Source organism: Vibrio sp. 1CM24A (genome assembly GCF_023161725.1).
Classification (GTDB): Bacteria; Pseudomonadota; Gammaproteobacteria; order Enterobacterales; family Vibrionaceae; genus Vibrio; species Vibrio coralliirubri.
Map to the genome: position 1 here is coordinate 361,768 of NZ_JALNTS010000006.1, position 57,671 is coordinate 419,438.

The 57,671-nt window shown below is 44.5% G+C and carries 56 protein-coding genes and 1 pseudogene (2 of these 57 only partly in view); 32 read left to right on the plus strand and 25 right to left on the minus strand.

Annotated features, from left to right (window positions below; genetic code table 11):
- Positions 1-367, minus strand: the 5' portion of a protein-coding gene (locus MSG38_RS15485) for a TetR/AcrR family transcriptional regulator (protein WP_248402155.1). 197 nt of this gene lie to the left of the window's left edge; the window shows 367 of its 564 coding nt (coding positions 1-367); its start codon is at positions 365-367; its stop codon lies off the left edge, out of view.
- A gap of 93 nt (positions 368-460) precedes the next feature.
- Between MSG38_RS15485 and MSG38_RS15490 the strand changes: the two genes are divergently transcribed.
- From MSG38_RS15490 to MSG38_RS15505, 4 genes are all read left to right on the plus strand, one after another.
- Positions 461-994, plus strand: a complete 534-nt coding sequence (locus MSG38_RS15490) for a dihydrofolate reductase family protein (protein WP_248402156.1) — start codon at positions 461-463, stop codon at positions 992-994.
- Positions 995-1,132: 138 nt separating this feature from the next.
- Positions 1,133-1,630, plus strand: a complete 498-nt coding sequence (locus MSG38_RS15495) for a hypothetical protein (protein WP_193840925.1) — start codon at positions 1,133-1,135, stop codon at positions 1,628-1,630.
- A 207-nt stretch (positions 1,631-1,837) separates the two neighbouring features.
- Positions 1,838-2,128, plus strand: a complete 291-nt coding sequence (locus MSG38_RS15500) for a putative quinol monooxygenase (RefSeq protein WP_017062386.1) — start codon at positions 1,838-1,840, stop codon at positions 2,126-2,128.
- Between the two features lie 329 nt (positions 2,129-2,457).
- Positions 2,458-3,099, plus strand: coding sequence for a response regulator transcription factor (locus tag MSG38_RS15505; RefSeq protein WP_050643435.1), 642 nt, complete (start codon positions 2,458-2,460; stop codon positions 3,097-3,099).
- Positions 3,100-3,195: 96 nt separating this feature from the next.
- Here MSG38_RS15505 and MSG38_RS15510 read toward each other — a convergent pair whose 3' ends face one another.
- The 4 genes from MSG38_RS15510 to MSG38_RS15525 all read right to left on the minus strand — a co-directional run bounded on the left by MSG38_RS15510 (position 3,196) and on the right by MSG38_RS15525 (position 7,846).
- Positions 3,196-5,874 (minus strand): carboxypeptidase-like regulatory domain-containing protein, encoded by a 2,679-nt coding sequence (locus MSG38_RS15510; protein WP_248402157.1) that lies wholly within the window; start codon positions 5,872-5,874, stop codon positions 3,196-3,198.
- Positions 5,875-5,892: 18 nt separating this feature from the next.
- Positions 5,893-6,705: a fimbria/pilus periplasmic chaperone gene (locus MSG38_RS15515; RefSeq protein ID WP_048610424.1), complete on the minus strand. Its 813-nt coding sequence runs from the start codon at positions 6,703-6,705 to the stop codon at positions 5,893-5,895.
- A gap of 79 nt (positions 6,706-6,784) precedes the next feature.
- Positions 6,785-7,300, minus strand: a complete 516-nt coding sequence (locus MSG38_RS15520; RefSeq protein WP_248402158.1) for a hypothetical protein — start codon at positions 7,298-7,300, stop codon at positions 6,785-6,787.
- Positions 7,301-7,384: 84 nt separating this feature from the next.
- Positions 7,385-7,846, minus strand: a complete 462-nt coding sequence (locus MSG38_RS15525) for a hypothetical protein (protein ID WP_248402159.1) — start codon at positions 7,844-7,846, stop codon at positions 7,385-7,387.
- 162 nt (positions 7,847-8,008) lie between these two features.
- On the opposite strand from MSG38_RS15525, the gene MSG38_RS15530 reads away from it, so the two are divergent.
- The 5 genes from MSG38_RS15530 (at position 8,009) to MSG38_RS15550 (ending at position 13,424) form a co-directional block, all read left to right on the plus strand.
- Positions 8,009-9,535, plus strand: a complete 1,527-nt coding sequence (locus MSG38_RS15530) for a cytochrome c peroxidase (protein WP_248402160.1) — start codon at positions 8,009-8,011, stop codon at positions 9,533-9,535.
- Entirely contained in the window at positions 9,532-10,026 is a 495-nt protein-coding gene (locus MSG38_RS15535) for a DUF4402 domain-containing protein (RefSeq protein ID WP_248402161.1), read from the plus strand. The genes MSG38_RS15530 and MSG38_RS15535 overlap by 4 nt, the downstream gene beginning before the upstream one ends.
- Positions 10,027-10,815: 789 nt before the next feature.
- Positions 10,816-11,088 carry a helix-turn-helix transcriptional regulator gene (locus tag MSG38_RS15540; RefSeq protein ID WP_231625261.1) on the plus strand — a complete coding sequence of 91 codons (273 nt, stop codon included), beginning with the start codon at positions 10,816-10,818 and terminating at the stop codon, positions 11,086-11,088.
- A gap of 69 nt (positions 11,089-11,157) precedes the next feature.
- Positions 11,158-12,345: a GGDEF domain-containing protein gene (locus MSG38_RS15545; RefSeq protein ID WP_248402162.1), complete on the plus strand. Its 1,188-nt coding sequence runs from the start codon at positions 11,158-11,160 to the stop codon at positions 12,343-12,345.
- A 167-nt stretch (positions 12,346-12,512) separates the two neighbouring features.
- The gene (locus tag MSG38_RS15550) at positions 12,513-13,424 is read left to right on the plus strand and encodes a LysR substrate-binding domain-containing protein (RefSeq protein ID WP_050643441.1); all 912 of its coding nucleotides are present in this window, start codon (positions 12,513-12,515) and stop codon (positions 13,422-13,424) included.
- A gap of 39 nt (positions 13,425-13,463) precedes the next feature.
- Here the strand turns inward: MSG38_RS15550 and MSG38_RS15555 are convergent, their stop codons facing one another.
- Entirely contained in the window at positions 13,464-14,345 is an 882-nt protein-coding gene (locus MSG38_RS15555) for a LysR family transcriptional regulator (RefSeq protein WP_248402163.1), read from the minus strand.
- Positions 14,346-14,626: 281 nt separating this feature from the next.
- Here MSG38_RS15555 and MSG38_RS15560 point away from each other — a divergent pair, with 281 nt between their 5' ends.
- Positions 14,627-15,814 carry an MFS transporter gene (locus tag MSG38_RS15560; RefSeq protein ID WP_248402164.1) on the plus strand — a complete coding sequence of 396 codons (1,188 nt, stop codon included), beginning with the start codon at positions 14,627-14,629 and terminating at the stop codon, positions 15,812-15,814.
- Positions 15,815-15,878: 64 nt separating this feature from the next.
- Here the strand turns inward: MSG38_RS15560 and MSG38_RS15565 are convergent, their stop codons facing one another.
- The 5 genes from MSG38_RS15565 to MSG38_RS15585 all read right to left on the minus strand — a co-directional run bounded on the left by MSG38_RS15565 (position 15,879) and on the right by MSG38_RS15585 (position 20,317).
- A complete protein-coding gene (locus MSG38_RS15565) occupies positions 15,879-16,442 on the minus strand; it encodes a sugar O-acetyltransferase (RefSeq protein ID WP_248402165.1) in 564 nt (187 codons plus the stop codon).
- A gap of 202 nt (positions 16,443-16,644) precedes the next feature.
- Entirely contained in the window at positions 16,645-17,643 is a 999-nt protein-coding gene (locus tag MSG38_RS15570; protein WP_248402166.1) for a LacI family DNA-binding transcriptional regulator, read from the minus strand.
- Between the two features lie 99 nt (positions 17,644-17,742).
- Positions 17,743-19,182, minus strand: coding sequence for a 6-phospho-beta-glucosidase (locus MSG38_RS15575; RefSeq protein WP_248402167.1), 1,440 nt, complete (start codon positions 19,180-19,182; stop codon positions 17,743-17,745).
- A 169-nt stretch (positions 19,183-19,351) separates the two neighbouring features.
- On the minus strand, positions 19,352-19,876 hold the full coding sequence (locus MSG38_RS15580) for a hypothetical protein (RefSeq protein ID WP_248402168.1): 525 nt from the start codon (positions 19,874-19,876) through the stop codon (positions 19,352-19,354).
- 51 nt (positions 19,877-19,927) lie between these two features.
- Positions 19,928-20,317, minus strand: a complete 390-nt coding sequence (locus MSG38_RS15585) for a VOC family protein (RefSeq protein WP_048609928.1) — start codon at positions 20,315-20,317, stop codon at positions 19,928-19,930.
- A gap of 209 nt (positions 20,318-20,526) precedes the next feature.
- On the opposite strand from MSG38_RS15585, the gene MSG38_RS15590 reads away from it, so the two are divergent.
- Positions 20,527-21,426 (plus strand): DMT family transporter, encoded by a 900-nt coding sequence (locus MSG38_RS15590; protein WP_082242634.1) that lies wholly within the window; start codon positions 20,527-20,529, stop codon positions 21,424-21,426.
- Here the strand turns inward: MSG38_RS15590 and MSG38_RS15595 are convergent.
- Positions 21,423-22,325: a LysR family transcriptional regulator gene (locus tag MSG38_RS15595; RefSeq protein ID WP_248402169.1), complete on the minus strand. Its 903-nt coding sequence runs from the start codon at positions 22,323-22,325 to the stop codon at positions 21,423-21,425. The two genes, MSG38_RS15590 and MSG38_RS15595, sit on opposite strands and share 4 nt — an antisense overlap.
- Positions 22,326-22,513: 188 nt before the next feature.
- Here MSG38_RS15595 and MSG38_RS15600 point away from each other — a divergent pair, with 188 nt between their 5' ends.
- Complete coding sequence (locus MSG38_RS15600; RefSeq protein ID WP_248402170.1) at positions 22,514-24,586, plus strand: alkyl sulfatase dimerization domain-containing protein; 2,073 nt, start codon at positions 22,514-22,516, stop codon at positions 24,584-24,586.
- Between the two features lie 148 nt (positions 24,587-24,734).
- On the opposite strand, the gene MSG38_RS15605 is transcribed toward MSG38_RS15600, so the two are convergent.
- A complete protein-coding gene (locus MSG38_RS15605) occupies positions 24,735-25,649 on the minus strand; it encodes a LysR family transcriptional regulator (protein ID WP_248402171.1) in 915 nt (304 codons plus the stop codon).
- Between the two features lie 9 nt (positions 25,650-25,658).
- The gene (locus tag MSG38_RS15610; protein WP_248402172.1) at positions 25,659-27,032 is read right to left on the minus strand and encodes an MATE family efflux transporter; all 1,374 of its coding nucleotides are present in this window, start codon (positions 27,030-27,032) and stop codon (positions 25,659-25,661) included.
- 327 nt (positions 27,033-27,359) lie between these two features.
- On the opposite strand from MSG38_RS15610, the gene MSG38_RS15615 reads away from it, so the two are divergent.
- The 3 genes from MSG38_RS15615 (at position 27,360) to MSG38_RS15625 (ending at position 30,327) form a co-directional block, all read left to right on the plus strand.
- Positions 27,360-28,205: an enoyl-CoA hydratase/isomerase family protein gene (locus MSG38_RS15615; protein ID WP_248402173.1), complete on the plus strand. Its 846-nt coding sequence runs from the start codon at positions 27,360-27,362 to the stop codon at positions 28,203-28,205.
- Positions 28,206-28,415: 210 nt separating this feature from the next.
- The gene (locus tag MSG38_RS15620; RefSeq protein ID WP_248402174.1) at positions 28,416-29,237 is read left to right on the plus strand and encodes an SDR family NAD(P)-dependent oxidoreductase; all 822 of its coding nucleotides are present in this window, start codon (positions 28,416-28,418) and stop codon (positions 29,235-29,237) included.
- A 214-nt stretch (positions 29,238-29,451) separates the two neighbouring features.
- On the plus strand, positions 29,452-30,327 hold the full coding sequence (locus MSG38_RS15625) for a radical SAM protein (protein ID WP_102572092.1): 876 nt from the start codon (positions 29,452-29,454) through the stop codon (positions 30,325-30,327).
- A gap of 131 nt (positions 30,328-30,458) precedes the next feature.
- Here the strand turns inward: MSG38_RS15625 and MSG38_RS15630 are convergent, their stop codons facing one another.
- Positions 30,459-31,043 carry a TetR/AcrR family transcriptional regulator gene (locus MSG38_RS15630; RefSeq protein ID WP_248402175.1) on the minus strand — a complete coding sequence of 195 codons (585 nt, stop codon included), beginning with the start codon at positions 31,041-31,043 and terminating at the stop codon, positions 30,459-30,461.
- Between the two features lie 119 nt (positions 31,044-31,162).
- On the opposite strand from MSG38_RS15630, the gene MSG38_RS15635 reads away from it, so the two are divergent.
- Together MSG38_RS15635 and tsaA are read left to right on the plus strand one after the other, a co-directional pair.
- On the plus strand, positions 31,163-32,053 hold the full coding sequence (locus MSG38_RS15635) for a DMT family transporter (RefSeq protein WP_248402176.1): 891 nt from the start codon (positions 31,163-31,165) through the stop codon (positions 32,051-32,053).
- A gap of 45 nt (positions 32,054-32,098) precedes the next feature.
- Positions 32,099-32,500: a tRNA (N6-threonylcarbamoyladenosine(37)-N6)-methyltransferase TrmO gene (gene tsaA / locus MSG38_RS15640; RefSeq protein WP_248402177.1), complete on the plus strand. Its 402-nt coding sequence runs from the start codon at positions 32,099-32,101 to the stop codon at positions 32,498-32,500.
- Positions 32,501-32,557: 57 nt separating this feature from the next.
- Here tsaA and MSG38_RS15645 read toward each other — a convergent pair whose 3' ends face one another.
- Positions 32,558-33,259, minus strand: a complete 702-nt coding sequence (locus tag MSG38_RS15645) for a lipoate--protein ligase (RefSeq protein ID WP_248402178.1) — start codon at positions 33,257-33,259, stop codon at positions 32,558-32,560.
- A gap of 122 nt (positions 33,260-33,381) precedes the next feature.
- Positions 33,382-34,284: a restriction endonuclease gene (locus tag MSG38_RS15650; protein ID WP_248402179.1), complete on the minus strand. Its 903-nt coding sequence runs from the start codon at positions 34,282-34,284 to the stop codon at positions 33,382-33,384.
- 98 nt (positions 34,285-34,382) lie between these two features.
- On the opposite strand from MSG38_RS15650, the pseudogene MSG38_RS15655 reads away from it, so the two are divergent.
- The 5 genes and pseudogenes from MSG38_RS15655 to MSG38_RS15675 all read left to right on the plus strand — a co-directional run.
- Positions 34,383-34,566: pseudogene (locus MSG38_RS15655) on the plus strand (IS110 family transposase); the annotation flags it as partial.
- Between the two features lie 142 nt (positions 34,567-34,708).
- The gene (locus MSG38_RS15660; protein ID WP_248402180.1) at positions 34,709-35,608 is read left to right on the plus strand and encodes a homocysteine S-methyltransferase family protein; all 900 of its coding nucleotides are present in this window, start codon (positions 34,709-34,711) and stop codon (positions 35,606-35,608) included.
- Positions 35,609-35,721: 113 nt separating this feature from the next.
- A complete protein-coding gene (locus MSG38_RS15665; protein WP_248402181.1) occupies positions 35,722-36,732 on the plus strand; it encodes a Gfo/Idh/MocA family oxidoreductase in 1,011 nt (336 codons plus the stop codon).
- Positions 36,733-36,742: 10 nt separating this feature from the next.
- Positions 36,743-38,263: an SgrR family transcriptional regulator gene (locus tag MSG38_RS15670; protein WP_248402182.1), complete on the plus strand. Its 1,521-nt coding sequence runs from the start codon at positions 36,743-36,745 to the stop codon at positions 38,261-38,263.
- A gap of 152 nt (positions 38,264-38,415) precedes the next feature.
- Positions 38,416-38,814, plus strand: a complete 399-nt coding sequence (locus MSG38_RS15675) for a DUF1090 domain-containing protein (protein WP_248402183.1) — start codon at positions 38,416-38,418, stop codon at positions 38,812-38,814.
- A gap of 159 nt (positions 38,815-38,973) precedes the next feature.
- On the opposite strand, the gene MSG38_RS15680 is transcribed toward MSG38_RS15675, so the two are convergent.
- From MSG38_RS15680 to MSG38_RS15695, 4 genes are all read right to left on the minus strand, one after another.
- Positions 38,974-40,068: an HDOD domain-containing protein gene (locus tag MSG38_RS15680; RefSeq protein ID WP_248402184.1), complete on the minus strand. Its 1,095-nt coding sequence runs from the start codon at positions 40,066-40,068 to the stop codon at positions 38,974-38,976.
- 235 nt (positions 40,069-40,303) lie between these two features.
- On the minus strand, positions 40,304-41,359 hold the full coding sequence (locus MSG38_RS15685) for an alcohol dehydrogenase family protein (protein WP_172378579.1): 1,056 nt from the start codon (positions 41,357-41,359) through the stop codon (positions 40,304-40,306).
- Complete coding sequence (locus MSG38_RS15690; protein ID WP_017085532.1) at positions 41,356-41,874, minus strand: TetR/AcrR family transcriptional regulator; 519 nt, start codon at positions 41,872-41,874, stop codon at positions 41,356-41,358. The genes MSG38_RS15685 and MSG38_RS15690 overlap by 4 nt, the downstream gene beginning before the upstream one ends.
- A 155-nt stretch (positions 41,875-42,029) precedes the next feature.
- Entirely contained in the window at positions 42,030-43,163 is a 1,134-nt protein-coding gene (locus tag MSG38_RS15695) for a multidrug effflux MFS transporter (protein WP_248402185.1), read from the minus strand.
- Positions 43,164-43,260: 97 nt separating this feature from the next.
- Here MSG38_RS15695 and MSG38_RS15700 point away from each other — a divergent pair, with 97 nt between their 5' ends.
- Complete coding sequence (locus MSG38_RS15700) at positions 43,261-44,034, plus strand: helix-turn-helix transcriptional regulator (RefSeq protein ID WP_248402186.1); 774 nt, start codon at positions 43,261-43,263, stop codon at positions 44,032-44,034.
- 101 nt (positions 44,035-44,135) lie between these two features.
- Here MSG38_RS15700 and uxuA read toward each other — a convergent pair whose 3' ends face one another.
- The 3 genes from uxuA to MSG38_RS15715 form a co-directional block, all read right to left on the minus strand.
- Positions 44,136-45,323: a mannonate dehydratase gene (uxuA, locus tag MSG38_RS15705; RefSeq protein ID WP_017068145.1), complete on the minus strand. Its 1,188-nt coding sequence runs from the start codon at positions 45,321-45,323 to the stop codon at positions 44,136-44,138.
- Between the two features lie 207 nt (positions 45,324-45,530).
- Positions 45,531-46,313: an FCD domain-containing protein gene (locus MSG38_RS15710; RefSeq protein WP_048610343.1), complete on the minus strand. Its 783-nt coding sequence runs from the start codon at positions 46,311-46,313 to the stop codon at positions 45,531-45,533.
- Between the two features lie 107 nt (positions 46,314-46,420).
- A complete protein-coding gene (locus MSG38_RS15715) occupies positions 46,421-47,404 on the minus strand; it encodes a TRAP transporter substrate-binding protein (RefSeq protein WP_054542902.1) in 984 nt (327 codons plus the stop codon).
- A 299-nt stretch (positions 47,405-47,703) separates the two neighbouring features.
- On the opposite strand from MSG38_RS15715, the gene MSG38_RS15720 reads away from it, so the two are divergent.
- The 9 genes from MSG38_RS15720 to MSG38_RS15760 all read left to right on the plus strand — a co-directional run bounded on the left by MSG38_RS15720 (position 47,704) and on the right by MSG38_RS15760 (position 57,555).
- Positions 47,704-48,216: a TRAP transporter small permease gene (locus MSG38_RS15720; RefSeq protein ID WP_048609952.1), complete on the plus strand. Its 513-nt coding sequence runs from the start codon at positions 47,704-47,706 to the stop codon at positions 48,214-48,216.
- Positions 48,217-48,231: 15 nt separating this feature from the next.
- The gene (locus MSG38_RS15725) at positions 48,232-49,539 is read left to right on the plus strand and encodes a TRAP transporter large permease subunit (protein WP_248402187.1); all 1,308 of its coding nucleotides are present in this window, start codon (positions 48,232-48,234) and stop codon (positions 49,537-49,539) included.
- A 96-nt stretch (positions 49,540-49,635) separates the two neighbouring features.
- Positions 49,636-51,099: a fructuronate reductase gene (locus MSG38_RS15730; RefSeq protein ID WP_248402188.1), complete on the plus strand. Its 1,464-nt coding sequence runs from the start codon at positions 49,636-49,638 to the stop codon at positions 51,097-51,099.
- 12 nt (positions 51,100-51,111) lie between these two features.
- Complete coding sequence (gene uxaC / locus MSG38_RS15735) at positions 51,112-52,524, plus strand: glucuronate isomerase (RefSeq protein WP_248402189.1); 1,413 nt, start codon at positions 51,112-51,114, stop codon at positions 52,522-52,524.
- A gap of 3 nt (positions 52,525-52,527) precedes the next feature.
- Entirely contained in the window at positions 52,528-53,520 is a 993-nt protein-coding gene (locus MSG38_RS15740; protein ID WP_248402190.1) for a sugar kinase, read from the plus strand.
- Between the two features lie 9 nt (positions 53,521-53,529).
- The gene (locus MSG38_RS15745; protein ID WP_050712314.1) at positions 53,530-54,156 is read left to right on the plus strand and encodes a bifunctional 4-hydroxy-2-oxoglutarate aldolase/2-dehydro-3-deoxy-phosphogluconate aldolase; all 627 of its coding nucleotides are present in this window, start codon (positions 53,530-53,532) and stop codon (positions 54,154-54,156) included.
- Positions 54,157-54,285: 129 nt separating this feature from the next.
- Complete coding sequence (locus MSG38_RS15750; protein ID WP_050712313.1) at positions 54,286-54,789, plus strand: YgjV family protein; 504 nt, start codon at positions 54,286-54,288, stop codon at positions 54,787-54,789.
- 272 nt (positions 54,790-55,061) lie between these two features.
- A complete protein-coding gene (locus tag MSG38_RS15755; protein ID WP_248402191.1) occupies positions 55,062-57,110 on the plus strand; it encodes a glycoside hydrolase family 3 N-terminal domain-containing protein in 2,049 nt (682 codons plus the stop codon).
- Positions 57,111-57,174: 64 nt separating this feature from the next.
- A complete protein-coding gene (locus tag MSG38_RS15760; RefSeq protein WP_048609959.1) occupies positions 57,175-57,555 on the plus strand; it encodes a hypothetical protein in 381 nt (126 codons plus the stop codon).
- A 115-nt stretch (positions 57,556-57,670) separates the two neighbouring features.
- Here the strand turns inward: MSG38_RS15760 and MSG38_RS15765 are convergent, their stop codons facing one another.
- Position 57,671: a 1-nt sliver of a glutathione synthase gene (locus tag MSG38_RS15765; protein ID WP_248402192.1), read on the minus strand. 1,454 nt of this gene lie beyond the right edge of the window; just 1 of its 1,455 coding nucleotides falls inside the window; the start codon falls outside the window, past its right edge; its stop codon straddles the right edge of the window (only 1 of its three bases is visible, at position 57,671).

Here is a 57,671-nt window from a genome sequence, read left to right on the forward strand (position 1 = left end):
TAAAAACTTCCATCGGCCCGAGGGATTTCATGGTCAATAAGGTCTCTAACAAACCTCTATATTCGTTGAGCATCGACAAGTAACTCACACTGAGCCGATATAGGTTATCTCGCCAATCTTGATTCAATTCTGGCTGCGCGACTTCTTCAATCAAGGAAACCGTGATTGCCTCAAGCAGATCGTTTTTGTTTTTGAAGTAATGGTATATAGCCATCGCATCGACCTCGAGTTCTGTCGCTAATCCTCGAATGCTTGGCACTTTGCCACTCTCTCGCATCATGCTTTTGGCAATAGTGAGAATTCTCTCGGCGCTGAGTTGGCTTGATCCACTCTTTGGTCGACCTCGTTTCTGATCCTTGACAGTCATACCGTCACCTCTTAAACTTTATTTCTACACTGTAGAATATTTTAATTTATTACCGTGTAGATGCCAAGTTTCTCATCGATATCGGAGTTGAAAATGTCAAATATTGTATTTATCGCAACCAGCCTTGACGGTTACATTGCAGACAAACAAGGCGGCTTAGATTGGCTGCAATCGATTCCAAATCCAGACGGTGACGACATGGGTTACAACGCCCACACCGATCGTATCGATGCACTGGTCATGGGACGTAATACAATGGACATAGTGCTGAGCTTTGGTATCGATTGGCCTTACAGCAAGCCAGTCTATGTACTGAGCAACACTTTAAATGAAGTACCTCAAGAGCTTGAAGGTAAAGTATTTTTGATGAAGGGCGAGCTTAAACAGATTGTCGCGGATTTGAATAACAAAGGCCTAAAGAACTTGTACATCGATGGCGGCATCACCATTCAAAACTTCCTGAAAGAAGACCTGATTGATGAGCTGATCATCTCGACCATTCCTGTCGTGCTTGGTGGTGGGTCCCCGTTATTTGGTGACTTAGTATCTCCCGTCGATTTTACGTTGAAAGGCGTCACGACGTACCTTGATGAGATCGTGCAAACTCATTACTTACGTAAGCGCTAAAGCTGTTGTTGATCTAAGGGCATGAAAGGATCAACACCGAAAACATTGTTCACGCTACATAACCTTTATCGTCCCTACACAAGCCTTCCTTATAGTAGTACCCTTTATTGTCTCTCATTCTTAATGGTATTGGATATTATGAAGCTTTTGGTCGATCGCACTGGTGAACAGTTTTTAGAAATTCTGCAAGAATCGGGAGACACGCTGACCGTTCAATTCATTACCAATGAAGGCAATCGAAAGGGTAAGCCGTTCCAAGATAACTTGAGTGGATTGTTCCTCACAGGGTGGAAGCCGCGCACCACTTCAACCGCCATCGGATTAGAACGCTTTAAGCAAGGCAAACTTGAAGATCCCAAAGTGAGTTTCGCATTGCACCAACTCTATCCACTCGGTCGAGATGTGAAATTACCCTCTGGCGATATCGCCACAGTCGCAAGTTACGCCAATACCCATGCCGACGGCTACTATATGTTTGTGCGCCTCAACGATGAATTAACCCGACTCAAGATTACACCCGATTGGGAACTGCAACCTTCAGCTCAAAGATTGGCTCTGCCTTATTACCCAGCCCCAAGAACTAAAGAAGAGCTCGACAACATTGACGATTTTGATGCGTGGGCGGGCGGCTTCTAAACACTCCTAACCTACGCCCATTAGCACATAATACCTAAGTTATTATCAATTATTTTTTGACAATGATTCAAATGTAGCACTGTTTATCGTTTAAAATATTCCTACTATTATTTATCCATCGACACAGACTGCAGCTCAATGAACAAAGAGTGGCGCTGTATACACAGACAAATCACCATTTCGGTGAAAAATAATATAGGTACGAACATGACTCAACTAACTATCGTCGCAAACATCGTCGCTAACGAAGACAAAATTGAATTGGTTAAAGCAGAGCTGCTAAAACTGATTGATATTACTCGCGCTGAAGAAGGCTGCATCAACTACGACCTTCACCAAGACAATGAAAACCCAGCACATTTCACTTTCTACGAAAACTGGACGTCGCGTGAACTTTGGCAAACACACATGGGTAATACCCACCTTGCTGAATACATGGCAGCAACCGAAGGCAGTGTTACGTCATTTACACTTAACGAGATGACTAAGATCGCTTAAGTACAGTTTCAGTAGTCTGTTACTAGAAAGCAGACTGACAAGCTATCGAGTTCGATTTGAAAGCCCCGCTGCACGTCAGCGGGGCTCTTGCATTTAAGCGGATATCGTCAGCTGCCTTAGTTAGAGCTTCAAACGGGGCTGAATAAAGTCAATGGTTAAGCATTTTTTCCCTGCAAAACCCATCCTAATAACGTTAGAAATTGATCTAAAACAATCTACACTGCCTATTTTGTCTAACCTAACCCAATCGGGTGATGTGCATGTAATTACATAAAAATATGATGACATATACCGAATACAAGATTTTATATGGACGTCAGCGAGCTAATATGGAAATTACAGCGCCAGAAGACCACATCGTATTTCATATCCTTGGGTTTACCCCACTTCAAGAGTCAGACATTACACAACATATATACCTTTGTTATCAAAGTAAGCCACCTTACCAGGTTCCAACTTACACGAAAGACCGTTATCAGCATCTCTTTCTCGTGCACGATAACTCAGCAATACAATTTCTAAAACAGTACCCAAACCAGAATTGCTCAAATGATATCTGCCTCTTAGTCAATAGTCCTACTGGTCAAGTTGAAGTGCTAATAGAGCATTTGCAGCATGGTTGGCGTGGGGTATTGAACACCGGGTGCACTAATAACGACTTGATGAAAGCCATTAATATTACATTGAATGGCGGTTTATGGTTCCCACGTAGAGCCTTGGACTCCTTCATCATCAACACGATAGATCATTACTACCATCAAGAGTTTATTCAAACTGTCTCCAAAAGTTTCGATCTTACGAAAAAGGAGCAAGCTGTCATGCATCACCTGTTGCACGGATACAGTAACAAGCAAATCGCCTCACAAATGTTTATTAGTCTTAACACCGTGAAGACTCATATTAAGAACATCATGATGAAAACAGATTGTCATTCCCGGCATGCATTTATCAACAAGGTAGCGCAGCTATAACAAATCCATTGAAATAGCTGCACTTCCTCAAAAGGGCCTTTATCTGCTCATTCCATTGAACTAAGTAAAAGCACTTAACGGGGCCAATATCTAAGGTCAATTGCTAACAACAAGCTCTATTCGGATCGGCCCTACAAAGTCACCGGAATTTTGTAGAGTAATCTGATGCTCAGGGATTGGCTTTAGATTGAGGCGTTGTACCTGCTCTGGGTCGACCCTTAATTGATAGTCACCTAAAGGGACTTTATCCATGAAGAAAAAGCCGTCATATTCAGAAGTGCGCTCACTTATAACTCGACCTTTCTGATCAACCAATTGGATTTTTGCCCCAGCGATCGGTTGAAACTCCCCATTCTTAAACAAATAAGCGTCACCATCTACTTCTCCAGTAGCGATAAACGGATAATCAAAAGTTTGGATAATACCGGGACGTCCTAAAGCACTCAGACCTTCAATCGTTGGGTATAAATAAGGATCCTGCATCTTTTGATCATCAATATAAATATTCTTGCTTTCGGTTGTGCTTAGGTCTGTCATTAACAACACACCGCTTTCGGTAGCTTTGCCATTATTGAATGCTATATCTGAAAGTAATTGCTCGCTTGAATCAAATATTCCATTGCCATTAGAGTCATTAAAGGCTCGTACTTCTACCCCTCCAGTCGTCGCTAACGTGTCAGAACGAACATATAGGTGATTGGTCTTATCGACATAACCTACACTAAACCCCATCGAAAGGTGCACGTCATAGTCTCCTTCATCATCACCATTGGCTTCAATACCAAAATCAATATTCTTATACCGTTTACTAACACGGAAACCGTAATCAGTACTCTCATTCTCTGTATCATAGCTAGTATCTATACCAACACTGTATCCGTTGGGTGAACGCCAACTTGCATCAACGCTGTAGCTAGTGATATTGCTTTCTGGCTCTAGATCATAATCAACCGAAGTTCTAAAGGTCCAATCAAACAAACGCTTAGTCAACGCAACATCCCCACTAAATTGACTCTCGCGCGAATAATACAAATCATAATTTAAAGTGTTTGACGTTTGAAAATAGCTTGTCGAAAGTGAGGTTCGTTGCTCCACGCTATATTGGTCTTTCGCATAATCTGAATCTGTTTTTTGTTCTAATTCTTCACGGCCAACGGTCAAGCTGAGCCCTAGAGGACCAAAGCTATCATCTAATCGAACTTCAGATTGACGCGTATACTCATAGACATCCCGTGGCAAATCTTGAGTATCTAATCCCCAAAACTCTAAATGTTTCAGGTTAATGTTGGTCGAGAGCAAGCGAGTTTGAAGTTGCCAATCCAAGCCATTATTTTGGTCGTTATCTATCAACCAATTAACTTGATTATATAGGCCCCAAAACCCTCCCGTAGCGCCGATACTAAACATGTTCTGTCGCAAGCGGTCATCTTGATCATAGAGTGAGACATACCCAAGATTCATAGTCAGATTCTGGCTAACACCGTACTCAAGCCGTGTACTGAAATGCACCTGTCCATTAGGATCGGAATATTGATCAACGTTAGTTAAATCAATAACAGGAACATCGGCTTGATTCATCCCGACTTGATAAGACCACTTTCCCGGACTTAACTGCTCTGAACCAATATAGATCACGTCAACTTGTTCTTGTTGCTGCCCCTCAGGGCCATAAAAAACAAGTTTTATCTCATTGCGACCAAACAACAAATTAACGTCAGAAAACTCATATAAACCATCATTCCGGTCGTTTGCTGTCTGCATGCTTATTAATTGGTTATTAACATACAGCTCAACTTCCCAGCCCGTCGTTAATGGACCACGTAAGGTTGTTCTATCAAACTCTGTCGCACTGGATAAATCGGTATTCGCTAAATAGACCCCTCTTCCTTCAGAGCTACTACTAAGATGCTCAATACTAGGTGTAAAAACATCACCGATTTGAAACTCTGTCGTCCCCAAAATACCTGTATCTTCTGGGTAGCGCCTCCCTAAAGACCAACGGCTGCTAGTTATACTTCCTTCCGAGATAGAGCCTGCAAGATACAACTCACTCGTTAACTTAGCTAAATCTCCACTGGCAAACACACTGTAGTCCGTATCCAAACGATTCTCCGAGTCGAGGTAGGTATCGAGCGTGATATCCATTAACGGGAATGAAAGCCACTGATACTCCCCTTCAATCAGAGGATATGTCGCCTGATTGGTGCTGTTGTTACTCAAATTTCTTGCTCTTTTTTCACGCTCTATTTGTTGTTCTAAAGGAAGTGGCGTTCTTGAATTTACATAAAGAGTCAAATCAGACAGTTTTAAATCCAAATCGATAGGAAACCACTTTTCAATCAGAGTCTTGTTGATGTAAATATCATCAAACTCTTGCAAGTAATCCGATCCCAATAGAGTAGACATATCTCCATTAACTATCACTTCATTGCGCGTGAGGTCTAGCGTAAAGGTTTGGTCTTCTCGAACAAACCAACCTTCAGCCACACCTGCTCCCGGATCAACATCAATAGCTAGCTTTAAAGAGCGAGATAGTTCTCCTAATGGGACTAGCAATGTTCCCTCTCTTGGATAAACCAACACAGCTTCATTCAACACTCTTCTTGCAAGATGTAGCTCCAAAATTATAGGCTCATCATCTATCAACTCATTTGCGATCGCTTGAGCCGATGTGAAGCATATGAGCCACAACGTAATGAGAACTAAAAACCTTGAAAAAAGAGCGAAAAGTGACCTCTGCTTATAATTAATCACTTCCGCCCAAAAACATCTCATGGTTGCCCACCCCGCTGATCAATGTATGGCAGCGAGAGCGGACACTAAATTTAGACCTTCACTAACGAAAACCTGCTCAGTTCCATGCCTCTTAACAACTAACTTCAAAGGGCTATAGCCATCCCAGTTATCTAGATTTAAGTTAACCATGCGTTGAGGTAGTGGGTAGTAAAAACCCATACTCCTCAGCATCGCAATAGGCTCGATATCGTTGCCAGCGTAAACATCGATGTCAGAATATACGCTGGTATTGCCGTATCGACTGAACTGCATGTTTAATGACAGCTGATTGTCTTTTTTAACAAAAGAATACGAATCTAAAGCCACTTGGGTATTGGTTGATGGGACTTTTCGAACGAAGACAGGAATAGATAAAGACGTCGTCATCTGCAGCCCAACACTGACTTCATCATCACCTAAACTATTTTCAAGCGCTTGATTAATATTGTTGGCAGTCTCTTTGGGAACTTCAGTTAACAGAAGGTGACTTCTAAGCTCTCCTACATCTAATCTATGGCTATTTCTGGCTAGTAATTTAATGGTTTGATTTCCATTTGGCGCAATTTTTATCTGCCTTGGCGATATCCTTACATATTTTTTGGCAGAGTTTTTGACACCATCGGATTGTTCTAACCTGCCATCGGGCTTCATCTCCATATCTACAAAACTAATACGATAAGTCTGGGCTTCTTCACTTGGGTTAAATAGATATAAATGTTGTAATCTTTGATTGGGTTCAAACTCTATTCGGTAATGACTCAAACTGACACCAGCATGGCTGATTGTTGAAAAGCAGAATAAAAACAAAATAACTACGTACTTATTAAACATAATACTTCCTTAATATGCGTAATATTGAGTTATAAATAATTGAATTGGAGCTTCAATTATTTGAAGCTCCTTTTATAGATTAAATATATTTTGCTGTTAACGTGTAGCTACAGTTAATATGGCCTGTTTTTCCACCTTCAATACGCATGGTGACACCAACAGGAAATGAGAACTCCTCTTTCTCACCGTTGTATTCCCAAGGCCATTTCCACCACTCTTCACCTTCAACAGGCGCACGATATATTGCTGCTACTTCAGAAGTAGCAATACCACCCGTGCAACTTGCAAACGCACCCATATCGATTTGAGAACGCTGTCCTTTTGTTCCTTTGTACTTGAATTGACCAGGTACGGCGCCAATTGCCGGTACAGATTTCAAGAACCAATGGCCCTCATATACTTTCCCATTAGTACTTAAAGTAATATGACGATCTTTACTTGAAACTGGGAACTTACCAAACGAAGCCGCTTGGCTCTGGGTTAAAGAAATAGGGTTTAAAACATCACCACCAACTTCACAGTCAGCATTATTTTCAGCAATTGCAAACATAGGAACCGATGATGCAACGGCTATAGCAATTAATAATTTTTTCATAACACTATCCTTGAATGTTATCTGCGTTTTTCACGTTTAAACGTCACGTGAAGTTACGCAATATTAATGTCAATTACCTTGTCATCACATGTATGTTGCAGCCAAATTAACCATACACTCAGCACCAAGTTTAGCGATTTTAGGCGAATGATATGTATAGTGAACCGATTCGATAAAGTCATCTTGATCAGGTGTCATGCTGTAGGCATCTGGCTGTTCGAGAACAACGGCACCATCTTCTCCCATACTATCTCCAATATCCTTACACCCATCTGCAACAGTGGCTTCAAATTGAAGTTCATAATCTTTCGTTGCTTCAACGTTAAAGTCTAATTGCGCATCGGTTAGTGTATCAATGAGCACTTTACCAAGGGCACCATTGTTACCATTTGTTGGTGCTGACACAGTAAGCTGATTTAATACATCTGCAGTAACCGTTGCATCTGCGCTTGATGAATCCCAATTAGCATTAGCATTAGCATTAGCGACAAAAGAAGAAGAAGCTAAAGCCAAACCCATACTGACAACGATATATTTAGTTTTCATAATAAATTCCCTTATTTCCGACTTATTGTAATGTCAATCAAACTGTTGACACTAGGAATTATGAAATCATCCATTAAATTTTCATCACCCTTTTCGGGTGATTTAAAATAATCAGAAATAATTAATATTTAAGCATGGCAATTATCTTACGTTAGGTGCGCTATGGTTAGTTCAATTGCAGTGTTGACAATAAACTTGAAAATATCTTTGTGTTGTTTATTTATTATTTCTAGCATCTTTATTCTTATCGCTGGATGCTCAGATAATGAATCAAAAAATAATAAAGATATACAATTAGGGTCTCTCATAGAAAAGAACGAACTGTCCCTTATCCCTTTAATTAATTTGTCCGTTCCCGACATAGATTCACCAATCGCCCAATTGGGGAAAGCACTGTTTTATAGCAAATCCTTAGGTGGAGAAGAAGATAGCGCTTGTGTAACCTGCCACCATCCGTTACTTGGAGGTGGGGATGATTTAAGCCTGTCTGTAGGTGTCGGAGCAGAGTTACCCGATCTGTTAGGCGTAGGGAGGACAACGACTGATCGTTCGGCACCTACAGTACCTAGAAATGCGCTGACCGTTTTCAATATCGCGCTTTGGGAACAAACTCTGTTCTGGGACGGACGAGTTGAAGTTGTCCACAACGTTGGGCTAAAACAAATTAATCCCCCCGATGGCCAACCTGATCTCAACGCCGGTGACGAGCTGTTATTCGCCCAAGCGGCTTTTCCTGTGACGTCCGCAGAGGAGATGCGTGGACATTTTAAACAAATGGCAACGAATGATGAACTACGAAAACACCTTGCCAAGCGGCTAGCTGACGTTCCTGATTATGGGGATCCTCAGCTTGCCTTCAGCCATTGGCCCGATATGTTTCGTACTGCCTTCAACCAACCTTCGGCAAGCGCAAGTGAAGTCATCACCCCTGCAAATATTCAATTAGCCTTAAGTGCTTTCCAACGAACAATGCTCTTTGTTGATAACTCATGGTTTGCTTACTTAAAAGGGGACATATCTGCACTCACAACACAACAAAACCACGGGGCGATTCTCTTCTATGCAGAAAAACAAAATGGAGGTGCACACTGCGCAAATTGCCATAGTGGCCTTTTGTTTTCCGATGAAAAGCTCCACCCGTTAGGCTTTCCACAAATTGGCCATGGAAAAGGAGATGGCGTTGCAGACAGTGATGGAAATACCGATGATTTTGGAAGATACCGAGTAACAAATGATATTGAAGACATCTACAAGTTCCGTACACCGACACTGCTGAACGTGGCTCATACAGCTCCTTACGGTCATGCTGGAAGTTTCAACACTCTAAAGGAAGTGATTTCTTATTCTGCCAACCCATCACTATCATCCTCTACGTATTTTCTGGAGCATCAATGGTGTCAAAGCTCCCAATTATCTCGTTTAGAGGATTGTATGGAACTCTACCCTTTGGCTAAAGAACGAACCCAACAGTCGCTTTCTGCACGTCAAGCGTTTGAACAAAAGCATCCAATTTCGGTCACTCTAACTGATAACGAGATTGAAGATATAGAAGCATTCCTTCATGCATTAACAGATCCATGCATTCTTAACAAAGAGTGCATGAAGCCTTGGCTCTACGATTCATCCGTTATAAACGACCCAGATGAAAACGTACTTCGAGCCGTGAGCGAATCAGGAGAATTGTTATGAAAACCATCAATACTTTGACTGTGTTTTTTTCTGTTTTTGTACTGATTACCAATACACATGCCTCTATTGACACTGCAGAGCGCCACTTCAAGAAGCTTCAATTGAAACAAGTTGAGAGTTTCGATTTTGGAAGACTCATCAGAAATGGAAACCTAAAGGGCACAATTACCATTTCTCCGTCCGGGCAAGTCATCGAAAGAAACATAAGAGCATTGGAGCGAATTAAGCCAGCTCTGTTCTATTTATGTGGCGAACCTAACCATAAATTTCAACTCGAACTGCCAACTCAGGTTAATTTGAAATCAATAAAAGCGAGTTCAATCTCCATAGGAGATTTCACTAGCAACTTGAACAACTGGGAGGGTCAATTACCAGTATCCGGATGCAAGAACATAAGGATCGGAGCAACCATTGAGTGGTATTCGTACAAAAATATAGGCGGTATTGAAAGTCACTTCCCAATTTCAGTCCACTATGTTGATCTCCATTAGTATGGGACGGATGATTTTTAGACAACAGTTCTAATTAGAATAATATTTTCATCATCACATAAACAACAAGCTTATTGTCCAAACTTATATCTGATATTAGGAATACGCCGTTGAATAAACCTCATTTATGGTTGATCATAAAAACAAATAGAATCGCATGCAAATTGATCTCAATCATTTAATTCATCACTTGATAAATTTTCATTAAAACTTCACCCATTAGGGTGATGATAACAACTAAGTAAAATGAATAAATATAAAAGACGCATGGTATAAATCATTAATACAACGAGTGTTGGCTACAATATGCCCATAAACAATAACGATATTACAAATCCAATTGTACCCTGTTTTCCAAATGAATTGGAGAATGAGGTTCGCGAAGGACTAGACAAAATTGGGATTGAACATGTGAGTCTAATCGTACTCTCTAAAGATGAGAGTATCGTTTTCGAGAGTTTAGAATGTCTTTCTAATAGGATATCCATTAACAAAAGAATATCTGAGAGTATTGAGGTTTATATTGAGTCAGCGATGTGCCATAAGAAAAACATCTTGAATTTCAGCTACGATAATATCTTGGACAATCGAATATTTGATCACGAGAAACTATCAATAATCACTAAAAACTTAAGTAAGTATTCTGCTTTTTCCCCTCTAAGCTACGACCACAAAATGGTCGTTATCTTTCACAGCATTGAGTCATTATCTGAACATCAAACTAAACACCTACAACTTGTATCCGATATCATGATTGCTTGGTCTAACTCATGGGTTGCCAATAATACTATGTTGCATTATTGGAAAAAGTACTCAGAGCCTAAAAACATAGATATTACGTCAACACTAACAAAGTCAGAGTTTAACGTTCTGGAGTTATTGATAAAGGGTTTCACTGGGCCAGAGATATCTAGCATTAGGAATGTATCAAAGGAAACCGTGCGGACTCAAATCAAGAGTATTCTTCATAAAACCCATTGTCATAGCCAAAATCAATTGATTTCGAGATTCACTCAAGTTCAATGGACAATAAATTGCCTCCACCGAGGAGTGTATTCTTGAGGTCATAAAACGGATGTTGAATTAACTAAAAAAGTTATCCATTAACTTAATGTAGAAGGATAAGCCATTATGAGTATTCTTAACTTTCTTATTACAAAAAGGAATATACTGACGTCTGGACTAAGCATTCTACTACTACTATTCCATTACAATGGCATTCATAACTTAATAAGATCAATAGAAGTAGAAAAAGAAAAAAGAAACGTTCTCATTTCAAATCTCATTAAAAACAATATAGATTATAACCTCTCTATTTTAAGGGATTTTATCACTAAATTTGAGACTGCCCCTGCTTTAGTAAATAAAGAATTGGTCGCAGGGAGTATAGCTAAAGATCTTTTTCAAGATTCGGAAAGTCACTTCAACTTAAATCACTACTTTGAAAAAATGCCCTCTTCTGAAGTACAAAACATGATACTTCAAGACCAAAACAATCGATATTTTCTACTTTCAGGAAGCCCCATTCACGTTACTTTTTCCTCTTCCTTGTCGCCTCATTCTGAAGCGACAGCACAACTCAAAGTGACGACTGTATCCCTACTTTCACTGAACTTATACCAACTAGACTCGCATAAAAATCGATACTTTCACCTAATTAAGGTGCCTATACCCGTTCTCAATGGAAACGTGCTCATCTTCGATGATATGACAAGTTCAGCCATCGAGCTGAAAAATGAACTGCAAAGCCTTGTAGAGATCCTATTACTTCTTCTTGCCAGCTATATCCTCTTAGCAACTTTTGCACAGTATCAACACAACACGAATATCAAGTTAACTTCTGACACCCTAACCGGTTTGAAGAATCGAACCTATCTACAATCGGCAAACGTTAGATTAAAACATGAGCACCTAAAGCACACGTGTATCTCTGTGATTGTTATCGACCTGGACCACTTTAAAGATATCAATGATCAATATGGGCATCCTACCGGAGACGAAATCCTCATAAGAGTGGCACAAATTCTATCTGAGAATGTTCGCTGCAATGACGAATGTTACCGTATTGGGGGAGACGAGTTCATTGTCATCGTCAAGTCTCATACTCTCTCTGACACCAAAAAACTGGCAGAGAGGTTAAGGGAAAGAATCGCTAAAGATGAAAAGCTTCGGATTATGTCAATGGGAGGGATTTCAGCGTCATTAGGTCTAGCAGTATTGCTACCAAACCAACCCGTTGAAGAAGTTGTTTCCATCGCAGATGAGATGCTTTACCGAGCCAAGAAACGAGGACGGAACCTAGTACAGAGTTACATTTAGATATAGCTGCTTATAAACATAGATTCTTGGCTTTGTATAAATGACTGCAAAGTCAAAAAAACAACACCTAGAGTGTAATACTCTCAACTAAACACTATCTCTACTAGTCATAAGCTTACGCACTAGGTAAACGATACTCCTTCACTACCCCTACTTTAAATGGATTTATGAAGCACTCCGATTTCAACCTAATTCCCATCTTCGTTACTGTTATGGAAGAGCGAAGCATTAGTAAAGCTGCTCATCGCTTAGAGATCAGCCAATCGGCAGTAAGTCAAAGTATTAACAGGCTTAAAATACTATTTGACGACCCTCTTTTCTTTCGCGAAAGCCACGGTGTCTCATCTAGTAAGCTTGCAGAAAGCATTTACCCTCAGCTTTCCGAAGCTGTTCAGAAAATCAGACTCGCAGCCCCACCTCTTTCAAATTTTGATGCAGAAACCAGTTCAAGAGAGTTTTTGATATCCACTATATCGGTAATTGGAATTAGCATACTTCCTAATGTTTCCAATCTTATATTTGAACAAGCCCCTAACGTCACGATTAAAGCGGATTCAAATTTGGCCCACACCGATATGATATCATTACTCAGAAACCAGTATGACTTGTCTATTGATGTTGATTACGGACAATACCCAGGGCTTAAATCTCAAGAGTTGTTGCATGAGGAAGTCTATGTTTTGTGCCGGACAGACCACCCTCGCCTAACGGCCCCTGTAGTAACAATTGAGCAGTTTTTATCTGAAAAGCACGTCATACACACAACATCAAGTCAAAAGCAATGTTACCTGCGCAACAAAGGACTAAGTTATGAACATGTGCTTAAAAAACGGAATGTCGCATGGAGTGCGGATACTATAATAGAAATGATGAATATCGTTGAAAATAGCCACCATATTAGTTTGTTCCCTAAACGATTACTCAATAAATATCTAAAAAATTCAGACTTAAAACACATCCCTTGTGACTTCATTTCAGAGAACGTAAAAATCGCTATGTTTTGGCATCCAGCACGGCACAATGACGTCGGACATCGATGGCTAAGACATTTAGTGTCGGACGCCAGCATTCCTATTTAGTTGAGCGAACTCTCAAAGCCCAATCTATCGAGACTCGGATTACAAACTCAACCTTGGCTGAATAAAGTCAATAAACGCCGAGATACGTTTAGAGACCGATGACGACTTGTAGTAAACCGCATTCACTCGCTCTCGGTCTGTGTTGGCAAGTTTGTCTTGTTCCAGAATAGGGATTAGACGCCCTGCTGCCATATCTTCCTGCACCATAAACCCCGATAAACAAGCAATCCCATTTCCAGCTAAGACTAGTTGACGCACGGTTTCACCATTACTGGCTGTCACGGTAGGCGCGACATCACTTTGGTCTGGCAAAGGCCAATGGTTAAGCACTTTGTTACCCGAAAATCCCACAATTTGATGCGAACTCAAATCTTCAGGTTTGGTGGGTAGCCCACGCTTAGCGAGATAATCAGGTGACGCCACAATATGGAGTAAACTTTTTCCTAACGGTCGAGCGTGCAATGTTGAATCGGACAACTTACCGATTCGAATCGCAACATCGGTTCTCTTTTCGAGAAGATCAACGAAGCCTTCGTTGGAAGTGAGTTCCAACTCAATGTCTGGGTAAGCCTCTTTGAATGACTGCACCAACGGCACTAGCTGATGGAATACGAATGGACTGGCGGCATCGACTCTTAAACGACCTTTTGGCAACTCACCGCGCGACACGATTTCTTCTTCCGCGCTCTGGATCATTTGTAATCCCACCCTGACTGAATCGACAAACTGCCGCCCTTCCTCCGTCAATTCCACGCGTCTCGTTGTTCGGTTGAATATTGAGACGCCGAGTTGCGACTCAACCTTACTCACCGAACGAGATACCTTGGCGACCTGCACATCCAGCGCCTCTGCCGCCGCAGAAAAACCACCAGCATCGACAACGGTGAGTACCATTTCTAAATCATCTGAACGGGTTAACATGAGGTCCCTTCGCTATTTTCATTTTGTTTAATGTCATCTTGCTTGTGCTCATCACAGCTCAAATCATCTGAGTCTTTTCGATCTCATCAGCTTAATCCAATGATCGGCTAACTCTCCGATTATTGCAAATAACACAAAGGTTATTTGTTAATGATAGCATTTTTCACAAATATATTTTGCTAGATAATCCTCGCCATCAAACGAAGCGCTCCTATTGCAGTCACAAGCTGCCCCATTTTATCGCGCTCGGTATTTAACAAAGAACAGTAAGAGAGATGATTATGCCACTAGCATTACTTGCATTGACGCTCAGCGCCTTTGCCATCGGAACCACAGAATTTGTCATCGTAGGCTTGATTCCTACCATGGCGAGCGACTTGAATGTATCTCTGCCATCGGCAGGCCTATTAGTCAGTTTATACGCGCTTGGTGTTGCTATTGGTGCGCCAGTGTTAACGGCATTAACCGGAAAATGGAATCGTAAGGCGGTGTTGCTGACCGTGATGGCATTGTTTGTCATTGGTAACTTATTGGCGTGGCAAGCTCCGGGCTATAACACGCTGATCGCCGCACGAATTTTGACCGGTCTTGCCCATGGTGTGTTCTTCTCGATTGGATCAACCATCGCGACAGGTTTGGTTTCAAAAGATAAAGCAGCCAGTGCCATTGCGATCATGTTTACGGGTTTAACGGTTGCATTGGTAACCGGCGTACCACTGGGCACTTACATCGGCCAAACCTTTGGCTGGCAAGCGACCTTCTTGATCGTTGCTCTGCTTGGTCTTATTGCTCTTATCGGTAGCGCTATCTTGGTTCCAAGCAACCTTAAGCAACCACCAGCGGCGAAGATTTCGGCACAGCTAAAGGTTCTAACTCAACCACGCTTACTGTTGGTTTACGCTATCACAGCACTAGGTTATGGCGGCACATTCACAGCGTTTACGTTCCTTGCTCCAATACTGGAAAACGTATCAGGGTTTGATTCGAGCTCAATCAGCTTAATCATGTTGGTCTACGGTGTGTCAGTAGCGGTCGGTAACATCTGGGGCGGTAAAATGGCCGACAAGATGGGCCCAATTAAAGCACTGACCGTTATCTTCTCTGGTTTAGCCGCAGTACTGGTGGTATTCAACTTTACCGCAGTAAACCCTTACGCAGCTGTTGCGACCATTTTGGTTTGGGGTGCATTTGCATTCGGTAACGTTCCGGGGCTACAAGTGTATGTTGTGAAACTGGCTGAGAAATACACACCAGACGCAGTCGATGTCGCTTCTGGGTTGAACATTGCAGCCTTCAACGTCGGTATTGCATTAGGCTCATGGGGCGGTGGTTTGATTGTCGAAAAATCTGGATTAATGAACACCCCTTGGGTAGGTGCAGTGATCGTTCTGATCGCTCTTGCTCTGACTCGATTCAGTGGTGCGTTAGATAAGAAGCAAGCACAACAAGCTATTCCATCTAGCATCTAGCATCTAGCAAGGATAGAAAAAACAAAGCCCGAACCTAGGTTCGGGCTTTGTCATTTACATCTGATTATTGTCCGTTATCTATCGCTTTCAGCACTTTACATGGATTACCGACGGCAACCACATTGGCTGGGATGTCTTTAGTTACCACACTGCCTGCGCCAATCACGCTGTTTTCGCCAATAGTGACACCGGGGCAGATGATTACACCGCCGCCAAGCCAAACATTGTCGCCAACGTTAATCGGTGTGCCAAACTCAACGCCTTCTTCTACACGGCCTTTCACATCGAGTGGGTGACCTGCGGTCAGGATTTGGACGTTCGGACCAAGCAGCACATTGTCGCCAATGGTCACTTCAGCCACATCCAAAATCACGCAGTTAAAGTTAGCGTAGAAGTTCGTGCCCAACTTGATGTTCGAGCCGTAGTCACAACGAAACGGCGGCTCTAAATGTGCATTTTCACAGCCCGGAATAAGCTCTTGCGTTGCTGCTTCCCATTCAGATGTGTCAGGAATACTGTTATTGAGTTTTTGAAGCACCTTACGACATTCGATACGAGCGGCATAAAGCTCTTTATCCCAAGCCTGATAAGGTTCGCCTGCTAGCATTTTTTGTTTTTCTGTTTTCACGTTACTTACCTGTTCTCACATCAATTAGTTATTTTCATATTACTGATCTAGTTTCACATTACTTAACTAATGCTGGTCAATTCATTGACCAAAAACGCAATATCGCACATCTAAATAACGGTGAATAAGGAGTGTTTGAGCTTGGTTTAAGAGATGCGCAGCTCGTCACTTTTTGTAGGTGAATAACAAAGTTAAATCCGTGCTAATTTAGCTTCGCGATCGAATCACGCAACACCAAACTGCCAGTGGTATTGATAGTCGTCGCTTGCTCTGTCTCACCGACAATTTGCAGGATCGCCTTTTGCGTCATTTGCTCTAATGGCACACTGACAGACGTTAAGCTTGGCGTTAAAAACGCCCCCACTTTACTGTTATCAAATCCGACGATAGAAATATCTTGAGGTAGTGAATATCCCAGCTCAGTTAACGCCTTAATCGCACCAATCGCCATGTCATCGTTTTCAGACAGAATTGCAGTGAAACTTGCTTTGCTTGCCACTAAAGCTTGCGCGGCACGGTAGCCACTCTCCATGGTCCAGTCGCCTTGAGCTAGTCTAGATTGGTTTAGCTCAATACTACGCTGAGTGAGCACATCTTGATAAGCTTGATAACGTTGTTCATCAGTCGACGAGCCAGCTTTACCACGGATCACCGCAATCTCTGTATGTCCCTGCTCTATGATGTGTTCAACCATCAAACAAGCACTTTGATAATGATCAGTGGTGATAGCATGCTCAGGCTTCGATGGCATTTCTCTGTTAAGCACCAAAATCGGTGTATCTGTGCTTTCGATGATTTGAGTAATCTCGCTTTCACTTAAGCACTGTGGATAGATGATGATACCCGCGCATTTCATATCGAGTAGGAAATTGATCGCCTTTCTTTCGTCTTCAGCACTGTGTTTACCATCGGTGATCACCAGTTGGTGATTCGATTTTTCGCTATAAGAAGCCGCGTGATACATCAAGGAAGAAAAGTAAGGGCCATTGAACAGCTCATTAGTGATAACAAAGCCGATGAAGTTGGTCTTCTTGGTCGCCAATTGCTGAGCTAGCAGGTTTGGTCGATAGCCCGTTTCTTGAATCGCATCAAATACCTTTTTCACCACATCTGGGCGCACGATGTTCTTGCCATTCAAGACACGAGAAACAGTCGATTTAGATACGCCTGCGCGATTTGCGACATCAAGCATGGTTACCATTCGCTTCTTTTCCTTTATAAAAAATTAGCCGACATAGGCCGACTAATTCATTGCAAAATGACAGCTCACAGTTCACATAACTGCGCTGGGAAATGCATTCTAAATAGTGGCACCGTTAGATGCAATCACGCCTTTATACCACTCGAACGACTTCTTGCGTTTGCGTTCTAGTGAGCCAGATTGATCGTTGTGCTTATCTACGTAAATGAATCCGTAGCGTTTTTTCATCTCGCCCGTGGTGAACGACACTAAGTCGATACAGCCCCAAGGGGTGTAACCCATCAAATCAACACCATCAATCGCAACGGCTTTTTTCATCTCTTTGATGTGGTCGCCAAGGTAAGCAATGCGATAGTCGTCATTAATGCTGCCATCTTCTTCGATGGTGTCGACAGCACCGAAGCCATTCTCGACGATGAACAATGGCACTTCGTAGCGCTCATAAAGAGAAGCTAAACAGAAACGCAAACCTGTTGGATCAATTGGCCAGCCCCAATCGCTCGATTTGATAAATGGGTTATCGACCGAATTTTCATGACCGCCATCCATCGCTTCTTCTGTAGATTGGTGAGAAGACGAGTCCAAAGTATTCGACATGTAGTAACTAAAGCCAAGGTAGTCCGCTTTGCCTTCTTTCAAGATCTGTTCATCTTCTGGCTGCATCTCAATATTGAAGCCTTTAATAGCCCAATCACGCTTGGCGTAGCTTGGGTAGTGACCGCGAACCATCACATCTGAGAAGAAGTAACGGTCACGCATCGCTTGTTGTGCCACCATAATGTCTTCCGGTTTAGAAGAGCGAGGATAGAAAGGCACCATCGCACACATTGCGCCGATTTGAAGATCTGGATTGATCTCGTGACCTTTCTTAACCACCAGCGCACTGGCAACAAACTGATGGTGAACCGCTTGATACATGGCTTCTTGCGGCTTTTCGCATTGTGGGAACTTCACGCCAGAGCACAACCAACCGAAAATATCCGCTGAGGTATTCATCTGGTTGTTGATCTCGTTAAACGTCATCCAGTATTTCACTTTATGCTGATAACGCTCCATCACCGTGGTCGAATACTTAACGAAGAACTCGATCACCTTACGGTTCATCCAGCCGCCATATTCGTTAGCTAGGTGGTAAGGCATTTCAAAGTGGCTTAGTGTTACTACAGGCTGGATGTCGTATTTCAACAGCTCGTCAAACAGATCATCGTAAAACGCTAAACCCGCTTCACACGGTTCAGATTCGTCACCATTTGGGAAAATACGCGTCCAAGCGATACTGGTACGGAAACACTTAAAACCCATCTCAGCGAATAACTTAATGTCTTCTTTGTAGCGATGGTAGAAATCCACTGCGACTTGGTTTGGATAGTTTTCGCCGTCAATGACACCATCGGTGATTCGACGTTGTACACCATGAGCGCCCGCTGTTAATACATCAACAACACTGACACCTTTACCATTCGCATCCCAGCCGCCTTCTAGTTGATGCGCTGCTACTGCACCGCCCCATAAAAAATCGTTCGGAAATTCGTTGTTCATACCATTACTCGCTACAAGTTATTCGTGAAAAAGACCAGGATTAGAGCTGCGCTCACAACTCTGAAACCGATTTCAATAAAAGCAAAGATACAGATTGAAACCGGTTTCAGCAATAGTTAAAAGATCTTTTTTGATCGAACTACAGACTAGTCAAGAGTCAGCATTACGATCAATGCTGCTCAAAATACTGATCATGCAGTGATTTGCCAGATTGGTCTTGAGTTCCCGGGTAGAACTGAACAAGTGTCTGATCGGCTAGTGTGAGATGAATCCAACCCTCTTTAACTTTCAGCCAATTGGTACCGTTGGTCTTATAGACGGCAGGAAAGTTGCCCCAGCCTGACTCTGATACCTGCAGCTCTTGAAAGCGGTTAATCGGGGTTAGCTTATTGCTGTCGAAGTTTGCGTTGGCATAGACTGATAATGGCTCGATGGCATCATTTGGCTTAAACGTATAACAGCTCACAGAGGCTGAGGTGCGATCAAACCACTGGTAAGGTTGTGCACCGATTAAATCGTAGACCGTGCAATCATTGAATTGAATAGCCCATTCTTGGTGAGCTTTAAAACCAAGGTAACCTATGGGTTGTGATGGTTCAGGTTTCGCGTCCGTCTCCTGCTCATACGCCGGTTCTGAGGTAGCACATCCCATAAGCCCAAGACTAAAAAGGAAAGTCACAGCACGCTTCATCATTGTAATACCTCAGTTCCGTTAGTAGATGAGTAACTCAATTAAGTCTCTACATTAAACGGTAAGTTCCAAACGATTACCATCAGGATCGAGTACACAGCTCTCATAATAGCCATCGCCTGTTCTTCTTGGGCCATCTAAGCGCTCATAGCCGTCTTCGACCAAGCGTTGAGTGAGTGCATCGACCGCTTGCTCCGACCCCAATGAAATCGCCATATGAACAAAGCCTGTAAACTGATCATAGATGTCATCTTTCGATTCAGGAACCGAATCCATTTCCATGATCTCTAGGCGGCTTCCAGTTTCAAATGAGAGGAAGTACGAAGAAAACCCTTTGGTTGGGTTGTGATATTTTGAGTTCGATGTCGCACCGAAATAGTCTTCGTAAAATCTCTTCAAAACTTCGAGTTTTTTGGTCCAAATTGCGATGTGTTCAATCTTCATTTTGTTTGCCTAAGTTTGATGTCTAACGCTAGATTACCCGCCAAATCAGGAAGGATAAACAGAACAGAATTCATCAAAAGTGTTCCTATTTAGCGAGCCGTTTGGTTATCAAAATCACAACAATTAGCTGCACAGTATTAATATCTAAGCTTGTGTAATATATAGCTTTGATCAATAGTCGGTGTTTTACACATTCTGAGATATACGCCGTGAACTTTCTAAAATTAATAACTCTCGCTGCGATATGGGGCGGTTCGTTTCTGTTCATGAGAATTGCCGCTAATCCATTGGGCCCAGCAGTGTTGATTGAAGCAAGAGTACTATTTGCAGCAATCACGCTACTGTTGGTGTCTTTGTATTTAAGAAAAAAGCTGACGTTCAACACTCACGCTAAACACTTCTTTATTCTTGGGTTGTTTAATACCGCAGTTCCCTTTTTACTGTTCGCTTATGCCGCGCAGACACTGAACGCCTCGACACTCGCCATCTTGAACTCTACCGCGCCAATATGGGCAGCAATCATTGGTGCGGTATGGACTAAAACAGCACTCGAGGCGCGAGTTCTATTAGGACTTGGGATTGGGGTAGCGGGAGTAGGAGTACTCGTTGGTTGGGATGCAATAAACATTGGCCATGAGGCTGTACTTCCTATTTTAGCTGCGGTGATGGCTGCCTTTAGCTACGGAATAGCATCAAACTATACCAAACAAGCACCTAAAGTTGAGGCATTCAATAATGCACATGGCAGCATGTGGGCGGCGGTCTTAATCGTATTGCCGTTTGTCTTTTTTATGCCGATGAGAGAGGCTCCGGATCTAACCATCACCACATCGGTGATCTTATTAGGCGCCGTGTGTACTGGCCTTGCTTACTTGCTTTACTTCAATCTCGTTTCTGAATTGGGTGCGCCTTCGGCTCTGTCTGTTACCTTTTTGATTCCAGTGTTTGGCATCTTATGGGGCAACCTTTTCTTAGACGAAGCGATTGGCCTTAATACTATTTTCGGATCGGTTCTGGTTATTACCGGTACCATGTTAGTAACCGGTATGACGCCTTCTAAGATGATAGAGAGCGCCAAACAAAAACGAGCAGCAAGAGCGGCTCGTTAATCAGCCATGTATTGTTGAATCTTGTTTCTCAACCACTGATGAGCAGGATTCAAATCGGTTCTCTTATGCCAGATCATGTATTGCTGCATCGGTAAGATTTCAAACGGCTGATCAAGGACTTGAAGCTGGAAAGGTTCAGAAAATTGATTGGCAAAATCACGCGACGTACTGCCAACACAATCTGAGCCCGATACCAGCACACACATGGTCATCAGTGAGTCACACTCTGCACTCACTTTTCTCTGTTTCAGTGGTGACTTGGTAAAATAATCTGCCGTATATAAACGGGTTCGACGCATTCTAAAAGTAACATGCTTTTCGTTGTAATATTGCTCTTCAGTCACTGAACCATTGATTCTAGGATGCCCCTTTCGAGCTATCAATACGAGTGCATCCTCAATCACAGGCTGCTTCATGTAGCCGTTAACTTGCGGGTAATGGATATCAATCGCTAAATCAGCTTGTTGCATGCTCAAGCCTTGCAATAATTCTTCTTCGTTGTTCGGCACCATATTGAATTCAATCGAGATATTGCCCAACGTCTCATCTTGCTCGACGAGAGGTTGAAGCTTGGTTAATCCAATCTCATTCACCAGGATACGAAACACATGATGCTGCTGATTATCAAATGTCTTTAAAGTGCTTACTGCGCTGTTTATCCCTTCTAGAGCAGGCTCTACTCGGTCTGCCAATTGCACCGCAGCGTTAGTCGGAATAATCCCACGCCCTTCACGAATAAACAGGTCGGTATCAAGCTGAGATTGCAATCGCTTCAATGCCCCGCTAACCCCAGGCTGAGTCATACCAAGCGATTCTGATGCAAGCGTGATCGACTTTAATCGATACACTTCTAAGAACACGCTCAATAGATTTAAATCCAACTTTTCCACGTCGCTCACCGTTACTCTCCCTGTCAATGTGGTCTTAATCAATCATAGGTCAGGATTCGCCTTCGTTCCCCAACCATTGCATGACTCAATACATAGCCAATCGTGATGTATTAAATAAAGCTTACTTTATTTTTTGCTATATGTCTTATTCCTATAATCGCCTCAACGAAACAAAATTCTGAAATGAAGAGGCTCTTATGACGACTTCACGCACGTTCAAAAATGCATCACTGTTCCTAGCTATCTCGCTCGCATTCCCTGCAGTTGCAGCTAACCATGACCACGCACACTTCAGCGAAATTGGCGACCAAGGTGGCAAAAGCGCAACCGAGATGACGACCAAGGCAAACCAAGAGTTCGCAAAAACACTTAACTTTGCCGACACTCGCGCTTTCGACAATAACAACAAGGGTCTTATTGCTAGCTTCGACCAAGAGACGGGCGACATCATTCGCAATAGCTTTAACTTTATCGACCCAAGTGTGACGAATGCAGACCAAGCACCAGATTCAGTAAACCCTTCACTGTGGCGCCAAGCGGTATTGAACCAAGCAGCAGAAGGCTTATATGAAGTTGTTCCGGGTAAAGTTTACCAAGTTCGAGGTGCTGACTTAGCGTCTATCTCTTTCATTCGTAGTGACAACGGTTGGATCGCTTACGACGTTCTTCTTACCAAAGAAGCGGCCGCTAAATCACTCAAATTCTTCAAGAGCAATGTGCCTGATGGCGGCGAACTGCCCGTCGTTGCTATGATTTACTCTCACTCGCACGCTGATCACTTTGGTGGCGCAAGAGCAATCAAAGACGCGTACCCAGATGTAAAAGTGTACGGTTCGAAAAACATTACTAAAGAGATCGTCGACGAAAACGTATTGGCGGGTAATGCAATGTCTCGTCGTACCGCTTATCAATATGGCGCAACCCTGAACCGACACGAACACGGTATTGTGGATGCGGCACTGTCGAAAGGTCTATCAACCGGTAGCATTACTTACGTCCTGCCGGACTACGAGCTGAACCATAACGAAGAGATTGAAACTCTGGTTATCGACGGCCTAGAAATGCAATTCATGGATGCTTCAGGTACCGAAGCGGCATCTGAAATGGTGACCTACATTCCAAGCATGAAAGCACTCTGGACTGGCGAACTGACCTACCAAGGTATGCACAACCTGTACACGCTGCGTGGCGCAAAAGTACGTGATGGTTTGAAATGGTCTAAGAAGATCAACGAAATGTTAGTCACTTGGGGCGAAGAAACAGAGGTGTTGTTTGCGTCTCACTCAGCCCCAATCTGGGGTGAACAAGAGATTTCTGATTACCTAAAAATGCAGCGTGATGCTTACGGTTTTACTCATAACCAAACGCTTCGTTTAGCCAATAACGGTGTGGTTCTACAAGACATTGGCGACGAGATTTACAAGGTAATGCCAGACAGCATTCAACAGTCTTGGCACACCAATGGTTATCACGGTACCTACTCTCACAACGCTCGCGCTGTGTACAACATGTACCTTGGTTACTTCGACATGAACCCGGCTAACCTTAATCCATTACCAATCGAGCCAGAGTCAGTGAAGTTTGTTGAGTACATGGGCGGCAGCGATGCTGTGATTGAAAAAGCGCAGCAAGATTTCCAAGAAGGTGAATATCGCTTCGTTGCAACCGCACTGAATAAGGTGATTCAAGCTGAGCCAGAGAATAAAGTTGCACGTGGCTTATTGGCAGATACATATGAGCAATTGGGTTATCAATCAGAAGGTGCAGGTTGGAGAAACATCTACCTAACCGGCGCTCAAGAGCTTCGTATTGGCACACAACCGGGCGCACCGAAAACAGCATCACCGGATGTATTGGCTAACATGACGATTGAGAACTTGTTGGATTACTTAGCAGTAAAAGTGGATTCGCTAAAAGCGCAAGAAACACCATTTACGTTGAATATTCAGCTACCAGATGTACAAGAGTTTTACTACGTCGAAATGTCTAACGGCAACTTGAACAACATTCAAGTGAACGAGCTGCAAGATGCGGATACAACACTGATCATCAATAAGTCTGACGTGTCTGATATCGTGCTTAAGAAAACAAGCCTTGGAAAACTGTTAGAAGACGGACAGGCAGGCGTGAAAGGTGATAAGACATCACTTAACAAACTGCTGTCTTCACTAACAGAAGCTGACTCCTCTTTTGAGATTGTACCGCGTCCAAACAAAGGCGAAGAAGTTGATGCAGAGCTATACCAAGATTCAGCGGTACACGCTCATTAAACGCCAGATACACTAAATAAAAACAACAGCAGTTAGCTAGAAAAACGTTCTATAAAGAACATAAAAACAAGCCCCTACCTTTTGGTCGGGGCTTTCTTATTTGTTCTCAATAAGTGCTTCTGAACGCTACTCTTACTGAGGCTGATAGCTACTGATCTTGACCGTTTACTTCGCAATCCCAATAAGAAGGTGAACCATAATATTGAACAAAGTAGTCGATAAATACGCGAACCTTAGGCGCGAGCAGCTGTGCACTCGGGTATACCGCCCAGATAGCTGCCTCATCCTTTAAAGGGGAATCCGGCAACACCTCAACCAGCGAACCTTCCGCGAGCTGCTTGTATGCTATCCAAGTCGCACACATGGCAATGCCTAAACCATCAACACACACATCCCTTACCGCTTCACCGTGATCAACGCGGATCGCACCTTTTTTCTTGATGGTGACATCGCCTTCGGGTGTATCGAACGTCCACCCTTCTAAGCCGGTTTGATTGATACATTGATGTTGCTTGAGGTCTTCTGGTGTTTTCGGATAGCCATGAACTGCCAGATATTCTGGCGACGCACACAGAATACGTTTATCAGTAGAGAGCTTACGAGCGATCAGGCTTGAGTTCTGTAGCTCCGCATTACGAATCGCCACATCAAAGCCACCATCGACCAGATCGACGATTGAATCACTGAGTGAAATGTCCACCGACAGATCTGGATACTTAGCCAAAAACCCTTTTAGCGCTGGCATAACATGCATCCGACCAAACGAAGAAGGTGCAGATATTCGCAACACCCCTTTGGGTAATTCATTACCGGTTCCGACAGAGGCCACCCCCGCTTCGACACTCAAAAGGATTTGCTTGGCGTGAGGAAGAAATGCCATGCCTTCTTCGGTCAGGGAAACCTTTCTCGTGGTGCGATGCACAAGACGTGCACCTAGGCTCTCTTCGAGCTTTCCGATATGAATACTGGCTACCGGAGGTGACAACCCAAGCTCTTGTCCTGCTTGACTTATATTGTGCGTAGACGCGAGTCGCACAAACAATTTTAGATGTTCAATGTTCATCAATAATGGCTAGCCTGCGCTGAGTACACGCTGCTTATTGGCCGCAGCGGCACGAGGGATAATGTGAGTTTTAATATAGGCATTAAGCTTAAACCATGCAAAAGCGCCCGCTAAAACATTGGCGACTGTCGCAGCAATAACCGCATTGATCATGTCTCCGGTGATCGAGCCGAGCCATAAAGCGGGAATGTAGAAAACAAACAAACGTAAGAAAGAGACATTCAAAGCTTTACGAGGCACACCCAAGGCATTAAAAGCCGACGCAACCAACATGCAAAGCCCAAGCGGGCCATAGCTGAACGGTATAAATAACAAGGTCACTTCAAACCAGCTGCGTATGCTTTGTTCTTCCGAGATAACAGGAATAATCCAGCCACTAAACAACGCCAGCAATGCTGCCATCACGGTGTGCAAAACCAGTAAGAACTTCGCTGTTGTATTCAATAGCTCAGGGATTTTGCATCGCTGCTGCGCCCCTAGGTAACGACCAATCATAGGCGGGATAGACATGGTCAGAGCAAGAGAAAACACCAGCATAAAACTTTCAACACGGGCGAGTAAGCTCCAAAAAGCCATCTCATCGGTTCCGATTCTCGCAATCAAAAGCATTGAGAAGAACGCGCTGACCGCAGGTAATATCTGATTCGCAGTGGTTGGCATTACCGTCTTGAATAACTCAAAACTGTAGCCTTTGATTTGGTTACGGCACGCGCCATTGAAGCCAAACCAACCTTTGCCGCGAGACTTGATTAGCATGTAGATTGCGCCGAATGCGTAGCCAATGCTCGATGCGATCGCTGCCCCGGCAATGCCCATATCCAAGCCAAAGATCAGAATAGGGTCGAGAATTAGGTTAATCACGCTAGCAGCCAAGAACATGCTGCCGGTTGTTTTGGTATCGCCATTGGCACGATAAACGCAGGTGGCCAGATAAAGCACCGCCACCATCAATGCACTGAACAACCACAGTGGCCAGTACACATTAAAAATAGACAGCATGGATTGGTATTGAGCGTCAGAGACATCATTCACAAACGACGCAAAAACAGAATCGCTAAAAACAATCAGCCCTATGCAGATCAAAGCAATCACCAAGACTCCAAATCCGACCGACAGCGTGGCAATTGAAGTAGATTTACGTTGCTCTTTTGCCCCTACCGCTTGAGAAATAATGGACGTTGCCGCCACACCGATGCCCACTTGAACCCCGGTAAACGCCGCTTGAAATGGCAAGGTGATACCGTGAACCGCCAATTCATTCACCCCTAGCTGACCAATAAAGATCGAATCGACCAATTGAACCATCATGATCGCAAACACACCCAGCGTCAGTGGCAGCGTTTTCTCAATAATGGTTTTCAAAGTCGCGGATCTCATCTGCATAAGTCGGTTCACTCTTGTCTGTACCTTGGGTCTAATTACCTAGTTGAGCAGTATACGAAGCTAAATGAAAAGGATAAGAGCACCAAACAAGGAATGAGTTTTTAGATTTCGTTGACAATCGAATTGGCAAGATACCTTCAACGCTAGAACAAGAAGCTAAGATATTGAATAAAATGAAATTACTAAACTCATCAACACTCTTAATAATTCGTTAATAGTGTTTCGTTTAATGGTTAATTGTTGGTTCGAACATTCCTCGTTAGCCTGAATTTAAGTCGCATTCACACTGAATAGGCTGAAATGAAATCTCTCAGAAGGAATATGGAAATGGCATATCAAGGTTATACAACGTTTAAAGCTCAAGCCGAGGATGGGATTCTTACCGTCACTTTTGACTTCGGTACTGTGAATGTTCAAGGGCAAGAGATGCTTGCCGACCTCAATGGTTTAACAATGAGACTAGAGCGCGATCGTGACATCAAGGTCGTGGTATTTCAGTCAGCAAACCCTGAAGTTTGGGTCTGCCACTACGACACTAATCTATTAAAAGACATGTCGACAGAAGCCGTTTCTCGTGAAGAAGCGAAGTTACTCGACCTGCAAGTGGTGCTAGAAAGAATCAGCAAACTGCCACAAGCCACCATTGCCAAGCTTGAAGGGTTCGCTCGAGGTGGAGGCCACGAATTTGCACTGGCGTGTGACATGCGATTCGCGGCTCGTGGTAAATACAAATTCATGCAAATGGAAGTGGGTATGGGCATCCTTCCTTGTGGTGGCGGCGCATCACGTATGGCACGCCAAGTCGGCTTAGGTCGCGCACTCGAAATCGTCCTAAGTGCACGAGACTTTGATGCTGACGAAGCCGAAGCATACGGCACCATCAACAAGGCACTAGAGCCGGATGAAATTGGCGAATATGTTGATACTCTTGCCAAACGAATCGCTCAATTCCCTGCGGAATCGATCAATGCGTGTAAGCAAGCGGTGTACGAGTCTATTGATAAACCGATCGACGAAGCACTCAAAGCGGAAGCTTATTGGTTGTATCAAGCTACGAGCAAAACCCCTGCGGTTAAGCGCTTCCAAATTGCTGATGAGCAAGGTCTAGAGCACGATATGGAAAACCAACGTAACTGGGAAACTCTGGTTATGAACGTTCAAGACATCAAATAGTTCGTTCACTTCTCTTAATTTGGGTCAGCCACAAACTGACCCATAGTCTTACTTAATACTTAAACGCCAGCTGTTAACCACCAAGTGTTAAAATGGTCATTATTTGCCCCATAGACTCACATTTGAGTCTTCAGCTTGTGAGCCAAATGCAACTATGCGTCATTAATCTTTGTTATAACGTTGTTCAAACTATTTTTTGAAGGACGGAATATGCAAAAAATAATTCTGATTACAGGGGCCACGGATGGCATTGGTTTAGAGACTGCAAAAGCACTGACGCAGCAAGGGCACCATGTTCTGATTCATGGCCGCAACCCAGCTAAGGTTAATAAAGTCGTGACTGCTCTGTCTCGCCAGTCTAAGAATGCAATCATCGAAAGCTACATCGCAGACCTATCGACGCTCTCCGAAGTTGAGGCGCTCGCAACCCAAATCAAAAGCGATCACAAACGACTCGATATACTCATTAACAACGCAGGTGTGTATAAAGTGTCGGACATCACCACTCCAGACAATCTTGATGTGCGTTTTGTCGTAAACACCATTGCGCCGTATCTACTGACACAAAAGCTGCTTCCTCTTTTTGATGCGACAGGTCGTATCGTCAACCTATCTTCAGCAGCCCAAGCACCCGTCGATTTAGATGCATTGATTAGCCCGAATGCGGGAGAGCTTGATGGTCCGGTTTACGCGCAAAGTAAGCTGGCGCTAACGATGTGGTCCATCGAATTAGCCAATACTCTTTTAGACAAAGGCACCGCAATTATCCCTGTAAACCCAGCCTCTTTCCTTGGCAGTAAATTAGTAAAAGATGCTTATGGCGTTGATGGAAACGATCTAGCGATTGGAGCCGATATTCTTTGTCGTGCTGCGCTCAGTGATGAGTTTGCCAACGCTTCCGGTAAATATTTTGATAATGATTCTGGGTTGTTCAAAGACCCGCACGCCGACGCATTAGACAACACCAAGAACCACAAGCTTGTGACAGTGCTTGATCAATTACTCGAAGAAAAGCTGTGCGTTGCGCACTGATCATTCATTAGTAAAGAACGACCACTAACACTCCCCCCACTACCACACACAATCCAAGCCGCAGTTCTATCTATACAGACAAAGAACTGCGTGCTCTTTCGATTATTAAAATTTCTTTAATACTGATTCCCCGCTTTGCCCAATTATCACCCAAGATGCAGATTGCTAAACTTGCCCCCGTCGAAACAACACAGGCTACGGCCGAGGAGCATTTATGCGTTTTGAAGGTAAAGTTTATCGTCCTTGGATGGAAGCAGAGAGCGTACTCATCCAGACAACATTGGGGTGCAGTAACAACCAATGTACCTTCTGCACGATGTTTGATGATAAGCGTTTCAAAGTAAGAGATATCAATGACATCTTTGAAGATATTGATGCGGCGAGAAAAATCTACCCGCATGTTGAATCTATCTTTTTGGTCGATGGTAACGTGATGGCAATCCGTACCGAGATGCTGATTTCGATTCTGGATTACATCAAGATCACCTTCCCAGAGATCAAGAACATTTCTCTGTATTCAGGGTTCAATGACTTCCGTCGTAAGAGCTTGTCTGAACTGAAAGAGATTAAGTCGGCAGGTTTAAGCATGGCTTATTCAGGCTTGGAGTCCGGTGACCCAATTGTGCTTGAACGCATTCAAAAGCGCATGACGCGTGAGCATGCGATTGAAGGAATGAACTTAGCCCGTGAAGCAGACATCAAGGTACTGGCTTCTTTCATCTTTGGTCTTGGCGGCAAAGAGCGTTCTGTAGAGCATGCGATTAATACCACCAGCTTGCTGAACATAATGCAGCCGGATGCGATTGCACCAATGGCTTTAGCCGTTCAACCGGGATCGGTATTGGAAAAAGAAGTAAACCGTGGCGAGTTTGTTTTACCAACGCCATTGCAGATTCTGGAAGAAGAAAAATACTTGCTCGAAAATCTAGAAGATTTCGACTGCTACTACTGGGGCGACCACGGCAATAACATCTCACCAATGCGTGGCATGTTGCCTCAAGCTCGCAAGCCGTTTCTTGACAAGATAAATCAAGACATCGCTCATAACCCAATCACTAAGCAAAACGTCATTAAAACCTTTGCTTGGTAATAGCTCGATTTAATTCGTAAACAGTAAACGTAAACAGACCAAACGACAGGCGTTGCAGCTCCAAATTATGGAATAATCAAAGTCCAGCAGCGCCTAACGTATATCTTACTTTTTCAGATTCACAGCCCTACCTAAGCCAAAGCCGCTAACAACAAGTCAGTACTCGCTTCCACGTGAGCTGCAATCTCTTGTTCTGTGGGTGCAGGCATTCCCATCAACACACCCTCTCTGACACTCATCACCATACCAAGCCAAAGCTTAATTTTGGTTTGTGGTTCTTCAATATCGAATCGTTCATTGAAAAACTGAGCAAGCACATGATCGGTATCATCTGGGCCAACGTCCATAAAACGGCTGACCAATTCTGGAGACTTGCTGCCTTCTGCGATCAATAGCTTAAAGGTCGCAATATGCTCGCTCGAAAGGTGAAACAAAACGAAGTCTTTTGCGAAGCCCAATAGCGCTTGTCGAGTATCGGTGTGTTGCAAATGCACCACCAACTTATCGTCTGTCTGGCTACCCATTTGTCTTAACGTCGCTTCAAACAACACATCCTTAGAAGAGAAGTAACGATAAAGCGTTTGCTTGGTCATTTTCGCTTCACTAGCGACTCGGTCCATGCTGGTTTGCACATAGCCTTCCGCGAGGAATATCTCCTTCGCCGCTTTTAAAATCGCGAGTCGTTTCTTCTCTTTGTTCTGCTCAATCTTGCTCATTACTTCATCCACCCCAAAACAGAGATCATACTTTAAAGTATGATTTGTGTTGACTCAACCAATTTTTAAAATCATACTAACTAGTATGATTTTTTGGTAGTAGATAATTGGATAGAGAAATGACGACAATGAACCTCCCTAAAACTGAAGCAAGAAACACACGAACCCTCGGCTTTACCCTCGCGATCGCAGGTGCCGTATTAATGAGTATTGATCCCATCTTCATTCGTTATGCCGGTGTCAGCGGATTCGATACTGCCTTTCTGTTCGGCTTATTCAGCGCAATCTCGATGCCGATTTTGCTTAAGTTCAACGACAAACGTGGAATCCGAAAAGCAGTCGTACAGAGCGGTTGGCCATTGTTGGCAGCGGGTATTCTTATGCTCGGCAGTGCCTCAGGCTTGGTGTTCAGCATTAAGATGACCTCGATTGCCAATACCTTTGTGATCCTCAGTGCGGCCCCTGCTGTTGCGGCTATTTTCAGCTGGTTGATCTTGAAAGAAGCCACTAGTCGATCGACTTTGGTTGCCATTGTTGCGGTGATGATTGGTATTACGATTGTCGTTTCGGGTTCGTTTTCTTCAGGTAATTGGATGGGTGATGCTTTAGCGGTATTCGCAGTGATCTGTTTATCTATGATGTTTACCTTGCTGCGTAAATATCAAGACGTCAGCCGATTGGCGAGTGTGGGCCTAGGTGGTTTGTTGCTAGCGGTTGTGATGTTTTTCTTCGCAACTCCATCAAGCTACAGCATTGAAACGTGGTTAATCATGGGCATGATGGGCTTGTTTACGGCTCCTGTCGGCAGAGTGTTATCTATGGTCGCAACGCGCCACATTACCGCGCCAGAGGTATCAATGACTCTGATGTTGGAAACTGTGTTAGCACCAGTTTGGGCGTTTATCTTCTTCACTGAGATCCCACCAATGACCAGTATTGTCGGCGGTGTGGTGATCTTGATTACAATCTTCACCTACACCTTAGTGACCATGAAAAACGATGACAAATAAATCGATTAATAAAGAACTAAATAAAGAACTAAATAGGAGCTGAATATGTCTGCTGAACTGAAATTTATTGGTCGAATTGCTACGCCTTATCACTCGGTTTCGGAGTGTCCGAATAACATCCAACCGGACAACGGCCCGATCTGTGCAATCATCTTAGATGACGTTTACCAACAAGGTTTGCTAGGCCTAAACAGTGGCGATCACATCCTGATTCTCTATTGGCTAGAAGGCGCTAATCGAGATGAATTGCTACAAGGCAGGAATGACGAAACACCGACCAAAGGCACCTTCGCACTACGTTCACCGCACAGACCAAACCCAATCGGTGCCGCCGTGCTACCGATTGAAAAAATCGAGAATGGCACCGTAACCGTGAGAGGTTTAGATTGCTTGAACAACACACCACTGTTGGATATCAAGCCCGCGATCTATAGGGAGAAAGGATAAGCGAGGAGTTGGTCTTCCTAAACCAAAAGCGAGCTGTGCGTTAGCGAAAGGAAGACATTACGCATGCTTGATGAAAGCTTGACTTAACAGCTGAAAGAGTGAATCTACGTTGGGAAGGCTCGTCAAATGTGCGGACAACGGAGTATGAACTTGCGCATCCACCACGGTTGGATTCCCGCAAACTTGATTATAAAAATTTACAGGTGTAACGATGTTCTCTAAGTCGACATCCAACAAGATACAGGCTTGCGAAAGTACAATTTGACCGCCTCCTTGTTTAAGCAATACACGCTGAGCAGTGCCCACTATTTTTTGTTTATTGATATTGAGGTTGTAGTCACCATCACAATAAGAACCAGGGGTTGCGTGTACCTCCACATCGATGCCCAGTTCTTTGAAAAACAGGGTTAAGACGTCGCATAAATGTCGATACGCTTTTTGGATGTTGTAGGCTTCATCACGAGGCCAATGGTAAATGTGCGACAGGTTAATGATCCCCGGCAGTTGGGGAACGGGAGCACCACCCGTTTTACGTGAGGTGAGTTGCCAGCCTTTTGCCGCGAGCTGTTTTCTAGACTCTACGGTCACAGGCCACTTTTTACCTGCGGGCAAAACGAGTGTCGGCGTTTTTGCTTGCCACAGCATTAAGGCTTGTCCAATCTCACCCGCCTGTATCTGCTGCAATAATTCAGCTTCTTTTTCAAACGCACGATCAACATCAATGTGCGGGTAACGTACGAGTTTATTCGTTAACTTCAATGCACTTTCCTCTACAGATTGTGGTGACCTACCATTTCACGTTCTGAAATGGTTGATGGTAGACAGGGCTATATAAGATAGAAACAGCACCAAAATTTAGTTATTGGTGCCATAGTCGTTTGTTATACGTATTTTTTGAGCAGCTTTGCTTTTAGAATTTCAGGTTTCATTGCTGGCTTAGTGCGATGAATCATACGGTGACAATTTGAACAAACCACACAAACGTCATTTAATGTACTTATGTAATTCTCATCTTTTTCGTATAGAGGGTTCTTATGATGGCACTCGATAAAACCAGCGCCTAATTCTTTTCCATACACCGACTCGAAATCAAAATCACAAACCTGGCATATAAAACCAAACTCGGCTTTTGCGTCTTTTACTAACTTAGCGTTACGCTTGAAATATGAAGCTTCTCGCACCTGCCGTTCGCCCTCAGCATACTCCTGCTCTGGTGAGTTATCTCGAATCTCATAGTCACCTAAATCATCGATTACATATGTTTTTTGTAAAAGATGACTGACATAGCCTTCTGAACCGCCAAAATGTTCAAGTCGATCGCTCCTCACACGATAAACATTTCCTGACGGTCGAAAGTTAGGCATATATTGAACATCTTTCTTAAACTGGGTCCAAGTCAGTTCGATATACTGAGTTTTGAAAAAGAACACGTAGGGGAAATGACTACTTCCCCACAAAAAGTTTGAAAGGTCTAAAAGCTGCTCTTTCCAAAAGCCTTTTACATGACAAAGAGCAGGCATTTCACCATCACCACCAGTGGTCTTGATTAAAAGCATGACATCGTCAACTTTAAGTTGACGAATAACACTCTTGGCGCCATCAGGGACTCCCCAGACGTTACACCAGCCATCGGGAAACTCAGCCAGAAGCTTATCTTCTATTTCCGCTTGTAGATGAGGTGGACAATATTCGACGATATCGGAAACAGCGACTTCACCAAAGACAGTTTTGGGGAAATCTGCATTAGCTCCTTTTAAGCCAACATCATGGAAAAATAACTGCATAATACTTCCTCTGAACTAATACGTATAACGAATGACATGGATTCCCCCTACCGAGGTTCTGCCCCCCTTATGTGGTATTAAAATGCATCGGAGGCACCATGTCTGATTATTCTTATTTCTGCGGTATCGACCTAGCTAAAACCACTTCAGTGTTCATGCTGTAGACCAAAATGGTAAGATCATCAGTCAGTAACCCGTCCTAAACTACTGACTACAATAGCAAATATGCCACTCGTGCGTATAGATATTGATGCGTGTGGTGGTGCACATTATTGGCAAAGGGCGAACTAAATTATGCAGTGGCTATCTCCCAGACAATCCGACACCTTTTCTCGATAACACAGGGGCTTGATGGCTTCTGTCTGACAAGGTTGTCTGATATGGTGGCGGCAGAACTTCAGCAATTGTTTAGATAGTATTGAATATGAAAACACTAACCATACTTGATGGCGGCATGGGTCGAGAACTCAAAGAAATAGGTGCGCCATTTTCTCAACCGCTTTGGAGTGCTCAAGCGCTGATTGAAGCACCCGAATTTGTCAGCCAAGCGCATCAAAACTTTGTCGATGCAGGTGCTGAAATCCTAATCACCAATAGCTACGCCTGTGTGCCTTTTCATTTGGGTGCAGAACTGTTCGAGCAGCGAGGCTTTGAACTAGCCGCGCTGTCTGGCAAACTGGCGAAAGCAGTTGCTGACAATGCTACCCACACCGTGAAAGTGGCGGGCGCGATTCCACCGCCATTTGGCAGCTACCGACCAGACTTGTTTAAGGTAGAAGAAGCCGCGCCAATCATTCAAACCCTTTATGATGCCCAAGCTCCAAACATCGACCTTTGGATCGCGGAAACGATCTGTAGCCTGCAAGAGTTCGATTCCATCCATTCGGTTCTTAAGCAGTCAGATAAGCCGTGTTACTACGCATTCAGTTTGGAAGACACCAAGGGCGATTCTGCCAACATTCGTTCTGGCGAGAGCGTAACAGACGCGATCAAACTTGCCTGCCAATCAAAAACGACAGGCATTATGTTTAACTGTTCAGTGCCTGAAGTGATGGATCAAGCCATTATCGATGCCAAGAAAGTGATCGATGAGCTAGGCAGTGATTTAGACATTGGTGTCTATGCCAATAACTTTGCGCCTATCAGCAACGAACATGAAGCGAATGACATGTTTCAAGAAATGCGTGAATTGGATGGCCAAGGTTACTTAGCTTACACCAAACGCTGGCATGCACTGGGCGCGAATATTATCGGTGGCTGTTGTGGCATCGGGCCAAAACACATTCAAGCCCTAGCCGATTGGAAACACTCAATACAGAGCTAATACTGAGCTTCAACTAGAATAAAATAAATAGAGAACAGGTTGAGAAATCTGTTCTCTATTTGTATGTGGCGTCTCTGAGTACACTGAGACAAAACAACGATTTGGAGCAACTGATGAGCGACACGCAACGAAAAATTAAATGGGGCATCGCAGGGCTAGGTAATATCGCCAATCGATTCGCAACCGCAGTCACAGAGCACTGTCTGCATGGTAAGCTTTATGCCGTTGCCGCAAGAGATCACTCACGCGCAACCACGTTCGCCAACAAGTATGGTTGCGACAAGACTTATGGTTCTTATGAAGAGATGGCGAATGACCCAAGTGTTGAAGCAGTTTACATCGCTACGGTTCACCCATACCACCAGCCACTCACTGAGTTGTTTCTAAAGAATAAAAAACATGTATTGGTCGAGAAGCCGGCTTTCACCAACCTAGCTGACTGGCTTGAGATGAAAGCCCTCGCCAAGCAAAATGGCGTGATGCTGTTAGAAGCGATGAAAACTGTGGTGTTTCCCGCGTATCGTGAACTCCAATCATTCTTGGTCGATAACCACATTCAGATAGATTCCATCGAAGCCAGCTTTGGTAACCATCACGACTATGAGCCCGATTTGTTTATCTTCAATCCGGATTTATCTGGCGGAGCAACACTCGATGTTGGGGTCTATGGGCTTTGGTTCTTTTACGATCTGTGCCGAACGCTGGATGTAAACCCTTCAAAACCTCAGGTAGAGATGTCGTGTCTTTATGAGGGAGCGAATGTTGATACCAATGCATGCTTTACATTCTCTGGTGATATAAGCGGTAAGATATCGGCATCAACGGTGCAAAACCTTCCCCGATCAGCACACTTGAGTGGGCCTGATACTAAGATCACCATTCACGAAAAATGGTGGAATCCGGCCTTTATTGAGATTGAACATCAAGGCAAAAAGTCGACCATTAACAAACGAGTGACGGGCAATGGGTTCGAGTTTGAAATCGACCATTTTTCAGATTTGGTGCTTCAAGGAAAAACTGAATCGGATATCCTAAGCTCAGAGATAACCTCTCGAGTTCTCGATACGATGGAAAACGCACTCATTGACTCTGGCTATCCACATTTAACTCAACCTCGTCGTTAGGAAAAGCACATTGGGCAACCTTAAGCGCAAGCTTGAACTGTATGAAAAAATATTTCAGGCTTTTGGGCCTGGAGTATCACATTGTCAGGTCAACCAACTGGCCACACTGCTGCACGTGAGTGAACGTCACGTTCAGACCTTACTCAAAGCGATGATAACGCAAGGTTGGATTGAGTGGCAAGCTAGCTCAGGCCGAAGTAAGAAAGCACAGCTGACGTGTCTGGTTGAGCCCATTGAGGCGTGTTACCAATACGCACAAACCCAAGCAGACGCAGGCAACATAGAACAGGTGTTTAGCACCTTGAGCTTCAATGGCCGCAATGCTGGCGCTGAGTTGCAAGCCTTTCTAAGCAGCACCAATCCGTCGGCGCAGAATATCGCGTATATCCCATTTCACCGAGAGCTCGAGACTCTTCACCCTCAACGAGTACTTAGACGCACCGAACGTTTCTTAGTGATGCAAGTTTGCCAACGCCTAACCTCCGTTAAGCACGGCAAACTCAGCGGCGATCTGGCTTATCATTGGCAGCCTAATCTAGATGCGACACAGTGGCACTTTCAAATTCGCAATGGTGTTCACTTTCATAACGGTCGAACACTCGAACCTCAAGACATAGCACGCAACCTTAACTCGCTCTGCCAAAGCAAAATATGGCGTCGCTGTTATCAGCATATTGATGAGGTCTCTGTCTCAGCAGGCAATGTGGTTGTCGTAAAGTTGAATCAACCTGATTGGCATTTACCGCGCCTACTTGCTAGGGCTGAAGCCTCCGTATTCGATCACTCATCACCGACTGATAGGCTGATTGGATCTGGCGCGTTCTCATTGGACATCTTCTCAAGCAAGATGTTGAGATTGAGCCGCAATAGCGCCTATTCACACAGCACGCCGATTCTCAATCGAGTCGAGTTGTGGGTCTATCCGGAATGGGCACAGAGCAAAGCCTGCGCTCAAAATCAGGTGTGCGTGAAACTGCCCGAGAAGACGACCACCGTGCGTGGGGATGGCCATGCTTCCCAACCGGATTTCGGCTCAACCTTCTTTAAGATTCAAAACCCGATGTTGTCGAAAACCGTTCGTGAGTTCACCGTTGAAGACACCTCTGAATGCCAAACCCTTTTCGAGCAGTTGTCAGTGTCTGGCGACCACAAAACCAGCGTGGAATATGGGCACTACTTAACTAACTACCTAACAACCAAAGACGTCGCGCTATGCAGCATTATTGATGAGAACGACACCTTCACTTCGTGGTTAAGCTTTTTCACTCGCTTCCCGTTTGAGGAATTAACTTTACCTTCTGAGATACTAGAGACAATCGAACAAGGCTTAGCTTCAATAACAAACCAGCCCAACTTTGAGTTAGCGATGAATGCGCTGTTGGCACTTCGGCATTGGTTGAATGACTCTGGGGTTGTGGTTGAGCTCAAGCAAGAGGCGTTCAACTTAGAGGTTTCTGAAAAGATACACGGCGCACAAGTGAATGGTTTCGGTTGGTGTGAGCTCGACAAGCTGTGGATTAGCCATTTGTAAGTCTAGTCGTGTTCAAAATAAGTCATTAGGCACAGAGACTTATCTTTAACACTCCCCTGCCAATAGCAAAGAAATGGGGTGCTAATGTACTCTCGAAGTGAGACTCAACAAATATAAGCACAGACTAAATAGACCCCATAAGAAGGTAAACCATGACTCGACACCTAACAGGCTCATTACTGTTTCTTTGCGCATTCTCTTTTAACAGCATGGCGAGCACCCAATGCGACGCGCTAACTGGCTGTGAAAAGAAGTTCTGTGAGATCGAATATCAAATTAAGAAAGCGGAACAGTACGACAATCAGTACAAAGTGGAGCGATTAACAAAAGCGTTGAAAGCGGCGAAAGAGAACTGCACCAATGAAGGTTTGAAAGACGACCTCCGTGAAAAAATCGAATCCAGTGAGGAAGATTTGGCCGAATACAGAGCCGACTTTGAAGAAGCCAAACAAGACGACAAAGCCGATAAGATCCAAAAGTACCAACATAAGATCGACAAGGAACTGCGCAAGATCGATAGCTTAAAGCAGGAACTGGCTGAAATTCCCTAAACCGCTGTTGCGATCAATTCAAAACTAAATACAGTCAGCCAAAAACAAAAATGGTCTTACTGATTCGTAAGACCATTTACAATCTACCGTTAAAAACAGTAGCCAGAATTAAAACGACTAATCCTCAGATCCTAGAGTGCGAAGCTCTAAGTCTTCAGCTTATCCTGCCAATGCTAATTCAGACTCTTTATAGATACGGTTAGCCACTTTGTATGCAGCCGGAGACATCAGTGTCTCTTTGCATCTGCGCTTAAACTGCTCGACTTCAATCGTTTGTTCTTCCAGTAAATAGCACAGCTCACTCAAATAGTTAGCTTCAAACACAGCTTGACCAAGTGGCGTGCATTCGTATCGGATCGACTCTTGGTAGCCAATTGCGGTCAACACTGATTCTGGCAGCTCCCAGAACTTAGCAATAGTGTAAGTCAGGCGAATAGAGTAGCTGTTCATCAGGCGCTTCAATGCTAACGAGTTAGGCGGAACAGAAGGATCAACATGCTTGAAAGCTTCTACCATCATCTGGAAAATGATCATCTTGCCTAAGTTGCGAATTAACCCAACAAAGTATGCCGCCGCTTGCTCTTCTTGGGATAAAGAGTCTTTCATCAACTCCTTAGAAAACGACGCGGTTTGAACACTGTGATTCCAAATTTTCTCACCGAAATGACGCCAGTAAATATTGTTCCCCGGCGTGAAGTTCTTCATGTAGCTATTCACTACTCCTTCAACAAGCCCTTGAGAACCCATATTTAGGAATGCTGTTTTTAGGTCGGTAACCTGTTTTTCATTGCGTTTGTAAAAGGCGCTATTTGCCAACTTAATCACATCGGCAGCCATACTCGGCTCACGCTCAATCACTCTTAACAGTGCATCGACATCAAACTCATCGCTCTGTAATTCTGCCATTAACGTGGTCACAGAGGCTGGCATCACTGGCAGTTCATTAAGCAAGGCTTTTGGAGAGCGAATCAAACGTTCGATCTGACAAGCGACAAAATCACTAAATGGGTCTGACTCCGTTCGAAGACGAGACTCTCCAAACAAATAATCAAGAAACTCACCATCGTGAAGGCTAAGCGTCTTATCGACGATTAATGATGATGGCTGAGTGGACGACGGCGGAACAAAGATTGAAGACTGAACAGAATCAGTAGCAACGGTTTGTTGTTGCTCTTGTTGGGCAGGCTCTGCAGAGGGTTTGTTTTTTGAATCAACAAAAGGTGAGAATAGTGCCTGCAATACCCTTTTAAACATCAATACGGCTCCTAGATGATTATCAAACAATTCGGGATATATAACGGCGGTGATTATCGCACAGTTAATTCATAAACCACACAATGACAAATGAATCATTAATTTCTCAGCTGTATAGGATCTGTTACTCAACAGGCTGCGAGACTGTGCCTACCAGCACTCACTAGAAACAAAAAAGCGAGCACATAACGCTTGCTCGCTCTTATATAGGTTAGATGCATGACAATATCTAAAGTTAACTCTGGGCTACTTCTAGTACGATCTTACCGACGTGTTTTTTCTTCAAAAATTCATCTTGTGCAGTATGAATTTCAGCCAACGGGAAAGACTGTGCAACGATAGCGCCAATCTGCTGCTTCTCAATACGGTTGATTAGATTCTGGAATACTTGTGGTTCTAAAACCGTGCAACCAAAAAAACTGAGATCCTTGAGATACAAAGTGCGAACATCAAGCTCAACCATAGCGCCACCAATCGCGCCAGATACGGCATAACGACCGTGTGGTTTCAGCACTTCAAGGAATTCCGGCCACTTATCACCGGCGACTAAGTCGATAACCACATTCACACTGCTTTCGCCTAGCGCTTTAACCAAATCCGCATCACGAGCAATCACTTCATCAGCGCCAAGTTCAAGTAACTGTTGGTTCTTGCTTGGGCTAGTGATGGCAATAACATACGCGCCGCGAGCTTTTGCTAGCTGAATAGCCGCAGAGCCCACACCGCCCGATGCACCTGAGATAAGCACGCGATCACCTTCAACCACATTCGAGCGAGTGAACATGTTCTCTGCTGTTGAGTAAGAACATGGGAAAGACGCTAGCTCAACATCCGACATAGAACTGTTCACCGCGTAAGCATGCTTAGCTGCTACTTTGGTGTATTCAGCGAAACCACCATCGCACTCAGAACCGAAATACCATGGCTGTGGCAGATCTCGTCCATATACTTCTGTTAAACAAGGTTCAATCAGAACACGCTCACCAATACGCTCAGCCGAAACTTCGTTACCAACGGCTACGATGAAACCACACACGTCAGCACCTTGGATTCGAGGAAATTTCAACGCTTCACCCGACCAACTGGCATCGTCTGAATCGTCACTTTTTGAGTACCAACCGATTCGTGTGTTGATATCTGTATTATTAACACCTGCTGCCATGACTTTGATCAGCACTTCATTAGGTTCAATTTGAGGAACAGCGATATCTTCGCGGTAGCCCAGCATTTCTGCTCCGCCGTGACCTAGCATCTCTGCACCTTTCATTGTTTTTGGTATCTCGAAATTCATACTGTTTCCTTGAGTAATTTTGTCACCATATTCTGTGCCGATGCCACTGCTTCTTCGCCTAAGACTGGCCACGCGCTTGATACGCCTTCATGAAGTAAAAACAGCGGTGTCGCGAGATCCTCTCGCAGGCTCTGCTTGCCTATTAGCAAACGAACTTGTTCTTTATGCTGTGTAACCGCTTGGCTGATAAGCTCATTATCGGGAAACGCGGCCATCGCATTCATCGACATACACCCGTGCGGCGCATATTCTTCTAACCATTGTTGGAGCTTGTTGAAGATATGAGTAACCGATTCGAGCCCCTTTTCAGGCGACGTTTCCAACAAGAAATCTAGGTAACGTTGGTGTCGATACTCCAAGGCACCAACGATCATCGCTTCTTTTGAAGGGAAGTGTTTATACAAGGTTCTTAGGCTTACATCGCACGCTGTTTTCAGCTGTGCAACGCTCGGCTCAGCGAAACCTTGTTGGCTGAACGCTACTTCAAGGCTTGCTGCAATCTGTTCTCTCAACATAGTGCTCTCTCAATACCCGACAAAGGGTAGAATGATTGTTCTACTTACAGAGTAGAACGATCACTCTACCCCTGTCAATATCCAAATTTACAAACCAAGAAATGATAAATTCCGCGCCAAAGAGGACACGGAATTTATCAATACAGATGAGAGACTTAGCGTTTAAGCTGGAGTCGACTGCGTATCGTCACCAGAACAGATAACGCGCCACAAAGTACCAACACCACACCTAGATCTTGGAGCATTCCCGCTAAAGCTAGCCCTGAGCCAATCAAGGTGTAATACATCAAACCAAACAGTGCGCCTGCACTTCCCGCTTGAGATTGGTAGCTGACTAATGCGCGACTCAACACATTGGGGATCGCAATACCAAATGCCATGACCACCAGCATCATCGGGAGTAAAAACCATATTGAGTGTTGTGAAAAATAGACACCCACCGCACCTAATGTTTGAAGCCCTGCTGCGATACCAATCAAAGACATTGAAGACACTTGTCGCTTCAACAATGTCTTGTTCACCAAGCTTCCTAACAGGGTCCCGAATCCAAGCACAATGCCGCTGTAGCCAAACTGCTCGACGCTAAATCCAAGTTGAATGAAGGCAAATGAACCCAATTGATAATAAGAAAACAGCGCAATATTGAACGACGCGACCAGCAACGCAGACATCCATATATCGCTATCTTTGATCATGTGAATACTGAGTGACTTTAACTGCAATGGCTGCCTAGATTGTTGCGTTTCAGGCAATGACCATAGGCTATGTGCCAACAACGTTAACACCATAATAAACAGGGCAATAAACACATATTGATGCCCGCCCGCTTGGCTTAATTGACCGCCAAGAAGCAGCCCAATGATTGGGCTAATCGACAGCCCCATGCCCATGTAACCAAACACCTTGGCCAATTCAGCGCCGCTAAAGGCATCGCGTAACATGGTTTGTGTCACCACCGAGCCAACCGCAAGCCCGAAAGCGCCCATGGCTCTGGCTATCATCAACCAAGCAAAGCTATTGGTTTGCATTGCGATCAGAGCAGAACTGGCGAATAACCCCAAGCCCAATAACATGGTTGGCCGGCGTCCCCATTTGTCTGCCAATATCCCCCATACCACCACACCGAGCGCAAACGCTGAGAAGTAGATCGAGAGGGTTTGCGCTGCTTGTGCGTAACTCACATCAAAGGATTTCGATATTGAATCCAGAGTCGGGCTATAGATGGTTTCTGCGATTTGAGGGAACATCAGCAATAGCACCATTTGCCATAAAGAAGGTTTTGTTTTCATCATTTTTCCAAGACCAGTGAACTTGACGAGGAGTCTAGGGGAAACTAACCTTGGCTCGTTAACAACATTAAAACCAAAAACAACAAGATTAGGACAAATGGCATTAATCAGCGAAACGATTGAGTTTGATGCAGACAGCTTACCTGCGCCCATAATAGGGATTGCGGCAGAGCTAGGTCAGCATGACTCAGGAATACATCACCACGTAAAAGGACAGCTGCTGTATGCTCCGCAAGGCTGCATTACCTTGACCTTAGAAAACGCCATTTGTATTTTGCCGCCGACTAAAGCCGTGTGGATCCCGCCTTATACCAAGCATCGAGCGCAGATGACCAATGTGGTTGCTTATCGGTCGCTCTATTTTGATAGCAGTATTTACACCTGCCCAGAAGCGATTGAAATTGTGGAAGTGAATGAGCTTTTAAAAGCCCTGATCAATAAGATGGCTTTCTGGGATTGGGACGTTGCCCGCGAGCAAACCACCAATACTGCCAACCTATTCTGGGAAGAGTTTTACAGCGCTAACCAACACTCGTTTATCTTGCCTCTACCGACAGATCGCCGCTTTAAAGGCTTTTGTAAACGAGTCCGAACCGCTTCCTTTCTTGCCCCAGCCCTCTCGACATTAGCGAACTCGGTTGGCGCAAGCACCAAGACGATTACTCGATTATTCAAAGCCGAAACAGGCATGACTTATCAAGAGTGGCGACAGCAATGGCGCTTGTTTAAAGCGATTGAACTGCTCTCAGAAAACCGACAAGTCGGTGATGTGGCACATTTGCTAGAGTTCTCATCCAACAGTGCGTTTATCGCTTTTTTCAAACAGCAAACCGGACAAACTCCGTTGGCCTTTACCAAGTTAGGGGTGTGATTGTAGTAATCCAAACTCTTAGGTTTTACTGAGCTCAGACACAAAAAAAACCAGAACATGAGTTCTGGTTTTCAAAAGTATTTTAAAGCTAGATGCCGTCGTTACTTAGTGTAGAAAGCGCGTTTCAATGCCATCTCTAAACCACGAACTTCAGCTAAGCCTTTCAATCGACCAATCGCCGAATAACCTGGGTTAGTGGTTTTCTTAAGGTCATCCAGCATTTGATGACCGTGATCCGGACGCATTGGAATTAAGCGGTGATCGCCCACTTCTGCACGACGATTTTCTTCATCCAAAATGGCCATCACAACGTTGTACATGTCCACATCACCATCTAGGTGCGCTGCTTCATGGAATGTCATTGGGTTGCTCTCTTCACGCTTAGTTGAACGCAGGTGCGTAAAGTAAATTCGGTCACCGTGCTTTTTGATCATATTAACCAGATCATTGTCACCACGAACACCGTATGAACCCGTACACATCGTCAAGCCATTCATCTTGCTTGGCACATGTTCGGTCAACCAATCAATGTCTTCGATCGTTGAAACGATGCGAGGCAAGCCTAGAATTGGACGCGGTGGATCGTCTGGGTGAACCGCCATCTTCAAGCCATTCGCATCACAGATAGGCATCAGCTCAGCGAGGAAGTAAGACATGTGCTCACGTAGCTTGTCTTTGTCGATTCCCGCATAGCGATCTAGCTGTGCTTGAAACGCTTCTAGTGTGTAACCTTCTTCAGCGCCTGGCAGGCCAGCGATGATGTTATTAGTCAGTTGCTGAATTTGCTCTGGCGTCATGTTGTTGAAGTAATCCAACGCTTGAGCTTGCTCTGATTCTGAATAGTCCGATTCTGCACCTGGGCGCTTCAAGATATGCAGCTCAAATGCCGCAAACGCGATTTGGTCAAAACGCAGTGCGCGCGAGCCATCAGGCATTTCAAATTCTAAATCGGTACGCGTCCAGTCCAACACTGGCATGAAATTATAACAAACCGTATCGATGCCACACTCAGCAAGGTTAGACAGAGTTTGCTTATAGTTATCAATCCACTGCTGGTAGTTGCCAGTTTGAGTTTTGATCTCTTCGTGCACAGGCACGCTTTCTACGACCGACCACGTTAAACCTTTCTCTTCGATAATGGCTTTACGCTTAAGGATTTCTTCTTTTGTCCAAACTTCACCATTTGGAATATGGTGCAGTGCATTCACAATACCAGTTGCGCCCGCTTGACGAATATCGTCTAGCGAAACTTGATCATTAGGGCCGTACCAACGCCACGTTTGTTCCATGAGACTTACCTTTCTTTAAGACGCACTTAGCCGGCTCGAATTAATCAAGCTAAATGCAATAACGACTTCTTAATGGCAGCAATGACAATTACTGCCCGAGATAGCACCGGTCTACGCCGGTCTAAAGACGATTACCTATCTACAACCTAGTGAATGAATCAGCTTTCAAGAGGAGCCTTGTCGCTGAATTCAACATTAGCTTCAGAACTAGCTTTCTGAGCTAAGCAGCACCACTGGGTTGGAGCTAAATAAGTAACCATCAAAGTTGGGGTCATCAATGTCTGACAGCGCTAACAAACGCTGTTTAACATTCTCAAGGTGTTGCCACATTGCGTTCTTAGCAGCGACAGGGTCTTTGCGCTGTAAGGCGGCGAGGATACGAGCGTGATCATCTAACCATTCTTCACGGTAATCTTGACCACTGATGTGAGAGTGGAGTTTATTCCACATTGGACTCTTTTCGCGTCGCTCCCAGGATTGTTTCAACATATCTACCAGTACAGAGTTTTGAGTTGCCTCTGCAATACACATGTGAAATCTTTCATCTCCGCTGCAATCGGTGGTGCCGCTTGCAAGCTCTTCGCGCTCGAGTTCGAGTGCAGAGCGCATCTTAATGATGTCGCCCGGAGTGACCTGAGTTGCCGCAAACTCCGCGATATTACTTTCTAGTAATTGGCGGGCCTGCAGCATCTCGAATGGACCAGCGTCATCGCTGACCACATTCTCGCGAGAATGAGTTGGAATGTTCAGGACATAAACACCCGACCCTTTTTTCACCTCAACTAAGTTTTCAAGCTCCAGCATGATGATCGCTTCACGCACCACAGTGCGGCTTACATCTAGACGATCAGCAATATCGCGTTCTGGAGGCAACCTATCTCCGACCTTATACAGGCCTTCAATCAGTTCTTTTCTTAGTACTAACCCTATCTCCTGATAAGGTCTTTTCGGCTCGAAAGGCATCATGATGATATTGTCACTTCTTTCCATTGTATTTCTCTCGCCATCATAATGACCAAATATAATTGGTCAACCTCTATATCCTAAAATGCAGTAACACCTTGTTTTTGTATTACTCTTTTTTCTATATTTGCTCGTTATTCAACAGCCTGAATACGGTCAATCAATGCGCTCAATTCTGGGTCCGCTTTATCTAGCGCGTCGTACATAGGTTGAACCGCTAGTGCGAACGCAGCTTTGTCTGGTTCCACAAAAGTAACGCCCATTTTCTCGGCTTTAGCACGCTCTTTTGCTTCCGATTCAGCCCACAATTTTTTCATCAATTCAGATGAATCACTTGCCGCCTTCATTAGCGCATCTTGTTGTTCTGTAGTCAGTTTATCGTATGCTTTGGTTGAGATAACCAACACATCCGGAACCATCGTATGCTCATCTAAGCTGAAGTATTTAGACACTTCACTGTGACGGCTCAAGCTGAAAGAAGGAATGTTATTTTCAGCCGCATCTACGACACCTTGCTGCAGTGCTGTGTACAACTCACCGTAAGCTAGTGGCGTTGGGTTACCGCCTAACGCTTTCACCATCGCAATTGCTGATGGGCTTGGTTGAACACGAACTTTCAAACCTTTCAGATCTTCTGGTGTGTTAATTGGCTTGTTGGTATAGAAGCTACGCGCACCAGCGTCGTAGTAAGTCACACCAATAAAGCCGCTATCACGAGAAGAGTTAAGAATGTCACGGCCGACTTCACCATCAGTCACACTGTAGTAGTGCGCTTGATCGCGGAATAAGTAAGGCATGTTGAATGATGAATAAGCAGGAGAAAAAGCTTCTAGCTCAGCAGCATTACTTTTCACCATATCTAAAGCGCCGTTCTGCATCAGCTCCATAGATTCACGCTGTGTACCCAATTGAGCATCAGGGTAAATACGAATACGCACCTCACCATCAGTCAATTCACGTACTTCTTTCGCCATAAACGTCATCGCTTCATGTACTGCATGGTCACGAGGGTGGTTATGGCTCAGTTTCAATGTTGTCGCTGCATAAGCAGAAGCTGTTGCTCCAAAAGTCAAAGCAGCACCGACAACCGCACTAATCAAAGTTTTACGCGTCATCATCATTCTTATTCTCCGTGGATTGGTTATCCAAAATGTAGGGTGTTTTTTGTTATGGGCTCATATTGGGGCTCAAAAAAGGAACCGTCAAAGCTGAAATTAAAATTGATTGACCAATATCACAATAAAAACCCATAAATTGGTCAACCAAAACCATTTGTGAAGTTGCTCACGCCAACCAAAAAATGAATAGCTTATGATTCAGCCAGATTTTTGAACATCCCATCCCTACATAGAAACAATTTCTTACATTGGTAAACCAATTGTTATGAGATACGCAATTTTGTTGAAAGGAAATAAACATGAATAAATTGGTCAGTTACATAAATAGAGGGTTGGCCGCCTTTACAGTGTCTCTATCGTCTTTCTTAGTACTGTGTGTGATATGGCAGGTTTTATCCCGCTATGTTATTGGCAAACCAAGTACTGTTACCGACGAGCTCGCGCGTTATCTCTTTATGTGGGTAGCCTTAATTGGTGCTGCTTACACTACGGGTCTGAAACGCCACCTTGCCATCGATCTGCTTACGATGAAGCTGACTGGCAAACGCAAATTAATCAACGAAATCGTTATCCAAATAGCCATCGCTTCTTTCTCTTATATCGTTCTGGTACACGGTGGAAGCCAACTTGCTGCCAAAACGCTTGCGATGGGACAGCTGACTCCCGCTCTAGGTTTAGAAATGGGTTACATCTACTTCTGCTTACCGATTAGTGGCGCTTTGATGATTTTTTACTCCGTCGTATTTACCTACGAACGCGTTAAACAATTAATGTCAGGTGACGATTTGATCACCGACTCACAACTTGATTGATAGAAGGATTTCACAATGGAATGGCAAGTAATACTGACCTTATTCGGTAGTTTCGCTGTACTGCTTACAATCGGTGTACCGGTCTCTTTTGCGATTGGTTTATCGTCACTAGCAACCATCTTAATGAGCTTACCGCTTGAGCCTGCAATCGCTGTAGTTGCTCAACGTATGGCCGCTGGCCTTGATAACTTTGCACTATTGGCAATCCCGTTCTTCATTTTGGCGGGCAACATCATGAACCAAGGCGGTATCGCGCTGCGTTTGATCAACTTCGCGAAAGTGTTGGGTGGTCGTCTACCGGGTTCATTGGCACACGTAAACGTGATGGCAAACATGATGTTTGGTTCTATCTCTGGCTCAGCGGTTGCGTCGGCGGCTGCAGTGGGTGGCACCATGTCTCCTCTGCAAAAGAAAGACGGCTACGACGAAAACTTCTCTGCTGCGGTAAACATTACTTCGTGTCCTACTGGTCTATTGATTCCACCAAGTAACACGCTGATCGTTTTCTCGTTGGTTTCTGGTGGTACTTCAATTGCGGCGCTGTTCTTGGCGGGCTACATCCCAGGTATCTTGATGGGATTAAGTATCATGATTGTGGCGGGTATCATTGCGAAACGTCGCGGTTACCCAGTGGCAGCGCGTCCATCATTATCAATGGTTTGGGATACCTTCCTAAAAGCGGCACCTTCTTTAGCACTGATCGGCATCATCATGGGCGGCATCATTGGCGGTATCTTTACTGCAACTGAGGCTTCCGCAATTGCTGTGGTATACACGTTTGTTTTAGCTGTGCTTGTCTACCGTGAAGTGAAATGGGGCGATATTCCAAAGATCATCCTTGAGTCTGCAGTAACAACATCTATCGTTCTATTACTGGTTGGCGCATCAATGGGCATGTCTTGGGCAATGGCGAACGCCGATGTGCCTTACATGATTGCTGATGCATTACTGGCGGTTTCTGATAACCCGCTAATGATTCTGTTGATCATCAACATCATCCTACTGATTGTGGGTATCTTCATGGATATGACGCCAGCGGTACTTATCTTCACGCCAATCTTCTTACCAATCGCTTTAGACCTAGGCATCGACCCTGTGCACTTCGGCATCATGATGACCTTCAACCTTGCTATCGGTATCTGTACACCGCCAGTAGGTAGTGCTCTGTTCATTGGTTGTTCGGTTGCCAACATTGCCATAGACAAAGTCATCAAACCTTTGCTGCCATTCTACGCAGCACTGATTGCAGCCTTGATGGCCATTACTTTTATCCCTGAGCTGAGCTTGTTCCTACCTGAATTGGTACTGGGCTACGGTTCGTAATTTGGTCACAGATACATTCTAAGACTGCTAAACACCCAAACGTTTTACCAAATAATAAAATCCCGCTGGTTCGCTGGCGGGAAAAGGAACTGAATAATGAAGACTGTTGCTAACTCTACGCTGCCAAACACTGTATTACGACCTGACTACGACCGTTCAGCACTCCAAAGCCGTATCGTGCACCTTGGCTTCGGTGCATTTCACCGAGCGCACCAAGCGCTGTTCACCAATGAAATGCTCAGCAAAACCAACACTGATTGGGGCATTTGTGAGATAAACCTATTCGGCGGCGAAGACCTAATTGAATCACTTCGCGCGCAAGACCACCTTTACACCGTAGCTGAAAAAGGCGCTGAATCCACAGACGTTAAAGTGATCGGCTCAGTAACCGAATCTCTTCACCCAAGCCTAGATGGCATCGAAACCGTATTAGAAAAAATGGCCGAGCCTCAAGTGGCTATCGTTTCTATGACCATCACAGAGAAAGGCTACTGCGCTGACCCAGCGACAGGCAAACTCGACAAAAATAACCCATTAGTCATCGCGGACTTAGCTAACCCAACTCAACCAAAATCGGCGCTTGGCTACATTGTGCAAGCGCTAAAAATTCGCCGCGAACGTGGCTTAACACCATTCACGGTTATGTCTTGCGACAACGTGCAAGAGAACGGCCATGTAGCAAAAGCAGCGATCATTGAGTTTGCTCAACTGCTTGACCCAGAATTACGTGATTGGATTGAAACCAATGTCACCTTCCCATGCACCATGGTTGACCGCATCGTACCCGCAGCAACCGAAGAAACACTGACAGAAATTGCAGAACTGCTTGGTTGTGAAGACCCATGTGGCATCGCCTGTGAACCCTTCCGCCAATGGGTGATTGAAGATAACTTTGTGGCAGGTCGTCCAGATTGGAATGTCGCTGGCGCAGAGTTCGTCGAAGATGTAGTGCCTTACGAAGAGATGAAACTGCGCATGCTCAATGGCAGTCACTCTTTCCTTGCTTACCTTGGATACCTTGGTGGCTACGACCATATTTCAGACACCATGACAGATGCAGGCTACCGAAAAGCCGCTTTTGACATGATGATGAAATCCCAAGCACCTTCGTTAACCATGCCTGAAGGGACTGATTTAGAAGGTTACGCAACTTTGCTGATCAACCGCTTCACTAACCCAAGCTTGAAGCATAAGACATGGCAAATTGCGATGGATGGCAGCCAGAAGATCCCTCAACGTATGGGTGGCAGCTTACGATTCCATTTAGAGCAAGGCTCAGATTTCTCGTGGCTTGCAACCGCCATCGCTGGCTGGATGCGTTATGTATCTGGCGTTGATGAGCAAGGCAATGAGATTGATGTTCGCGATCCAATGGCAGATACACTTCGTCAGATCTGCGACCAGCATGGACTCAATGTTTCTGTGGTTCCGGCATTGCTTGCGGTTGAAGCTATTTTCCCTGCAGAGCTAGGCCAAAACCCGCAGGTCATTGATGCAGTAAGTTCAGCGTACCAATCATTAATTGAACACGGTGCCGTTGCGACCGTGGCTGCGTTATAAGGAGTACAAACAATGAAGAATTTCTTATGTGAAGACTTTTTACTGTCGAATGAGACTGCACGCCGTTTGTACCACGAACACGCAAGCCACCAGCCAATTTATGACTATCACTGCCACCTAAACCCGGCAGAAGTGGCTCAAGATCGTCAGTTCGAAAACATGTCTAAGATTTGGCTTGAAGGTGACCACTACAAATGGCGTGGTATGCGTTCAGCAGGGATTGATGAGCGTCTGATTACTGGAGGCGCTAGTGATTATGATAAGTTCATGGCATGGGCTAAAACCGTCCCTCAAACCTTGGGCAACCCACTTTACCACTGGACTCATTTAGAACTACGCCGCCCATTTGGTATTACTGGCACTCTCTTTGGTCCAGAAACCGCAGACCAAATTTGGCACGAAGGCAACGAGCTGTTAGCGACACCAGAATTTAGTGCTCGCGGCATCATGAAGCAAATGAATGTGGTGATGGCAGGTACGACAGACGATCCAATTGATTCTCTTGAACACCATAAAGCGATCGCTCAAGACAATTCATTTGATGTGAAGGTTCTACCAAGCTGGCGCCCAGATAAAGCGTTCAAAATTGAACTTGATGGCTTTGCTGATTACCTACAAAAATTAGGCATGGTTGCTGACGTTGAGATCACTCGCTTCCATCATCTATTGAGTGCTTTAGACAGCCGCCTAACGCATTTCAACGACCATGGTTGCCGTGCAGCAGACCACGGTATTGAAGTGGTTCGCTACGCACCTATTCCATTAGAATCGGATTTGGATGCCCTGTTAACTCGGCGCCTCAACGGCGAAACGCTCACAGAGCTGGAATGTGCGCAGTTTTCAACAGCGGTTCAAGTGTGGCTAAGCAAGCGTTACGCCGCAATGGGTTGGGTAATGCAGCTTCACATTGGTGCTCAGCGCAATAACAACACGCGTATGTTCCAACTGTTAGGCGCAGATGCAGGGTTTGATTCGATTAGCGATAAGACGTTTGCCTTCGAATTGGCTCACCTGTTAGACGAGATGGATCAAAGCAACGAGTTACCTCGCACCATCCTTTACTGCTTAAACCCTCGCGATAACGAGATGATGGCAACTATGATTGGTAACTTCCAAGGTGGCGGCATCGCGGGCAAAGTTCAGTTTGGTTCTGGTTGGTGGTTCAACGATCAGAAAGACGGCATGCAACGCCAAATGGAACAGTTATCTCAACTTGGTCTGCTTAGCCAGTTTGTCGGCATGCTGACTGACTCTCGCAGCTTCTTGTCGTACACACGCCACGAATACTTCCGCCGAATTCTGTGTGACATGCTTGGTCGTTGGGCTGAAAACGGCGAGGTGCCAAACGACATGTCACTGCTTGGCCCTATGGTCGAAGACATCTGCTTTGGTAACGCAAAACGCTACTTCGAAGAGAGGGCGTAATCCATGAAACATATCGCCATTATTGGTGAGTGCATGATCGAGCTTAACGGCAAACCGTTCGGCTCAATGCATCAAACGTTTGGCGGAGACACACTCAATGCTGCGGTCTATTTAAGCCGCGGCTGCGAGGCCAACCTCAATCAAGATGACATCAAAGTGTCCTACGTCACGGCTTTAGGCGCAGACCTGATTAGCAAGGGAATGTTAGAACGCTGGCAACAAGAAGGGGTGTCGACTGACCTTGTTCTTCAAGACAGCCAACGTACTCCAGGCCTGTACCTGATTCAGCTTGATGACGCAGGTGAACGTACCTTTCTGTATTGGAGAAATCAATCGGCTGCGCGCTACCTACTGCAGCACCCTGATTTCAATCAGATAAAGCAGGCACTGCGCAATGTCGATATGGTCTTTCTCAGCGGTATCACATTAGCGATTCTGCCTGAGCAAGATCGTATCGAGCTATTGAACATCTTGGTTGAGTTGAAGACACAAGGTGTTGAGATTGCCTTCGACAGTAACTTCCGCCCTGCACTTTGGCCACAGGACGAAAACCAAACCGTCAAAAACAGCTACCAAGCCATGTATACATTGACGGATTTAGCGTTAGTAACATTCGATGATGAACAGTTGATTTGGGGAGATAGCTCTCCAGAGCAAACTATCGAACGTCTAACGACGCTGGGTGTTAAGCGATGCATCGTCAAACTGGGTGCAGATGGCTGTCTCATTCAAGATGCCAAAATTCAGGGTGACATAAATCCAGATTCTGGTACCGCTTCGGATCCACGGGCGGTGCCGACCCTACCTGTTGAACATGTCGTTGATACGACCTCGGCAGGAGACTCATTCAATGGTGGATTTTTATCTGCTTACCTTGCGGGCGAAGACTTAACAAAGTCATGCCAGCGCGGCAATGCCATGGCAGGCGTCGTTATCCAACATCGTGGTGCCATTATTGCAAAAGAACTAACTCAAGCGGCCATCACAGCCATTTAAGGAATACCAATGTCTAACATCAAACAACAACTGAAAACACTGAAAGTTATCCCTGTGATCGCTATCGACAACGCTGAAGACATCATCCCTCTGGGTAAAGTGTTAGCTGAGAATGGTTTACCTGCAGCAGAAATCACATTCCGTTCGGAAGCTGCAGTTGAAGCTATTCGTCTACTCCGTGAATCACAACCAGAGATGTTGATCGGCGCGGGCACTGTGCTCAATCGTGAGCAAGCTATCGCGGCCAAAGAGGCAGGCGCAACGTTCGTCGTTTCCCCTGGATTTAACCCAAACACGGTAAGAGCCTGCCAAGAGATTGGTATTGATATCATTCCTGGGGTCAACAACCCGAGTACAGTAGAAGCCGCTCTAGAAATGGGTTTAACCACATTGAAGTTCTTCCCAGCTGAAGCATCAGGTGGCATTAACATGGTTAAGTCACTTCTTGCGCCTTACACGGATATTGAGATCATGCCGACAGGTGGCATTAACCCAAACAACATTAAAGACTACCTAGCGATACCTCGAGTACTCGCATGTGGTGGTACTTGGATGGTGGATAAGAAGCTAATTGAAGAAGGCAATTGGGAAGAGCTGGCTCATTTAACTCGTGAAGCCGTTAAGCTAGTCAATTAAACCTAATGCAATAGCACCTTTAGCGTTATATCTAGCCCTCCTTTTGGAGGGTTATTTTATGATTGAGCATTATTCTCTCAAAGTTAATATTTAATCGTGCTCGATAGCATCTAAAAATAAAGGCTAAATATGGAAAACTGGATAACACAAGGAGTTGGCGGCCTGGCTTTTTGTATCGGTGTTATGGCCTTTTGGCAAAAAGATGATATGCGTTTTCGCTACCAGATGATGATCTTTTGTTTTGTCATGAGTGTCCATTTCATATTAATGGGTGCCATAGTGGCGGCTATAGGCGTAATTATTAATGCTATTCGCAGTTACGTATCGATAAAAACTCAATCACGCAAAGTGATGTGGTTCTTCATCGGGTTAATGTGGTGCATGACTTTACCCAACATGAATCATTTCTTTGAGTTTATTACGGTTGTTGGTTCATCCGTTGCGACATGGGCACTCTTTTCAAGACAAGGCATCGCATTGAGGTCCTTGATCTTATTCAATTCCTTCTGTTGGGCTAGCCATAACATTTGGATTGGTTCGATTGGCGGGTCCTTTGTCGAAATCACCTTTATTGTCACCAACATGCTCACTATCTATCGTTTACATCAGCGCAGATTGTTAACTATAAAATAGGCAATATATTTTTTATTCTAGATTTAAAATATGGAAGTAATACATCACTAATTAAATGGGGAATTAATTGGATATCAAAAAATTAAATCTAGTTAAGTTTACGTTATTTAAACATCGTCAATATATTTCCAATACTAAATTGAATTAAATCACCAATTAAATTTATATGGTGATCCAAATCTTTAGTTTGATTTGTTTTGGTTAACCAATAATCCATTAATTATTAAAATTGGTCATGTACTTATTATTATACCAACAATAGGACCGTGACCATGAAGCGTCTTACCCTGACACCTATAGCAATCGCGTTACTTCTTGCAGGATGCAACTCATCTGATAGCGACAATAACTTCCAACAGCCCCAAGTTCACTCTCGTGTTCATGATGTATTGAGCGTTGAGGGCTACCAATTCCGAGATTCTAACGGCAATGGAACACTGGAACCCTTTGAAGACTGGCGATTATCTCCAGAAGAGCGAGCAGCAGACTTGGTTAGCCGCATGACGCTAGATGAGAAAGCCGGCATGATGCTCATTGACACCTTAAACTCGTCCGAAGGTGGGCTTGTTAGCAGCACAGGGCAAGACATGATTGCCGATGCCCAAATGACGCGCTTTATCTTCCGTAACACCGTTATCGAAACACCAATGAATGCACCTGACTGTGATTCTGGCCGTTCAGGCTGTCAGATAACCCCAACAGAAGCTGCCCAGTTCATGAATAGTGTTCAAGAACTGCGTGAACAAACTCGAATGGGTATCCCCGCTCTATTCAAGTCCAATGCTCGTAACCACATTGATCCATCGGCAAAAGCAGGGATCAACGTTTCTTCAGGTGCCTTTTCGGCTTGGCCTAAAGAGGCCGGTTTAGCAGCCACTCGCGACATGGATTTAATCACTGAATTTGCTGGCATCATGAATGAAGAATGGTCTTCAATTGGCCTGCGCAGTATGTACGGATACATGATGGATTTGGCGACAGAACCTCGCTGGTATCGTGTGCACGAAACCTTTACCGAAGATGCAGATTTAGCGTCTGACATTATGCGTTCACTGATCAAAGGCTTGCAGGATGGCGGTGAGGTCAACGAAGACAGTATCGCGCTAACCATCAAACACTTCCCTGGCGGCGGCCCACAAGAAAACGGCGGTGACCCACACTATGACTTTGGTAAGAACCAAGTCTATCCAAAGAACAATTTTGATTACCACCTAAAACCGTTTATTGCTGCGATTGAGGCTGGCGCTTCTTCAATCATGCCTTACTACGGCATCCCTGTAGATCAAAAGTGGATGCCAAACGATGTTGGCATGTCCTTCTCAAAAGGTATTGTCACCGACCTGCTCAGAGACGAATTGGGCTACACAGGTAACGTGAACTCAGATACCGGCATTATTGGTGAGCGAGCATGGGGTGTAGAACACAAAACGATTGATGAGCAAGTTGCAATGGCGGTCGAGGCTGGAGTCGATGTTCTTTCAGGTTTTCATGATAAAGAAGTCATCGTGAAACTGGTCGAAAAGGATCTGATCACCGAAGAGCGTGTCGACCTATCAGTAACACGCTTACTTGAAGAACAATTCAAGCTTGGCCTTTTCGAAAACACTTACGTTGACGAGAAAAAAGCCCAAGAGATTTTAGGCAATGAGAAGTACCAAGAACGCGCTGATTACGCACAGAAAAAGTCTGTCGTCTTACTTCAAAATACCAATAAGACTTTACCTTTAGCTGAATCAACCGCACAAGCTCCTGTTGCTCTGTATGTCATGGGAATGGACGAAAACATTGCTGGAGACGACAAGTACAACTTTACTGTGATTTCCGGTGATTACGAAGCGGGAGAAACGCGTCCACCAGTACCAGCCGATACGGACTATGCGGTTATTCGTGTTCGCGTATCTAACGAAGGTTCAGATCCTGATCTTATCTTTGGTGGTGCGAACCCAGACGAACTCGATATTCTTGCATTCAGTGAAATGGCTACAGCTGCATCTTGGCATATTGAACCAAGCCTAAGCGACATCAAAGCCGTTATGGACGAAGTGGGTTCTGACAAAACGGTCTTGTCCATCAACTTTAGACAACCCTTCGTGTTAGACGATCAAAGTAACCTTAAGCAAGCAGGCGCCGTGATAGCGACATTTGGTGTCTCGGACAGCAACCTAATGGAAGTGCTTTCAGGCAATTTTGCTCCTCAAGGAAAACTGCCATTTGCTTTAGCGAACAGCGCCCAAGCCATTCAAAACCAAGACTCAGATTACCCTGGGTATGATCAAGCCGACACCCTTTACCCGTTCGGACATGGTTTAAGTTACGAATAATATTTGAGCTAATTCAGGCAGTGTTGAGCACTGCCTTTCCTTCTTAGATACCGAGGACAAAGTCATGGAACATATCTTACAACTGGGTTGGGATGATCACGCTATTCCACATAAAATCTGGATAGAACAATACTACGATGGGTGTCGTATCTGCTTGAAAGTCGTAAAAGACGTTGAGCCAGAAATGCTATCATTGATTGTTCCAAATATTGATGTGCAAACCGCTCATAAGGCGTGGCAAGGCAAAGCGACGAACATTACACCAGCCTATGATGACGGCGTGTTGTTCACTCAAACTCGCTCGCTATTCAATTTACCTCACGGCTGCGTGATTTGGGCGGTAACACATATCCAGATGCAAAACGGCTTAAAAATGTCGGCAGACAAATTGTGCTTCGTACCAAAATACAGCAATCAAGATTCTTGTTTTAAGGTTCCTGCATAACGCAACGAGAAGCTGAGTCGCTTATCCAACTTGGTGCTAATCTGCAAAGAATCATAAAAAGGCCAGCGTATAAACGTTGGCCTTACTGCTATCTGTTACTCGTCAGAATTCAGAAC

Excerpts from the sequence above, each read along its gene's own strand:
- MSG38_RS15710 (WP_048610343.1), bottom strand. The coding sequence starts at position 46,313 with ATGGAAAGAAGTGACAATATCATCATGATGCCTTTCGAGCCGAAAAGA.
- MSG38_RS15515 (WP_048610424.1), bottom strand. The coding sequence starts at position 6,705 with ATGTTTAATAAGTACGTAGTTATTTTGTTTTTATTCTGCTTTTCAACA.
- MSG38_RS15525 (WP_248402159.1), bottom strand. The coding sequence starts at position 7,846 with ATGAAAACTAAATATATCGTTGTCAGTATGGGTTTGGCTTTAGCTTCT.
- MSG38_RS15600 (WP_248402170.1), top strand. The coding sequence starts at position 22,514 with ATGACGACTTCACGCACGTTCAAAAATGCATCACTGTTCCTAGCTATC.
- MSG38_RS15540 (WP_231625261.1), top strand. The coding sequence starts at position 10,816 with ATGTTGCATTATTGGAAAAAGTACTCAGAGCCTAAAAACATAGATATT.
- tsaA (WP_248402177.1), top strand. The coding sequence starts at position 32,099 with ATGTCTGCTGAACTGAAATTTATTGGTCGAATTGCTACGCCTTATCAC.
- MSG38_RS15575 (WP_248402167.1), bottom strand. The coding sequence starts at position 19,182 with ATGAACAACGAATTTCCGAACGATTTTTTATGGGGCGGTGCAGTAGCA.
- MSG38_RS15560 (WP_248402164.1), top strand. The coding sequence starts at position 14,627 with ATGCCACTAGCATTACTTGCATTGACGCTCAGCGCCTTTGCCATCGGA.
- MSG38_RS15685 (WP_172378579.1), bottom strand. The coding sequence starts at position 41,359 with ATGAATTTCGAGATACCAAAAACAATGAAAGGTGCAGAGATGCTAGGT.
- MSG38_RS15690 (WP_017085532.1), bottom strand. The coding sequence starts at position 41,874 with ATGTTGAGAGAACAGATTGCAGCAAGCCTTGAAGTAGCGTTCAGCCAA.
- MSG38_RS15615 (WP_248402173.1), top strand. The coding sequence starts at position 27,360 with ATGGCATATCAAGGTTATACAACGTTTAAAGCTCAAGCCGAGGATGGG.
- MSG38_RS15630 (WP_248402175.1), bottom strand. The coding sequence starts at position 31,043 with ATGAGCAAGATTGAGCAGAACAAAGAGAAGAAACGACTCGCGATTTTA.
- MSG38_RS15605 (WP_248402171.1), bottom strand. The coding sequence starts at position 25,649 with ATGAACATTGAACATCTAAAATTGTTTGTGCGACTCGCGTCTACGCAC.
- MSG38_RS15585 (WP_048609928.1), bottom strand. The coding sequence starts at position 20,317 with ATGAAGATTGAACACATCGCAATTTGGACCAAAAAACTCGAAGTTTTG.
- MSG38_RS15755 (WP_248402191.1), top strand. The coding sequence starts at position 55,062 with ATGAAGCGTCTTACCCTGACACCTATAGCAATCGCGTTACTTCTTGCA.
- MSG38_RS15725 (WP_248402187.1), top strand. The coding sequence starts at position 48,232 with ATGGAATGGCAAGTAATACTGACCTTATTCGGTAGTTTCGCTGTACTG.
- MSG38_RS15570 (WP_248402166.1), bottom strand. The coding sequence starts at position 17,643 with ATGGTAACCATGCTTGATGTCGCAAATCGCGCAGGCGTATCTAAATCG.
- MSG38_RS15700 (WP_248402186.1), top strand. The coding sequence starts at position 43,261 with ATGGCATTAATCAGCGAAACGATTGAGTTTGATGCAGACAGCTTACCT.
- uxaC (WP_248402189.1), top strand. The coding sequence starts at position 51,112 with ATGAAGAATTTCTTATGTGAAGACTTTTTACTGTCGAATGAGACTGCA.
- MSG38_RS15610 (WP_248402172.1), bottom strand. The coding sequence starts at position 27,032 with ATGCAGATGAGATCCGCGACTTTGAAAACCATTATTGAGAAAACGCTG.
- MSG38_RS15620 (WP_248402174.1), top strand. The coding sequence starts at position 28,416 with ATGCAAAAAATAATTCTGATTACAGGGGCCACGGATGGCATTGGTTTA.
- MSG38_RS15675 (WP_248402183.1), top strand. The coding sequence starts at position 38,416 with ATGACTCGACACCTAACAGGCTCATTACTGTTTCTTTGCGCATTCTCT.
- MSG38_RS15650 (WP_248402179.1), bottom strand. The coding sequence starts at position 34,284 with ATGCAGTTATTTTTCCATGATGTTGGCTTAAAAGGAGCTAATGCAGAT.
- MSG38_RS15720 (WP_048609952.1), top strand. The coding sequence starts at position 47,704 with ATGAATAAATTGGTCAGTTACATAAATAGAGGGTTGGCCGCCTTTACA.
- MSG38_RS15730 (WP_248402188.1), top strand. The coding sequence starts at position 49,636 with ATGAAGACTGTTGCTAACTCTACGCTGCCAAACACTGTATTACGACCT.
- MSG38_RS15495 (WP_193840925.1), top strand. The coding sequence starts at position 1,133 with ATGAAGCTTTTGGTCGATCGCACTGGTGAACAGTTTTTAGAAATTCTG.
- MSG38_RS15760 (WP_048609959.1), top strand. The coding sequence starts at position 57,175 with ATGGAACATATCTTACAACTGGGTTGGGATGATCACGCTATTCCACAT.
- MSG38_RS15750 (WP_050712313.1), top strand. The coding sequence starts at position 54,286 with ATGGAAAACTGGATAACACAAGGAGTTGGCGGCCTGGCTTTTTGTATC.
- MSG38_RS15745 (WP_050712314.1), top strand. The coding sequence starts at position 53,530 with ATGTCTAACATCAAACAACAACTGAAAACACTGAAAGTTATCCCTGTG.
- MSG38_RS15545 (WP_248402162.1), top strand. The coding sequence starts at position 11,158 with ATGAGTATTCTTAACTTTCTTATTACAAAAAGGAATATACTGACGTCT.
- MSG38_RS15660 (WP_248402180.1), top strand. The coding sequence starts at position 34,709 with ATGAAAACACTAACCATACTTGATGGCGGCATGGGTCGAGAACTCAAA.
- MSG38_RS15635 (WP_248402176.1), top strand. The coding sequence starts at position 31,163 with ATGACGACAATGAACCTCCCTAAAACTGAAGCAAGAAACACACGAACC.
- MSG38_RS15520 (WP_248402158.1), bottom strand. The coding sequence starts at position 7,300 with ATGAAAAAATTATTAATTGCTATAGCCGTTGCATCATCGGTTCCTATG.
- MSG38_RS15715 (WP_054542902.1), bottom strand. The coding sequence starts at position 47,404 with ATGATGACGCGTAAAACTTTGATTAGTGCGGTTGTCGGTGCTGCTTTG.
- MSG38_RS15580 (WP_248402168.1), bottom strand. The coding sequence starts at position 19,876 with ATGATGAAGCGTGCTGTGACTTTCCTTTTTAGTCTTGGGCTTATGGGA.
- MSG38_RS15510 (WP_248402157.1), bottom strand. The coding sequence starts at position 5,874 with ATGAGATGTTTTTGGGCGGAAGTGATTAATTATAAGCAGAGGTCACTT.
- MSG38_RS15680 (WP_248402184.1), bottom strand. The coding sequence starts at position 40,068 with ATGTTTAAAAGGGTATTGCAGGCACTATTCTCACCTTTTGTTGATTCA.
- MSG38_RS15500 (WP_017062386.1), top strand. The coding sequence starts at position 1,838 with ATGACTCAACTAACTATCGTCGCAAACATCGTCGCTAACGAAGACAAA.
- MSG38_RS15535 (WP_248402161.1), top strand. The coding sequence starts at position 9,532 with ATGAAAACCATCAATACTTTGACTGTGTTTTTTTCTGTTTTTGTACTG.
- MSG38_RS15625 (WP_102572092.1), top strand. The coding sequence starts at position 29,452 with ATGCGTTTTGAAGGTAAAGTTTATCGTCCTTGGATGGAAGCAGAGAGC.
- MSG38_RS15665 (WP_248402181.1), top strand. The coding sequence starts at position 35,722 with ATGAGCGACACGCAACGAAAAATTAAATGGGGCATCGCAGGGCTAGGT.
- MSG38_RS15695 (WP_248402185.1), bottom strand. The coding sequence starts at position 43,163 with ATGAAAACAAAACCTTCTTTATGGCAAATGGTGCTATTGCTGATGTTC.
- MSG38_RS15740 (WP_248402190.1), top strand. The coding sequence starts at position 52,528 with ATGAAACATATCGCCATTATTGGTGAGTGCATGATCGAGCTTAACGGC.
- MSG38_RS15555 (WP_248402163.1), bottom strand. The coding sequence starts at position 14,345 with ATGTTAACCCGTTCAGATGATTTAGAAATGGTACTCACCGTTGTCGAT.
- uxuA (WP_017068145.1), bottom strand. The coding sequence starts at position 45,323 with ATGGAACAAACGTGGCGTTGGTACGGCCCTAATGATCAAGTTTCGCTA.
- MSG38_RS15490 (WP_248402156.1), top strand. The coding sequence starts at position 461 with ATGTCAAATATTGTATTTATCGCAACCAGCCTTGACGGTTACATTGCA.
- MSG38_RS15550 (WP_050643441.1), top strand. The coding sequence starts at position 12,513 with ATGAAGCACTCCGATTTCAACCTAATTCCCATCTTCGTTACTGTTATG.
- MSG38_RS15505 (WP_050643435.1), top strand. The coding sequence starts at position 2,458 with ATGGAAATTACAGCGCCAGAAGACCACATCGTATTTCATATCCTTGGG.
- MSG38_RS15530 (WP_248402160.1), top strand. The coding sequence starts at position 8,009 with ATGGTTAGTTCAATTGCAGTGTTGACAATAAACTTGAAAATATCTTTG.